This is a genomic window from Pedobacter sp. 22226 (genome assembly GCF_052045455.1).
Lineage (GTDB): Bacteria > Bacteroidota > Bacteroidia > Sphingobacteriales > Sphingobacteriaceae > Pedobacter > Pedobacter jeongneungensis.
In genome coordinates, this window is the sequence record NZ_JBQEPB010000001.1 from 746,025 (window position 1) to 803,695 (window position 57,671).

At 40.4% G+C, this 57,671-nt stretch carries 50 protein-coding genes and 1 riboswitch (2 of these 51 cut by a window edge); of the genes, 32 read left to right on the top strand and 18 right to left on the bottom strand.

Going from position 1 to position 57,671, the window contains the following annotated elements; all coding sequences use genetic code 11:
• The 8 genes from ACTJKC_RS03120 to ACTJKC_RS03155 all read left to right on the top strand — a co-directional run.
• On the top strand, window positions 1–667 hold the final stretch of the coding sequence (locus tag ACTJKC_RS03120; RefSeq protein WP_440790193.1) for a SusC/RagA family TonB-linked outer membrane protein. The gene continues 2,540 nt to the left of window position 1, outside the view; the window shows 667 of its 3,207 coding nt (coding positions 2,541–3,207); its start codon lies beyond the left edge, outside the window; the stop codon is at window positions 665–667.
• A gap of 14 nt (window positions 668–681) precedes the next feature.
• Window positions 682–2,679 (top strand): RagB/SusD family nutrient uptake outer membrane protein, encoded by a 1,998-nt coding sequence (locus ACTJKC_RS03125; RefSeq protein ID WP_440790195.1) that lies wholly within the window; start codon window positions 682–684, stop codon window positions 2,677–2,679.
• A gap of 83 nt (window positions 2,680–2,762) precedes the next feature.
• The gene (locus tag ACTJKC_RS03130) at window positions 2,763–4,127 is read left to right on the top strand and encodes a glycoside hydrolase family 28 protein (protein ID WP_440790197.1); all 1,365 of its coding nucleotides are present in this window, start codon (window positions 2,763–2,765) and stop codon (window positions 4,125–4,127) included.
• Between the two features lie 137 nt (window positions 4,128–4,264).
• Window positions 4,265–4,762 (top strand): hypothetical protein, encoded by a 498-nt coding sequence (locus ACTJKC_RS03135; RefSeq protein WP_440790199.1) that lies wholly within the window; start codon window positions 4,265–4,267, stop codon window positions 4,760–4,762.
• A gap of 54 nt (window positions 4,763–4,816) precedes the next feature.
• Window positions 4,817–5,383 (top strand): hypothetical protein, encoded by a 567-nt coding sequence (locus ACTJKC_RS03140; protein WP_440790201.1) that lies wholly within the window; start codon window positions 4,817–4,819, stop codon window positions 5,381–5,383.
• Window positions 5,376–5,825: a hypothetical protein gene (locus ACTJKC_RS03145; protein WP_440790203.1), complete on the top strand. Its 450-nt coding sequence runs from the start codon at window positions 5,376–5,378 to the stop codon at window positions 5,823–5,825. The genes ACTJKC_RS03140 and ACTJKC_RS03145 overlap by 8 nt, the downstream gene beginning before the upstream one ends.
• A 110-nt stretch (window positions 5,826–5,935) precedes the next feature.
• A complete protein-coding gene (locus tag ACTJKC_RS03150; RefSeq protein WP_440790205.1) occupies window positions 5,936–6,919 on the top strand; it encodes an aldo/keto reductase in 984 nt (327 codons plus the stop codon).
• Window positions 6,920–7,122: 203 nt separating this feature from the next.
• Window positions 7,123–7,350 carry a hypothetical protein gene (locus tag ACTJKC_RS03155; protein ID WP_344851175.1) on the top strand — a complete coding sequence of 76 codons (228 nt, stop codon included), beginning with the start codon at window positions 7,123–7,125 and terminating at the stop codon, window positions 7,348–7,350.
• Window positions 7,351–7,421: 71 nt separating this feature from the next.
• Here the strand turns inward: ACTJKC_RS03155 and ACTJKC_RS03160 are convergent, their stop codons facing one another.
• A complete protein-coding gene (locus ACTJKC_RS03160; protein WP_440790207.1) occupies window positions 7,422–8,627 on the bottom strand; it encodes a hypothetical protein in 1,206 nt (401 codons plus the stop codon).
• Window positions 8,628–8,991: 364 nt separating this feature from the next.
• Here ACTJKC_RS03160 and ACTJKC_RS03165 point away from each other — a divergent pair, with 364 nt between their 5' ends.
• The 3 genes from ACTJKC_RS03165 (at window position 8,992) to ACTJKC_RS03175 (ending at window position 11,473) form a co-directional block, all read left to right on the top strand.
• Window positions 8,992–9,780, top strand: coding sequence for a hypothetical protein (locus ACTJKC_RS03165; protein ID WP_440790208.1), 789 nt, complete (start codon window positions 8,992–8,994; stop codon window positions 9,778–9,780).
• 194 nt (window positions 9,781–9,974) lie between these two features.
• Entirely contained in the window at window positions 9,975–10,958 is a 984-nt protein-coding gene (locus tag ACTJKC_RS03170) for an aldo/keto reductase (protein WP_440790210.1), read from the top strand.
• 125 nt (window positions 10,959–11,083) lie between these two features.
• Window positions 11,084–11,473, top strand: coding sequence for a cupin domain-containing protein (locus tag ACTJKC_RS03175; RefSeq protein WP_440790212.1), 390 nt, complete (start codon window positions 11,084–11,086; stop codon window positions 11,471–11,473).
• Between the two features lie 139 nt (window positions 11,474–11,612).
• On the opposite strand, the gene ACTJKC_RS03180 is transcribed toward ACTJKC_RS03175, so the two are convergent.
• The 3 genes from ACTJKC_RS03180 to ACTJKC_RS03190 all read right to left on the bottom strand — a co-directional run bounded on the left by ACTJKC_RS03180 (window position 11,613) and on the right by ACTJKC_RS03190 (window position 14,641).
• The gene (locus ACTJKC_RS03180; RefSeq protein ID WP_440790214.1) at window positions 11,613–12,248 is read right to left on the bottom strand and encodes a DJ-1/PfpI family protein; all 636 of its coding nucleotides are present in this window, start codon (window positions 12,246–12,248) and stop codon (window positions 11,613–11,615) included.
• A gap of 76 nt (window positions 12,249–12,324) precedes the next feature.
• Window positions 12,325–14,124, bottom strand: coding sequence for a tyrosinase family protein (locus ACTJKC_RS03185; protein ID WP_440790216.1), 1,800 nt, complete (start codon window positions 14,122–14,124; stop codon window positions 12,325–12,327).
• 31 nt (window positions 14,125–14,155) lie between these two features.
• Window positions 14,156–14,641: a hypothetical protein gene (locus ACTJKC_RS03190; protein ID WP_440790218.1), complete on the bottom strand. Its 486-nt coding sequence runs from the start codon at window positions 14,639–14,641 to the stop codon at window positions 14,156–14,158.
• A gap of 537 nt (window positions 14,642–15,178) precedes the next feature.
• On the opposite strand from ACTJKC_RS03190, the gene ACTJKC_RS03195 reads away from it, so the two are divergent.
• Window positions 15,179–16,366: an FAD-dependent oxidoreductase gene (locus ACTJKC_RS03195; protein WP_440790220.1), complete on the top strand. Its 1,188-nt coding sequence runs from the start codon at window positions 15,179–15,181 to the stop codon at window positions 16,364–16,366.
• Between the two features lie 13 nt (window positions 16,367–16,379).
• A complete protein-coding gene (locus ACTJKC_RS03200; protein ID WP_440790221.1) occupies window positions 16,380–18,143 on the top strand; it encodes a flavin monoamine oxidase family protein in 1,764 nt (587 codons plus the stop codon).
• Between the two features lie 464 nt (window positions 18,144–18,607).
• Here ACTJKC_RS03200 and ACTJKC_RS03205 read toward each other — a convergent pair whose 3' ends face one another.
• Together ACTJKC_RS03205 and ACTJKC_RS03210 are read right to left on the bottom strand one after the other, a co-directional pair.
• Window positions 18,608–19,807 (bottom strand): serine hydrolase domain-containing protein, encoded by a 1,200-nt coding sequence (locus ACTJKC_RS03205; RefSeq protein WP_440790222.1) that lies wholly within the window; start codon window positions 19,805–19,807, stop codon window positions 18,608–18,610.
• A 26-nt stretch (window positions 19,808–19,833) separates the two neighbouring features.
• Window positions 19,834–20,682 carry a DUF6597 domain-containing transcriptional factor gene (locus ACTJKC_RS03210; protein WP_440790223.1) on the bottom strand — a complete coding sequence of 283 codons (849 nt, stop codon included), beginning with the start codon at window positions 20,680–20,682 and terminating at the stop codon, window positions 19,834–19,836.
• A gap of 236 nt (window positions 20,683–20,918) precedes the next feature.
• Here ACTJKC_RS03210 and ACTJKC_RS03215 point away from each other — a divergent pair, with 236 nt between their 5' ends.
• Window positions 20,919–21,554, top strand: coding sequence for a DUF5710 domain-containing protein (locus ACTJKC_RS03215; protein ID WP_440790225.1), 636 nt, complete (start codon window positions 20,919–20,921; stop codon window positions 21,552–21,554).
• Between the two features lie 112 nt (window positions 21,555–21,666).
• Here the strand turns inward: ACTJKC_RS03215 and lpdA are convergent, their stop codons facing one another.
• From lpdA to ACTJKC_RS03230, 3 genes are all read right to left on the bottom strand, one after another.
• Complete coding sequence (gene lpdA / locus ACTJKC_RS03220) at window positions 21,667–23,073, bottom strand: dihydrolipoyl dehydrogenase (RefSeq protein ID WP_440790227.1); 1,407 nt, start codon at window positions 23,071–23,073, stop codon at window positions 21,667–21,669.
• Between the two features lie 54 nt (window positions 23,074–23,127).
• A complete protein-coding gene (locus ACTJKC_RS03225; RefSeq protein WP_440790229.1) occupies window positions 23,128–23,712 on the bottom strand; it encodes a TetR/AcrR family transcriptional regulator in 585 nt (194 codons plus the stop codon).
• 184 nt (window positions 23,713–23,896) lie between these two features.
• Entirely contained in the window at window positions 23,897–25,372 is a 1,476-nt protein-coding gene (locus ACTJKC_RS03230) for a PAS domain-containing sensor histidine kinase (RefSeq protein ID WP_440790231.1), read from the bottom strand.
• Between the two features lie 326 nt (window positions 25,373–25,698).
• Here ACTJKC_RS03230 and ACTJKC_RS03235 point away from each other — a divergent pair, with 326 nt between their 5' ends.
• The 4 genes from ACTJKC_RS03235 (at window position 25,699) to ACTJKC_RS03250 (ending at window position 28,752) form a co-directional block, all read left to right on the top strand.
• Window positions 25,699–26,259: an RNA polymerase sigma factor gene (locus ACTJKC_RS03235; protein ID WP_440790233.1), complete on the top strand. Its 561-nt coding sequence runs from the start codon at window positions 25,699–25,701 to the stop codon at window positions 26,257–26,259.
• Entirely contained in the window at window positions 26,252–27,028 is a 777-nt protein-coding gene (locus tag ACTJKC_RS03240; RefSeq protein WP_440790235.1) for a HEAT repeat domain-containing protein, read from the top strand. Before ACTJKC_RS03235 ends, ACTJKC_RS03240 begins: the two co-directional genes overlap by 8 nt.
• A 19-nt stretch (window positions 27,029–27,047) precedes the next feature.
• Window positions 27,048–27,953, top strand: a complete 906-nt coding sequence (locus ACTJKC_RS03245) for a DUF4097 family beta strand repeat-containing protein (RefSeq protein ID WP_344851154.1) — start codon at window positions 27,048–27,050, stop codon at window positions 27,951–27,953.
• A 73-nt stretch (window positions 27,954–28,026) separates the two neighbouring features.
• A complete protein-coding gene (locus ACTJKC_RS03250; protein WP_440790237.1) occupies window positions 28,027–28,752 on the top strand; it encodes a hypothetical protein in 726 nt (241 codons plus the stop codon).
• A 525-nt stretch (window positions 28,753–29,277) separates the two neighbouring features.
• On the opposite strand, the gene ACTJKC_RS03255 is transcribed toward ACTJKC_RS03250, so the two are convergent.
• Window positions 29,278–31,920, bottom strand: coding sequence for an outer membrane beta-barrel protein (locus tag ACTJKC_RS03255; protein WP_440790239.1), 2,643 nt, complete (start codon window positions 31,918–31,920; stop codon window positions 29,278–29,280).
• A gap of 322 nt (window positions 31,921–32,242) precedes the next feature.
• Between ACTJKC_RS03255 and ACTJKC_RS03260 the strand changes: the two genes are divergently transcribed.
• Entirely contained in the window at window positions 32,243–33,241 is a 999-nt protein-coding gene (locus ACTJKC_RS03260) for a 2-hydroxyacid dehydrogenase (RefSeq protein WP_440790241.1), read from the top strand.
• A 126-nt stretch (window positions 33,242–33,367) separates the two neighbouring features.
• Here the strand turns inward: ACTJKC_RS03260 and map are convergent, their stop codons facing one another.
• Window positions 33,368–34,171, bottom strand: coding sequence for a type I methionyl aminopeptidase (gene map, locus ACTJKC_RS03265; RefSeq protein ID WP_440790243.1), 804 nt, complete (start codon window positions 34,169–34,171; stop codon window positions 33,368–33,370).
• Between the two features lie 274 nt (window positions 34,172–34,445).
• Between map and ACTJKC_RS03270 the strand changes: the two genes are divergently transcribed.
• The 4 genes from ACTJKC_RS03270 to ACTJKC_RS03285 all read left to right on the top strand — a co-directional run bounded on the left by ACTJKC_RS03270 (window position 34,446) and on the right by ACTJKC_RS03285 (window position 38,714).
• Window positions 34,446–35,132: a DUF2461 domain-containing protein gene (locus ACTJKC_RS03270; protein ID WP_440790245.1), complete on the top strand. Its 687-nt coding sequence runs from the start codon at window positions 34,446–34,448 to the stop codon at window positions 35,130–35,132.
• 152 nt (window positions 35,133–35,284) lie between these two features.
• Window positions 35,285–35,839, top strand: coding sequence for a YciE/YciF ferroxidase family protein (locus ACTJKC_RS03275; RefSeq protein WP_440790247.1), 555 nt, complete (start codon window positions 35,285–35,287; stop codon window positions 35,837–35,839).
• Between the two features lie 10 nt (window positions 35,840–35,849).
• On the top strand, window positions 35,850–38,042 hold the full coding sequence (locus ACTJKC_RS03280) for a catalase (RefSeq protein ID WP_440790249.1): 2,193 nt from the start codon (window positions 35,850–35,852) through the stop codon (window positions 38,040–38,042).
• A 66-nt stretch (window positions 38,043–38,108) separates the two neighbouring features.
• Complete coding sequence (locus ACTJKC_RS03285; protein WP_440790251.1) at window positions 38,109–38,714, top strand: hypothetical protein; 606 nt, start codon at window positions 38,109–38,111, stop codon at window positions 38,712–38,714.
• On the opposite strand, the gene ACTJKC_RS03290 is transcribed toward ACTJKC_RS03285, so the two are convergent.
• A complete protein-coding gene (locus ACTJKC_RS03290) occupies window positions 38,711–39,199 on the bottom strand; it encodes an ankyrin repeat domain-containing protein (protein WP_440790252.1) in 489 nt (162 codons plus the stop codon). The two genes, ACTJKC_RS03285 and ACTJKC_RS03290, sit on opposite strands and share 4 nt — an antisense overlap.
• A gap of 323 nt (window positions 39,200–39,522) precedes the next feature.
• On the opposite strand from ACTJKC_RS03290, the gene ACTJKC_RS03295 reads away from it, so the two are divergent.
• The 3 genes from ACTJKC_RS03295 to ACTJKC_RS03305 all read left to right on the top strand — a co-directional run bounded on the left by ACTJKC_RS03295 (window position 39,523) and on the right by ACTJKC_RS03305 (window position 41,089).
• Window positions 39,523–39,984, top strand: a complete 462-nt coding sequence (locus ACTJKC_RS03295; RefSeq protein ID WP_344851142.1) for a PA2169 family four-helix-bundle protein — start codon at window positions 39,523–39,525, stop codon at window positions 39,982–39,984.
• Between the two features lie 240 nt (window positions 39,985–40,224).
• Window positions 40,225–40,605: a LytR/AlgR family response regulator transcription factor gene (locus ACTJKC_RS03300; RefSeq protein ID WP_344851141.1), complete on the top strand. Its 381-nt coding sequence runs from the start codon at window positions 40,225–40,227 to the stop codon at window positions 40,603–40,605.
• Window positions 40,606–40,621: 16 nt separating this feature from the next.
• Window positions 40,622–41,089 carry a hypothetical protein gene (locus ACTJKC_RS03305; RefSeq protein WP_440790255.1) on the top strand — a complete coding sequence of 156 codons (468 nt, stop codon included), beginning with the start codon at window positions 40,622–40,624 and terminating at the stop codon, window positions 41,087–41,089.
• A gap of 12 nt (window positions 41,090–41,101) precedes the next feature.
• On the opposite strand, the gene ACTJKC_RS03310 is transcribed toward ACTJKC_RS03305, so the two are convergent.
• Window positions 41,102–42,238 (bottom strand): sensor histidine kinase, encoded by a 1,137-nt coding sequence (locus ACTJKC_RS03310; protein WP_440790257.1) that lies wholly within the window; start codon window positions 42,236–42,238, stop codon window positions 41,102–41,104.
• 237 nt (window positions 42,239–42,475) lie between these two features.
• Window positions 42,476–43,201, bottom strand: coding sequence for a LytR/AlgR family response regulator transcription factor (locus ACTJKC_RS03315; protein WP_344851138.1), 726 nt, complete (start codon window positions 43,199–43,201; stop codon window positions 42,476–42,478).
• Window positions 43,202–43,829: 628 nt separating this feature from the next.
• Between ACTJKC_RS03315 and ACTJKC_RS03320 the strand changes: the two genes are divergently transcribed.
• Complete coding sequence (locus tag ACTJKC_RS03320) at window positions 43,830–44,321, top strand: anthrone oxygenase family protein (protein ID WP_440790259.1); 492 nt, start codon at window positions 43,830–43,832, stop codon at window positions 44,319–44,321.
• A gap of 157 nt (window positions 44,322–44,478) precedes the next feature.
• On the opposite strand, the gene ACTJKC_RS03325 is transcribed toward ACTJKC_RS03320, so the two are convergent.
• On the bottom strand, window positions 44,479–45,750 hold the full coding sequence (locus ACTJKC_RS03325) for a hypothetical protein (protein ID WP_440790261.1): 1,272 nt from the start codon (window positions 45,748–45,750) through the stop codon (window positions 44,479–44,481).
• A gap of 257 nt (window positions 45,751–46,007) precedes the next feature.
• Window positions 46,008–47,282 carry a peroxiredoxin family protein gene (locus ACTJKC_RS03330; RefSeq protein ID WP_440790263.1) on the bottom strand — a complete coding sequence of 425 codons (1,275 nt, stop codon included), beginning with the start codon at window positions 47,280–47,282 and terminating at the stop codon, window positions 46,008–46,010.
• A 137-nt stretch (window positions 47,283–47,419) separates the two neighbouring features.
• Window positions 47,420–47,525: riboswitch (SAM riboswitch) on the top strand.
• 323 nt (window positions 47,526–47,848) lie between these two features.
• Here ACTJKC_RS03330 and ACTJKC_RS03335 point away from each other — a divergent pair.
• Window positions 47,849–51,013 (top strand): SusC/RagA family TonB-linked outer membrane protein, encoded by a 3,165-nt coding sequence (locus ACTJKC_RS03335; protein WP_440790265.1) that lies wholly within the window; start codon window positions 47,849–47,851, stop codon window positions 51,011–51,013.
• An 11-nt stretch (window positions 51,014–51,024) separates the two neighbouring features.
• Window positions 51,025–52,464, top strand: a complete 1,440-nt coding sequence (locus ACTJKC_RS03340) for a SusD/RagB family nutrient-binding outer membrane lipoprotein (protein WP_440790267.1) — start codon at window positions 51,025–51,027, stop codon at window positions 52,462–52,464.
• Window positions 52,465–52,675: 211 nt separating this feature from the next.
• On the opposite strand, the gene ACTJKC_RS03345 is transcribed toward ACTJKC_RS03340, so the two are convergent.
• Window positions 52,676–52,876: a YtxH domain-containing protein gene (locus tag ACTJKC_RS03345; RefSeq protein WP_344851132.1), complete on the bottom strand. Its 201-nt coding sequence runs from the start codon at window positions 52,874–52,876 to the stop codon at window positions 52,676–52,678.
• 673 nt (window positions 52,877–53,549) lie between these two features.
• Between ACTJKC_RS03345 and ACTJKC_RS03350 the strand changes: the two genes are divergently transcribed.
• Both ACTJKC_RS03350 and ACTJKC_RS03355 read left to right on the top strand, forming a co-directional pair.
• On the top strand, window positions 53,550–54,572 hold the full coding sequence (locus ACTJKC_RS03350) for a GntR family transcriptional regulator (protein ID WP_440790270.1): 1,023 nt from the start codon (window positions 53,550–53,552) through the stop codon (window positions 54,570–54,572).
• A 9-nt stretch (window positions 54,573–54,581) separates the two neighbouring features.
• Window positions 54,582–56,174, top strand: coding sequence for a solute:sodium symporter family transporter (locus tag ACTJKC_RS03355; RefSeq protein ID WP_440790272.1), 1,593 nt, complete (start codon window positions 54,582–54,584; stop codon window positions 56,172–56,174).
• Between the two features lie 46 nt (window positions 56,175–56,220).
• Here ACTJKC_RS03355 and ACTJKC_RS03360 read toward each other — a convergent pair whose 3' ends face one another.
• The gene (locus ACTJKC_RS03360; RefSeq protein ID WP_440790274.1) at window positions 56,221–56,379 is read right to left on the bottom strand and encodes a hypothetical protein; all 159 of its coding nucleotides are present in this window, start codon (window positions 56,377–56,379) and stop codon (window positions 56,221–56,223) included.
• Between the two features lie 177 nt (window positions 56,380–56,556).
• Between ACTJKC_RS03360 and ACTJKC_RS03365 the strand changes: the two genes are divergently transcribed.
• On the top strand, window positions 56,557–57,671 hold the beginning of the coding sequence (locus ACTJKC_RS03365; protein ID WP_440790276.1) for a SusC/RagA family TonB-linked outer membrane protein. It continues 2,191 nt past the right edge of the window; 1,115 of the gene's 3,306 nt are visible here — the first part of the coding sequence; it begins with the start codon at window positions 56,557–56,559; its stop codon lies beyond the right edge, outside the window.

A 57,671-nucleotide genomic window follows, 5' to 3' on the forward strand; every position in this document is an offset into this window, starting at 1 on the left:
GGATATGGTTGCTGACCTTTTCTTTATTGGAAACGGAATTAATGTTGCTTACGATTTCGTAAAGGATGGCATCTGGCAGAATACCCCTGAAGACAAAATAGAGCTTGATAAATTTAAAGATAACGGCCAAATATTTTTACCGGGCAGTATTAAAATAAGGGATTTAAACGGAGACCATATAATTGATCCCAATAACGACCGTCAGGTACTGGGCCGTTATACGCCGAGCTGGAGTGGCGGTATCACCAACACCTTCAATTACAAAGGTTTTGATCTTTCAGTGTTCATCATTGCCCGCTATAACTTCCTGATCGCTACAGGTGCAGAATCTTTGCAGGGCCGTTTTGCTCAGCGTGTACTGGATTACTGGACACCAACCAACCCGACTAACGATTATCCGGCCCCTAACTATGGCAGTGCTGCCGGCGATCAGTATAAAAGTGCCATGAACTATCAGGACGGCTCTTTTATAAAAGTCAGAAACATTTCACTGGGCTATAATTTTGCAGAAAATATCACCAAAAAATTAACGCTTTCCAGATTGAGGATTTATGCACAGATGATTAACCCGGGACTGATTTATTCGAAAGTAAAATGGATCGATCCGGATCTGGGTGGTTCTACTTTTAACAGAGGTGTTGTATTTGGGGTTAACGCAAGTTTTTAAAAAAAATATTGATTATGAAAAAGATTATAAATTTAATATCAGGCGTGTTTTTGTTAGGAGGCTTAATGGTGCTTCCCACTTCCTGTAAAAAAAGTTTCCTGGATGAGGAAGTGATCAACTCACGTAATACATCCGATTTTCAGAAAACAGAAGGGCTGGACGGCCTGGTTATCGGAATGTACCAAAGTTTAAAATTCCATTTTAATTATACATGGGCCTATACCAGTACCAATTATGGGGTAGATGAGTTTACGGTTGGCGGAGACAGAACAGAGCAGATGTGGAATTCTTACGACGGAACCTTAAATTCTTTTAACTCGGATGTACAGGCCGTGTTTGATAACATGTACACCAATATTAACACTGCAAATATTGTGATTAAAAATGTACCCATTTACTACACTGGTGCCAACAAAGACATCCGCCTGGGCGAGGGTTACTTTATGCGTGCTTTCGATTATTTTAAACTGGTAAAACAGTATGGAGGGGTGCCTTTACAACTGGAATCATTAGAAACCATTAAGGATGAATTTACACGCAACTCGCCCAAAGAAGTTTACGAGCAGGTGATTCAGGATTTTACACAGGCTTATAACCTGCTTCCTTCTGTTGCTGCAGAAAGAGGGAGAATTACCAAATGGGCTGCCGCGCACTTTCTGGCAAAAGCATACCTCTTCCGTGCAAGCGAAATGAACAACGAATGGAATAGTGATACCAAAACGGCTGACCTGCAGAATGCCATTAAATATGCAGATCTGGTAATTGGCAGTGGCCAGCATAGCCTGGCAACAAATTACAGTGATCTCTGGAACTTCACCACGGTTGATGGTGCAAATGAAACCAATAAAGAAATTATCCTGGCGGCCCAGTTCTCTAATAACACTGCAACACAGGGCAGATATGGCAACCAGATCCACCTGTACTATCCCTCAATTTATCAAACCCTTCCCGGAATGATCCGTGATATTGCTGGCGGCCGGGAATTTCAGCGCATGCGGTCAACCGATTATGCTCTGGATGTTTTTGACCGTGTTAACGATTCGAGGTTCTGGAAGAGTTTCAAAACACGTTATATTGCCAATAATGCGGCCAGCATCCCGAAATGGATTAAAGGCAGTGCACCAACTCCGGCACAGGAAGGACAAGCAAAATTTGCAGTTGGTGAGGAAGCCGTTTTATACATAGTTAACAACGCTGGCGATACCAGATACACCCCAATAGTTCCCGGTGCAGATCCGGCACTGCCAACAGATCTTGCCCGCCGTAAACCTACCATGTTTGTAAGATATTTTGTAGGGCAACCGCAGAGTTATTTAAATGCCCATGGTAATTATACTGTTAACCAATATGTGGCTTTATCTAAATTTATGGATGGCTCCAGAAATCTTGTTGCCTCACAGTTTGGGCAGCGTGACGGAATTCTGGCCAGACTTGCTGAAACTTATCTGATTGCTGCAGAAGCGTACGGACGATTGGGCCAGTATGCACAGGCCATACCTTATCTGAATAGCGTGAGAGACCGTGCAGCCTATAAAGAAGGTGAAGACCGCTCTTCTTATGTTGACGGCGGAATTGCTTATAAAACTAATCCGGCGGTAACCTCAGTAATTGTTTCATATTCAGATAGAAATACCTATTTTGAATCGAACAACATTCCTGTAACCACTGCAAACACATTATCATCAATGCACCTCAACAGCGAAGCTGATATTTTTAATTCCAGCAGGGATTTTTATGATAAAGTTGGAGCAAGTTCCAATGAAGATAAATTCAAGGCTTTTATCCTTGATGAACGTTCAAGAGAACTTATGGGCGAATTAATGAGGTGGGAAGACCTCGCACGTACCAAAACACTGGTGGCGCGTACGGCAGCATTTAACCTGGAGGCCAAACCGGTTGCAACCAAACATTATCTGCGGCCGATACCTCAAAGTTTTCTTGATGTACTTAAAGTTGGGGGAGAACCTCTAACATCTGCCCAAAAGCAGGCTTTGCAAAATCCAGGCTGGTAAACACGTTGTAAATTAATTGTGATATTTTTTAAAGGATTAATCCACTATACAATGCCGATCGATTACACTAATTTAAGAGAAAAGTGAAAAGACAAACAATCTGCCTGATGCTGGTGTCCGTTATCCTGGTATCATTCATTCAAAAAACAACGGTAAAACTCCGTACAATAGAGTTAAAAGTACCTTTTAAGATGCCGCCAATTACGGTTCCGGACTTTAGCAGTTGCGAAAAGTTTAACATTGTAACATTCGGGGCCGTTAAAGGAGATATGGCGCGGACCACCCAGGCGATTGCTGATGCAATAAATAAAGCAAACAGTGTTAACGGGGGAACTGTTGTGATCCCACAGGGCGAATGGCTTACCGGGAAAATCTATCTCAAAAGCAACGTAAATCTCCATTTAGATAAGGGGGCAACATTACTTTTTTCTGCTAACCCAAAAGATTATCTTCCCGCAGTAAATAGCTCGTGGGAAGGTATGGAATGTCTTAATTACTCACCGCTGATTTATGCTTATGAATGTAAAAATGTAGGGATCAGTGGTGAGGGCGAAATTAAAGCGCAGATGGAAACATGGTCAAAGTGGTTTGCCAGGCCAAAGGCTCATATGGAAAGTATCAGGCGCCTTTATAATCTCGCCTCGGCATATGAACCCATTTCTGCAAGGCAGATGGTTAACGATACTGCAAATCTCCGGCCCCAGTTTGTTCAGTTTAATCGTTGCGAAAATGTACTGTTAGAAGGAATAAAGATCACCAATAGTCCGTTTTGGACCATCCATCCTTATTTATGCAGGAACGTTGTAATCAGAAAGATTAATGTTTATGCCCACGGCCACAATAATGACGGGGTGGATCCGGAAATGAGCCAGAATGTACTGATAGAAGATTGTTTCTTTGATCAGGGCGATGATGCGATTGCAATAAAGTCTGGCCGGAATCCGGAGGGCTGGCGGCTGAAAACACCATCAAAAAACATCATCATCAGAAACTGCACAGTGAAGAATGGCCACCAGCTGGTGGCCATAGGAAGTGAGCTTTCGGGTGGGATAGAAAACGTGCTGGTAGAGAACTGTAAGGTGCTGGACGGGGCTAAACTTAACCATCTGGTTTTCATAAAAACCAATGAACGCATGGGAGGATATGTGAAAAATATCTATGCAAAAAACATTACGGCTGGAAACATTGACCAGGGCATCCTGGGGATCGAGACAGACGTGTTATATCAATGGAAAAACCTTGTGCCAACTGTGCAGGTAAAACTCACACCAATCAAAAATATTTTTCTCGAAAATGTTAAAGCAGGGCACGTGAAATTTATATCACATGTTAAAGGAGAAAAAACATTGCCCGTTGAGAATGTTGTGCTTAAGAATGTATCTGCCGGTACAATAGAAGGTGAAAAACACCTTCATGAAAACCTGGTTAAATTTAAAGAATCAGACTAGCCAATCATGATTGGCTGGAGAAATATCTTCATGAATTTAAAAAAACTGCAATTATTTTAGTTAGAAAAAGAACCGGAGGATGTTAAATTTGCAACGATAACAATTTCAGAAATTAAACATCAGCTCATTTCAACCCTATGAAATTTTACAAAAACTTATTGTTCATTTTTTCTTTTTTGCTTTGCGGACAGGCCTTTGCGCAAAATGATCCGACAATTGCAGCCATACGTAAAGAGTATAACCGGATAAACGCGCTTAAACTGAGCCAGCAGCATTATAAATATGAAAAGGCCGGTTGTGTAGAAGAGGGAAGGGTAGATTATTTTTTTGAGGGTAAAACCATTGTTAAAATAACTGAATCGGGCTTTATTGGTGACGGATCGTGGACAACCAGTTATTTCTACCGTGCAGGAAAACCTGTATTCTGTTTTGAAATGATTGAAGGCGGGCCGGCTGCGGGCGAAACAATTAAAACAGAATACCGCATTTATATCGAAGATGGCCGGGCATACCGCGTAATGGAAGGAAGCAAAGTGATGAAGGATGAAAATATATCTCAGGAACAGATCCAGCGGGCTAATAACATTTATAAAGCATATGCTACCAAAAAATTTGGAGAGGCGCTTTGCTTTTAACTGCATCATCCTTTTTTAGTAAATTTGCAAAAAAAAGTTACCCCGTTTTGCTACATGAGCACCAGAAAGTTGAGCAGGAAAATTTCGATTATATTCCTTTTAGCCATCCAGGTTATTTTTTTGTTTGCCATTTTTCGTGAACATCTGCAGTCATGGTGGTCTGTTATTTCAATACTGGTCATCTGCCCGTTGATCCTGGTGGCTTATTTACGGGGGCAGCTGCACCACCACGAACACCAGTACGAACACGTTTTAGTGGTATGCTGGATCCCCATCGGTGCAGTTTCCTCTTTTTACCTCAACCATTACCTGTCTCTCGGGCCGGTTATCTCTGCTTCGGCCGTTGGTTTTACAGCTTCTTTCCTTCCGGTATTCAAAAAAAGTTCTGAGTATCTCCGGCAGCTCCCGGCAGCAGTTTACTGCGGTGCATTTATCGGGATGTCGAGCACAGCAGTTGCGCCAAATATCGTATTTGTGCTCACTGCCAGTTTCTTTACGGCAATACTCATTATTGTTTCCAAAAGCCTTTTTTCGGGGGTTGGGGGCAAGCTTGGAACACTGGCTTTTGCAGGTGTGGTAATTACTTCCTTTATTTATTATCTGATTTCTGCCTATGCTTAATGGCGCAATATTGTTACTGGTAGGCTTTTTTGGCGCCATACTTACCTTTTACCTCAATGAGGGGTTAGGGCAGGGGCCGGTCCGTTCATCGGCCATGTTATCCCTTGGCGTAGCACTTTTCTTTCACTTCTTCCCACACATCACTGATCCTTATCTCGTAAAAAACATACCGCTGGTTTTTATCGGTTCATCCTTTATCGGCATGGTTTCCAGTCGTCTGGTATCCAGTTACTGGCTTATTGGCCTGGCAGGCACTGTATTTTGTATTATATTTCGCAATACAAGCCGTTTTTTTACTGGCTACGGGGGCGCCCTGGGTATTTCTGCCTGTATCTCACTGCTGGCCATTCTAAGTATTCCTATCGTAACCAAAAAACACAGGCTCACCAATGGTTTCGCGATACTTAGAAAAATGCTTTTCAAAATCCGGAGAAAGCAGTAAAACAGGCTCATACTGAATTTCTTCAGATCCATGTAAAATAGAATCAGAATGAAACATTGTGATCTCTTTTCTGGTTTATGGTAAAATAAATTTGAATTAAAAACATTCATATGGAATATAGAAGATTAGGTAAATCGGGCTTACAGGTGAGTGCCCTGGGGCTGGGCAGTTGGCTAACTTTTGGTGCCCAGATCAGCGATAAGGTTGCAGATGAGTTAATGGGGATTGCTTACGATGCAGGCGTCAACTTTTTCGATAATGCTGAAGGTTATGCCGAAGGGAAATCGGAACTCGTAATGGGGAAAATCCTTAAATCTCAGGGTTGGGAGCGCGAATCGTTCGTCGTATCGAGTAAGGTATTCTTTGGTACCGAGAACAAAGGCCCAAATCAGACCGGGCTTTCGCGTAAACATGTAACGGAAGCCTGCCATGGCGCATTGAAAAGGCTTCAGGTTGATTACCTGGATTTATATTTTTGCCACCGGCCGGATAAAAATACCCCCATCGAGGAAACCGTACTGGCAATGAATACCTTAATTCAACAGGGTAAAATTCTGTATTGGGGAACCTCAGAATGGAGTGCGGCTGAAATTACGGAGGCCATTGGCATTGCGAAAGATTATCGTTTAGTTGGTCCGACAACGGAACAGCCTCAATATAATCTGTTCGAAAGAAAAAAACTTGAAGATGACTTTCTGCTGCTTTTCAGGGATCATGGCATGGGTACAACCATATGGTCGCCTTTAGCATCAGGTTTACTATCAGGCAAGTACACAAAAAGAGATGTGAAGGATACCCGTTTGGCAGATGCAAAACTGGGTTGGCTGAAAGATAATGTGCTGCAGGCAGACAGACTTAAAAAAGTGGAGAAACTGCAGGAAGTTGCTGATCAGCTTAATGTTTCGCTGGCCAAATTTTCGCTTGCCTGGTGCCTGAAAAATCCAAATGTAAGTTCTGTTATCCTTGGTGCTTCAAAAGGAACACAGCTGAAAGAAAATTTAACTGCCCTCGAGGTGGTTCCGCTGCTTACCGGTAAGGTTTTAGAGCAGGTCGAAGAAATTATGGGCACAAAACCTAAACTGCCGCAGTTTTAATCATTTATTCGATATCGTATTTATCCAGGCACGGTAGCGGTAACGCTGTCGTGCTTTTTCATTTCTGCCGTATATGCTTTACCAGATCAGAAAGAGTGGCAGGGCTGCATAAAATGGCAGAACAGTTTTTTTTAGGAGTGAGAATTTTAAAAAAAGGTAAAACAAATGATGGATAAAAGGCATTGTTATGGAAAATATAAATAATGAGCACGATTAATACATTGTCAAAAGACCTTCAGAAATTCATTGATAAGTTTGAACCGAACAAGTTCAAAGTAATGGGCAGGGGTATAGAAGTAAGGGGAGTAAGCAATATCCACGATGCGATTGAAACCGCAAAGGGTATTATTGAAAAACTGAAACTGAATCTACGCGTTTCACACAATGCAGAAATGGTGAGCTATGGCGCATTTGAAGTATGTGTGCTGTAAGTACACCACTTGCGCCACCAAATGAAAAGGTTGTCCCGTTTTTTCTACCAGTTTAACCGCTGAAATTTCTATTAAATTATCGGCTCTGGCATTGATTGTTTCGGTTTACGTATATATGTTGAAATCACAAAAATTACGAACCCGAAAAGCCAGGTCGAGAAAAGTACGATAAAGAAAATCTCCCTGATGGAGGAATGAAAGTATCCGGGCTGGTAGAATAAACGGTTCAGGGTGTTGATTTTTTCGGTTAATGCATTCCGGTCGAAGTTATTCCTCATCTGGTCGAGCTGGTCCTGATCTTTATCCCGAAAACGAAAAACATCCTGGTTAAGGGCTACCGGATTAACAGACGATTCTATGTTGTATTTTTTCAACAGCGTATCCAGCTTTTTAAACGATTGAAGTAAAGAATCTTTATTTAATTTATAAAGCAGCTTATATCGTTCTATCGCATTTTGACGCTGTTGTTTTGCTACACTTTCGTCGTTAACCGGACTGATCAGCGTCTTGTTTTCGAGAAAAACGCAAATGCTATCGTCGTATTGCGGGTTAACTTCAGCTCCTTTAAATATTATTTCGGTGCTGTCTTTTCTTACCGTTTTTGTTATGATTCTTTTCTGTAATTCTTTCTCGTCAAAGCCGAACAATTCATCGGCAGCGTTGGTTGCGCTTTTTAACTTTTCGTAACCTGAAGTAAGCATTTTTAAGGTATCAATACTGTAATATGCAGATTGCAGGCTAAAAGATTCCTTATCTGCCAGGTCGTAAAAAACAGTATCCATTACCTCAATTACCGGATAGGGCTTCGGATACAGGATGTTGGTTACATTAAATAATGTTTCCGAATTGTAGGCAGAGCCTGGGTATAAAAAAGGATTTAAAACATTTAACAACCTTTTATCAGCATTGAAGTTTTTTTCTGGTAATTCCTGTCTGAGTTTAGCATTCAGCCCGAAACTGTAACTTATAAAGAAGGTTAACGATAAAAAGACTACCGGAAGCAGCACAGCCCCGATTTTAATCAGATTCAGGATGCTGTACTGTTGCCTGGAATAATTACGGATCAGTAAAATAAGAAGGGTCAGTAGAAAAATACCGGTTACGAAGAAATGGGAAATAGACACATCGTCGTAAAACTTGAAACGGTAAAATTCTGTGTAAATATTAATCTTCCCTATACCCGCAAACTTAAAATAACCATATATAAAGTAAGCCAGGTGTATTAGCGCAAGTACAATAACAGATTTTAAGAGAAACTTTTTTAGATTGTGGCTCATAAGGTTTAATGCTGATTATAGTGAATTCTAACGCTCACCAGAAAAAATCGTATTCGTCCACAGATATCATTGTTTCGGAATTTTAGCTGTATCCTGAAAAATTATACCTCTTTCCTGGATATGGATACAGTCGTTTTTAAATGAGTTGCGTTTTATGATTTCCAAATATAATAAACGCGATTGACATAAAATGGCCTCATCAGGCACAGGCTGAAAAAAGAATCTGCCAATTATATCAATCAGGTATTTGTGATATTTTCCTTTAATCCGTTTTAAATAAAAAGTCTTGGTACCAAACCAAACAATTTCCATTTTTAAGACTTATCATTTAACTATGATATTTCAGCCACCGATTTGACCCCTGATGAAACAGCTTAATAAATATTTGCCAATAGCAAATGCAACCGCACTTATCCTTACCATAGTGATAAATTATTTGTCTAATGCAGGAGAACTGAACGGAAATACAATGAAGGTAATCTCTGACCGGTATGCCAGTTATTTTACACCAGCCGGTTTTGCCTTTTCGATATGGGGGCTGATTTACTTGGGCTTACTTGGCTTTGTATGTTACTCGATAATCAACAGAAAAGAAGCTAAAATCACAACAATTGTAAGTAAAATCAGCTGGTGGTTTGTGCTCTCCTGTCTGGCAAATTCATTTTGGGTTATAGCCTGGCTAAACGATTATTTAGGCCTGTCTGTTGTTATTATGGTCATTCTGCTCATCAGCCTGCTTGCAATTATTACCCGTACAAGAATGGAACTTGATGCGCATCCGCTAAAAGAATATCTTTTAATATACTGGCCTTTTGCCATTTATGCAGGCTGGGTAACAGTTGCGCTGATTGCAAATGTTTCTGCATACCTTACCAAAATCGGTTGGGATGGCTGGGGGATCAGGGAGGCTTACTGGGCAGTTGCAATGATCGGGGTGGCAGGCCTGGTTAATGTAGTTATGGTGCTGACCAGAAATCTCCGCGAGTTTGCCTCAGTAGGAATCTGGGCATTGTTTGCCATTTCTGTAGCCAACCAACACCAGCCAGATCAGAAACTGATAGTTTATACCTGCTACATCGTTATGCTGATTTTGCTGGTCTTCATTATTAGAAACGGGCTGAAAAACCGTGACCGTTCTGTGCATAATATGTGAGGTACCGGCTTTTTGCAGGGCTATGGTGAAATTGATATTTACCGGATAGTGGTTACATGTTTTAATTCGGGAACGTATTCAGTAATAATGGTATCTCTTTCAGTAATCTGTGTAAGTGTTTTAATAGCTGCGATGCCGAACTTTGTTATCGCCGGCAGGAAATAATTTATATTAGGAAATTAATCAGAATCGACATGGAAAAGAGAATATTAGGAAATAGCGGCTTAGAAGTTTCCGCATTAGGTTTAGGTTGCATGGGTTTAACTTTTGGTTATGGCCCTGCAACGGATGAAAAAGAAGCGATTGAATTGATCAGAAATGCCTACGATTTGGGTATTACATTTTTTGATACTGCCGAAGCCTACAGCCAGGGTGGAAATGAAACCTTAGTGGGAAAAGCTGTAAAATCTTTCAGGGATAAAGTTGTGATTGCTACCAAATTTGGCTTTCTGGATGGCGATTCTACTAAAGGTTTAGACAGTAGTCCGGCAAGAATCCGGAAAGTGATAGAAAATTCGCTAAAATTTTTGCAAACCGATTATATCGATCTGTTTTACCAGCACAGGGTTGATCCAAATGTACCGATTGAAGAGGTTGCCGGAACAGTAAAAGATTTAATTGCTGAAGGTAAGGTGAAACATTTCGGCCTTTCTGAAGCCGGTGTAGAAAGTATCCGTAAGGCACACGCTGTACAACCTGTAACGGCTTTGCAAAGTGAATATTCTTTGTTCTTCCGCGAACCTGAACAGGTAATTCTTCCGGCTTTGGAAGAACTGGGCATCGGTTTTGTGCCTTTTAGTCCGTTGGGAAAAGGATTTCTAACCGGAGCCATTAACGAAAGTACAACTTTTGATAAAAACGATTTCAGGAATATTGTTCCGCGTTTTTCAGAAGAAAACAGGAAAGCCAATCAAACTTTGGTTGATTTGTTAAAGGCTATTGCTGCTGAGAAGGAAGCCACCCCGGCACAAATTGCGCTGGCCTGGTTGCTTGCCCAAAAAACTTTTATTGCGCCTATTCCGGGTACCACCAAATTACATCGTTTACAGGAAAATGTAGGTGGTGCGGCTGTGGTATTAACAAAAGCAGACCTGGAAAAAATTGAGCTTGCGGCATCAAAAATCATGATTCAGGGTGAAAGGTATCCTCAGCATCTTCAAAATAGGGTAGGCAAATAATCAGCCCGAAAATATTCTGGACGAGAATGAATCACAGAAAGTTAAAATGACGGTAAATAAAATCCCGGTGCCTACATTAGTGAAAACTTGGAATAAGGAAAATTTAATATAATGAACATTAAAAAATGGAAGATTTAGAACATAAAGGTTTTAAAGCAGTACCTGCTGAATATTTTTCGGGAAAAGCTTTTTTAAAAACTTTAGTCGCAGCAGACGAGATAACCAATTGTAACATCAGCGATGTCGCTTTTGAAAAAGGTTGCCGCAATAACTGGCATACCCATCCCTCCAATCAGATCCTTATTGTTAAAGAAGGAGTGTGTTATTATCAGGAGGAAGGGAAACCCGTTCAAAAGTTTGCAGCAGGAGAGGTAATTAACATCCTGCCCGGTATAAAGCATTGGCATGGTGCTTCTCCTGACGAATCGATGGTTCATATCGCCATCAATATCAATACAGACAAGGGCATGGTAAACTGGATGGAACCGGTAAGTGATGAACAATACAACAGCTAAGCAATGATGGTCAGTGTTGCCAGGTAAAACGTTTCTTTAACCGATACCTGATCATAAAATAGCAAAGCCTATCCGATTTTAGGTATAGGCTTTGTTTGCTATATTTATTGTTGATTTTCAATTGGTTATAGTTAATATTTCAAGGTAAAATAGTGTCGGGTGGTAATGGTGCATCTTGGTTGTAAACCATAATATCGGCTACTTCCTGTGCAATTTTGAGGCCATCCAGTTTGCCGACAAGGTAGAGTGCGCCATCAATACCCGAAGTAACGCCTCCTGTTGTTACAAAATTGCCATCTGCTACATACCGTTCGTTTTTAATGAAACTGATATCAGGATATTCCTTTTGGATATCTTCAATTGCAGCCCAGTGTGTAGTTGCATTCTTTTTGCTGAGTAATCCCGTTTTTGCAAGAATGTAAACACCAACACAAACCGACATGATTACAACCTCCGGATGTTTGGCTTGTCCGATAATCCAGTTAATCAGTTTAGGCGAGCCACTGCCAAAAGATAAGGCACTACCTTCGGGCATGATCTGTCCGGGAATAACAATGATATCGGGTTGCGGACAATTTTTTAGTGTAAAGTCAGGTGTAATATTTACAACCAAACGCTCACTTTTGATTTTTCGGGCAGATTCTGCAACGGTAAATACATGGTACTTATCCTGGTTATAGCGGTTCGCTTTTACAAATACATCCAGCGGACCATTCATATCAATCAGTTCAACCCCCGGGTAAATCAACACAGCCACATTTATTTTTTTATCCATTGTGGTGATATTTATGATGTTAAATCTATAATAAAAAAGCTGCCCCAATGGAGGCAGCCCGTTCTATTTATCTGCTTTATGATACCTGCATGTTAAAGGCAGAGCTGTTCATTAACATTGGTGCCTCTGCTGCCAGTCCCTTTCCAAGGCTATCTGCCATCAGCATCATATTACCCGGTGCACGGGCGGTGAGCAATTTGTTGGCGTTTGCCTGGTTGGCAACGGTGAACTTGGCAAATTCTGCTTCATTACCAGATCTGCCGTTAATCTGAACATCAAAAATAGCCCTGGCAATTTCATCCTCCGTAAACTGGTAGAGCGTGAAAGATGCAGAGACTTCGAGGTGTGTTAAACAGTTTTTACAGGCTACAACGCGCCACCTGCTCAGCACCGGTTCAGCGCCAAGGAAATGCCTGACGCCATCTATGGTAGCATAAGCAGAAAGCACAAATGAACCATTAATTTTAGCCCTGTTGATGCCATTTATGGTGAGCACTTTATCGCTTTTGTGTTCTTCCTGAGGTGCAGATGCCTGCAGTTTCAGTTCACTTGCCTGATCAGTATCATCAAGCGACAAACTTTCATAAGTAAAACCCAGCTGGTTCTCTATGTCGAAAACATCGCTTGAGCGGTAATAACGTTCTTGTCCGTTCTCCACGAGTTTGAAAGGGAAAAGTGGCGAATCCATGGTTAGCTGCTCACCTGGTTCGTAGCCCACAGGAGGTTGCTGGCCTTCGTTATTGGTTCCCGGATATTGCTGATCGGCAGGGAAGCCCGGTACCGATAGGTCTAGATTAGTGGTTGAATTGTGTTTTTTCTGCCACATCCAGAAAATCCGGTCTACATTGCAATGGTGGAAGAAGAAAATCGGGTCGAGGCCTGCAGTTTCATTCTCACCCATATCGCCGTTCGCATTTGAAGGCACATTGGGATTTGGAGAATTAGGGTTGGCATCCTGTCCGGGCATATTAACACCGCCTACCGAAAGGTGGATACTGCCGTGAGGCGATTCGAGCGATTGCGCATTAACATTATTGTATTTAGGATCGTTCCACTCGCTGCGGGAAGTATTGTTAGAGAATACTGTATAGCAAGGTGCATCGAGGCTTTTTTTATAACTGTCGTACACACCACCCCTGAATTTGCCGACAGGCGTAAACGGATTGTCGGGATTAAATTGATCTGGTATTTCTACCGTACCGCCCAGCCAGCCTATCACATTATCATTCAGTAATTGAGTAGTCAGCTTTACATTGATGGTATTAGTGCCCGGAATATAGTAAGCACTATTGTTGAGTTCTGCTGCTGCACGGTCGGTAGGCCGGCCCACCAGACCCGATAAAGGGTAACGCACCGTTTCGTAACCCTGTGGCTTGGAATAAGAACTTACCTCTACATAATCGTGCAATGCCACCGGCAATACAAAAGATTTTAATGGATTAGGGATGGTTACATTATTCGAAAAAGTAAAATACTCATCGGTAAGGATGGGCGGCACACCTAAAAACACCTTGCTGCCATCAGGTTTGGTTATTTTGTAGGTTTGGTCCCAGTAAGGCAGCATTACACTTTCGCAGCCGGGAACACTTTGCAGTGCTTTTTCGAGTTTATGCAGGTACGCACGGTGCCAGGTAGGAAAAAGGATATTGCCATGGTTGCAATAACCTCCCCAATAGCTGCCATCGTAAGCACCGCGACCTACAAAAGGCTCACCGTGGAAACCGCCGAGAGTCATAAATGAATTGGGATTATCGGCTGGCAAGGCCTTGATAAACTGCCAGGCCACCATGAGTTTTTCAAGTTCTTCGGGTTTGCCATTATTAAAATCGTTGTAAATGTTTTGAATCGACCTACGTACTTTTAGTGTTGGTTTCATTGGTTAGGTTTTTTTATTTGAATGGATATGTTTATGATTGGGTAATTTGTTGTTTGCCAAATGCAAAGCGTAACCGGCCTGCTGCAAGGCTGTTAAGCAATGAGCCACCGATAATAAAGGCCATGCCTACCATTAGCAGGCTTTGCTCTGAAGGAAAAAGCACCCGGGCAGCAATGAGCGAAAGCGCGCCCAAAAGACTGATGAAAAACGGAAGATAGCCTACCCGCTGAGCCCTGCGCAACAACAGGAACATATGTACGCCCAGCATCATAAATAATACCGGAAGCAGCCAGCCCATATACGGTAGTCTGGCAATACTGAGGGAGCCGAACATACTCATGTATGCTGCCCAGCACATGGGGCATTTTGGAAAAAAAGCAATAAGTATGCTCAGCAAGGTAGAAAAGAACGATTGCAGCATGGTTTTGGTTTTAGCAGGTACCGGAGGCGGTACAACTGCCTGTTGCACTGCAGGAGCATTGCAGCAGCATTTGGGAGTGGGATTTAGATGGTTCATATGGGATGTTTTTTCTTGTTTAGTTAACCATTTTCTGATATTGAGCAAAACAGGATGCCGCCATACCAACCAGGCTTGTGCCGGTAGTAAACAGGGGTATAGCTGGTACAAATAGTATGGTTCACGATGGAGCGGTAATTTTCTATTGCGTTGATTTGTAATGCGTAACCTAAAGATAGCGCCTTGAAGAGGTAGAAAAAACCGTTTTAATACTGTTTTTTATCTGGATTATTTTTTTATATTATCATTTTAATCCGGAAGAGGTTGATACCGGTATAATCTGATCCTTAAAATACTTAAATCTGAGTATAAAAAATGGGGGCTTAATTGTTTAGTTTTGGTGTAATCCAAACCAATCAGGAATATTTTTCAGCTCTCTATACGTTAAATTAATCTCCCATGTACACGCTCATCCCACCAACATTCCTGCTGCTTTAATGATATACCTCACAGGAGGAAAAACAGATATCCGGCTGGCCCGGGTAATTATATCCTTTCTTACCTGTTCCAAACAACCATACCAAACAAACAGAATTTATGAAAACAGAAAACTACGATGTAATCGTTATTGGCGGAGGCGCCATAGGCTTAGCTACGGCCTTTCAGCTCGGCAAACGAAAGGCCAGCACGCTGGTACTCGAACAATTTACTTTTGTAAACCAGTTGGGCAGTTCTGCCGGCGTATCGCGCCAGTTCCGCATCCCGTACCCGGATGAATATATGGTGCAGATGGCTTTGGATGCGCAACCTTATTGGGACGAGCTGGAAAAAGAAACCGGTACTTCGTTGCTCGATAAAGTAGGAACGCTATGGTTCGGAGATCCGGCAGTACACTCAACGGAAGGGAATATTGCCGAAGCGGAGGCTGCACTAAAAGCACTAAATGTTCCCTATACTACGCTAACAGCAAAAGAAATCGAAGAAAAATACCATTTTAAAAACTTACCCGAAACCTATACCGGATTGTTTCAACCGGATGGTGCGAGCATTAATTTTAAAGCCACCATCGAAACGCTTTTAAACCTTTGTAAGAAAGAAGAAACCGTGCAGCTGGAAGAAAATTCGCCAGTGCTTAAGATTAACCAGATCGGCGAACTTTTTGAAATTGAAACGCCAAACGGCATTTACATCACCAAAAAACTGTCCATTATTCCCGGTCCCTACATTAACAGTGTCATTAATCTGCTCGATTTTAAAATAGAGGCAACTTATTGGAACATGTCGTCGGCTTATTTTAAAAAAACCGATCCCAATATCCAGTATCCAACCTGGTTTGTATTCCAGAATGCCATTGGCGAAAACGGCAATCAGTTTTATGGCTTTCCTTCGGTAGACTGGGACCATCCTGAATACATCCGTGTGGCGCCAGACTTTGTAATTGAACCCATTGAAGAGCCAGCTGACCGGACATTAATTCCTAATCCGCAGGAATTGGGTTATACGGCTGATTGGGTAAAAGAACACATGACAGGGCTGGCAGCTGAACCTGAATACACTTCGACCTGTTTAATTGCCCTGAGCAAAATCCCGAATAAAGAACTACTGATCGATTTTGCGCCAAACTATGTGCCCAACCATAAAAATATTGTGTTATACGCCACAGGCTGGGCGGCAAAATTTACACCTTTCTTAGGTAAAATTATGGCCGATCTGGTATTAGACGGGCACACCGATTTCGACATTAAACCATTCCAGTTAGGGTACAAATACTTTAAAGCATTTTAAAAAACCATCTCAAATGAATAAAAACACGCCTTTAAATACAGGAAAGCAGCCTGATTTAAAATTAGAAGTAGCCATTATCGGCGCCGGAACATCCGGTTTATATACCGCTTACCGTTTGGTAACGGATGAAAAATATACCGCCAGCGAAGTACAAATCTTCGATATGAACGATAAGCTGGGCGGAAGGTTAGAATCAGTAATTATGCCGGGGATGAATTTCTGGGGCGAACTGGGAGGAATGCGTTACCTTACCTCGCAGGAAATTGTAACTACCCTGATTGAAGGTTACCCGCTTTCGGAGCCCGATCTGAATAAACGCATCCCGGTTTTGAAAGATAAAATGACACCTGTTCCATTCCCGATGGGCAGTCCGGCAGAACTGATCATGTACCTTCGGAAAGAGCATTTTAAACAAGATGCCTGGACGGTTGCACAGGCAGCAGGTGAAAAACTCAGCACCCGCTATTACCTGAATGATGATGATTTCGGATTCAGCTCTGATCAGTTGTTCAACAAAATTATTTACGAAGTTTTAATGGCCGATCCTTACGTGGCCGAAACTTATGGGAAAAAAATCATCAAGGGAGCCTCGGTGTACGATTACTCTTTTGAATTAACAAGTGTAGACTGGGATGATATTAAACCTAAACTGGTATATAATTTTCCTAACTCGCCGTACGATAAGCGTAAGGTAAACGACCTGGGTTTCTGGAATTTAATTAAAGACCAGGTTTCGCAGGAAGGTTATGAATTTTTAGCCAATGCAGGCGGTTATTATTCGAATACCATTAACTGGAACTCAGCCGAAGCTTTTCCTTACATGGTGGGCGATTTTACTGCCGGAACAATTTACAAAACCATCGAAGAAGGTTACGACAGCATTGCTTATGCAGTGGCAAATGCCTATACCGATCATGAAGGTGCCTGCATCTGGTCGAAAAATAAGCTGCTTACTTTCACCAAAACACATCCTTTGGTAAGCACCCATAAATACCAGCTTACTTTTTTAAATCTCGAAACCAATACCACCTGGAATGTATATGCGAATACGCTCATACTGGCCATGCCGAGAAAATCGCTTGAGCTGCTGGATCAGGAGAATTTCTTTTTCAATGTAAACGAAAATTCATACCTCAATTACAATATCCGTTCGGTAATTATGGAGCCTGCTTTTAAAATATTAATGGGTTTCCAATACCCATGGTGGAAAGATTTAGGCATCGATTCAGGTCACTCGATTACCGATTTACCGATGAGGCAATGTTATTATTTCGGTACCGATCCTGAAACCAATAACTCCATGTTACTGGGCAGTTATGGTGATATGGAAACAGAAACCTTCTGGAAAGCGCTCACGGATGATAAATTGCTTTTCGAAGTGAAACCTGCTAAATCGGCCTCTTTAAAAGAACTGCATCAACTGGATAGCGTGCAGGCCACTAAATTAATGGTAGATGAATTAATGACCCAGCTGCGCGAACTGCACGGGCCGGAGGTAACCATCCCCGAACCTTATGTAACCTATTTCAGAGATTGGACGGACGAACCTTTTGGTGCCGGGTACCATGCCTGGAAAGCAGGTTATTCGGTAGAAAGCGTGATGCCATATATGCGTAAGCCGGTGGAAGATGAGCAGATCCATATTATAGGCGAGGCATATTCTGATCAGCAGGGATGGGTAGAAGGTGCTTTCTGTGTGGCAGAAAAAATGCTGCAGGATTATTTTGGGCTCGACAGGCCGGTGTGGTTAGATCCTAAGTATTATTTAGGGTGGTAGGGAAGGAAACGATAAAAATTAGTGTAAAAAGTAAAAGGGTATTCAATTTTTTGGATACCCTTTTTTGTGAAGTTGTTTAATACCTGTTTACGAAATCTGCCATGCCGAAACAGTATTTATGTTAATGAAGCAAAGATAAATCGTCATTTCAACTATAGTGAAGAAGATTTTTATACTTTCCCTATGAAGAAGTAATTTATACTTATCTTTCTTAAGCACTATGGCTTATATTTTCTCATATGTCTTACATGGTGAAAATATGTTGTAAACCATAATATAACTAATAACCAATACTTTACCTTATAAAGGATAAAGATTTATATAATTTATAACAAGGTCATCATTCCTGCGCAGGCGGGAATCTTAATGGTTTCCTATAAAGGTATAAACTCATCTTTTTTAAAGCGCTATGGCTTATATTTTCTCATATGTCTTACATGGTGAAAAATATGTTGTAAACCACATTATTTAAGTGTCTTATTGGTATATTCAACCAGTAAATTAATAATAGCTGTTTTATCTTCCAGGTATTTATTGCATAAGAAAATCCCGCCAAGACCAGTTTTCGGGTTAAAAAACAAGAAAGAACTCACCCCGGGATCGTCGCCGTCATGCCCAATAGTGCCATTGGTGTACAGGTTCCAGAAAATACCTTTGTTGCGTTTCACTAAACTGATTCCTTTTGGAGGTGCCTGTGCAGAAAACTGTGGCATAAACATGGCCGCATAAGAGGCACGTTTCAAAAGAGATTCATCTCCGTTATAACCCCTAATTATGGCCATCACATATTTACCAAGTTCGAAAGTATTTGTCCGTAAGCCACCTTCAGGATAAGTGATGAAATGGTAATAGGGAAATGGCGCATTGCGCTTATAATACGGCCTTGCGTAATTTTTTAAATCTGCTTTATTCAGCTTCCAGGCAGAACGGTTCATGCCAATAGGCTTTAAAATGTATTTGGTAACAAAATCTGAATAAGGCATGCCTGATTTGATTTCGATTAAATAAGCCGCCAATGCCGAAGCAATATTGCTGTAACTGGATGAAAGGCCTGGGGCATCCTTTCCATAATTTTCCGGATGATAATATTTTCCATTAGGGGATAAATAGTTATACATAAATGAACCTAGCGCACTATCCTTAATTTGTTGTTTGTAACCCAGATTTTGTAATACATGATAAGCAGCAGTATCATAAGGCGCTAAAACGGTATCAAAATGATATACATTCGGAAAAATTTCAGGATTATCAATAATGCCGGAAGAGTGGTTACTAAGATGACGGATGGTGATTATGCCATTCGGTGCATTCGGATTGCTGAGTTTAAATGGAAGTATGGTATTGATATCGGTGTCAAGATTAAAGTAACCCAGTTCTATCGCTTTCATCAGGGCCACTGCAATAAAAGTTTTGCTTACCGAGCCAATATTCTGAATGCTATGGGCACTGTATTTTGTATTGTTCTCCATATTAGCATAACCAAAATGCTGCTGATAGATGATTTTATGGGCATCAACCAATACCACCGACATGCCGGGTAAGCTGTCTTTCTCATAAAAATTCTGCAGGGAGGTAGTTAGTAATTGTACCTTGCTTTGGCTCCAGGCAGTATTATTACAGGCTAATACAAGTAAAACCACCCATATAAACTTCCATTCTTTCATGTGATCATATTTTAACTGCTGCAAATTTACAGATCGGCCAGCTGAGAAGATTGTATAAAACCGAAATGCCCGGATATAGGTAAAATATAACCGCTATGGTCGAAAAGAGATGGCACTTCGTTCATAATACGCTGGTAAGACCTGATGAAGTGAGATTGGTCGTAATAACCATGGCGATGGGCCAGTGCACTTAAGTAACCGCGTGATTGAGATGGATCTAGTTCACCAATAAGTTTCCTGAACTGCAAAATCTGCTGAATCTCTTTTGCGGTAGGGCCAACAAGTTCTTTAAATTTCTGTTCGATGCGTCGTTGCGTGTATCCTGATGGCAATGCCAGGTTGGCAACGCGGTGCTTTTGAGCAGGTGAGTTTTCGAGCCGGTTAAAAGCCCATTGAATAAGCGAAGTGTTTGCGTTTTCTTGTAAATAAATTTCCAGGTTTTTACAGAGCTCTGCAGCCACAACTTCCTGCGTGCACTCATTTACATTTAGCAACCTGCTATAGAGTTTTTTATTGAGGTGTTCCAGACTGAGTACATTATTAACGAGCTCGTTCATCGGAAAATTGGTAATGAGTGCAGGTAGCCATGGTTTTACCTGCGCCATAACAGCCCTGGTATATGGTGATAGCGTAATGCCGATGCGCCTGGTCATCTGCCCTGCAAGATAAATACCCGCTGGAAGTTCAGTCAATTGATCTCCGATGTTTAAAGAAATTCCCTTTCCGTCAATAAAAACAATTGTGCAGTAACCATTCGGAAGGGCATATTTAACCGATGTGTAAAACGGATGCTGCATATTGTTGAGTGTCCAGAATTTTTGGATATACCCATAATAACGTTTCGGAACGGAAAGCTCACTGTAATAGGTGCTCATTGTTTATTGCTGATCGGTAAGCTTGCAGTTATGTGCACTAATATCTTAATTAAATAAATGATATCAAATCTGATCAGCTATAAATAGCAGATGGAAGATGGCAAAATGTAAGATGGATGATGTAAGATGGAAACGTTAAGCACCTAACACAATATGCTCTGCGTATTCATCTTTGCGGTTAAAATTCTGCTTTTAACAGATTTTAATTATTTTCGTCCTGCAAGCTTAATCTAACAATGCCTTATATCTTAAACGTTCCTTTTGCCGATAAAGACGAGGCCAAAGCACTCGGGGCTTATTGGCTCATTGATATCAAGAAGTGGGTTATTCCTGATCACATTGAAGATATTAACCGTTTTGCAAAGTGGATTCCGGCAAGCCGTTTAGATTGCATAGTAAGGAAACCTTATTTATTGGCTAAAGCCAAGAGAATCTGCTGGAAATGCGGACAAAAAACACCTGTAATGGCTCCGGCTGCCGTAAATTATTATCATTTAGAACAGGTTGATGAGGATGATCCCGATGGTGGTGAAGTTACCTGGGTTAAAGGCGAAAACCCAACATTGTTCAGTTATCTCCAGAGTGCAGATCTTCCTGCCATGGAATATTTAAAAAAAGTCCATCCCCAGTTTAAATATAGTTTTTCAAAAGCCATTCAGTTTTCCTACTGGGCAAATACCTGTAAACATTGCGGGATATTACAGGGCGATTTTGAATTGCACGATGAACCTGGCGGACCGTTTTTCCCAATCATTTACGATCCTGACGACATCCAGATTGTTTCGTTTGAACTCGAATATGATTACGCCATCGAAGGTGAATATGGCGGCCAGCAGTTTGAAGAAATGAATTTCCCGGAGTTTTATAAATAAAAGCTGTCTCAAAATATTGTGTTGTACATAAAATTTAATTCGTTTATTTATCCTCAATTAGTTGAAGAGGATAACACTATTAACCAATAAAATTTGAGACAGCTTTTTATTCCTAATAATTAATAGATGGCTGTCCGGTAGCTAAAAGATAAGCCTCTTTCAATACTTCCGAAAATGTTGGGTGAGGATACACCATTTCATTCATGGCTGCGGCGGTAATTTCATGTCTTATACCGAGTGTGGCATGGGCAATCAGGTCGGCAGCACGCGCACCAATTATATGTACACCCAATATTTCGCCGTAAGTAGGATCAACCAGAACTTTTGCAAAACCATCCAGATCTCTTGAAGCCCTCGCCCTTCCGCTGGCAAGAAAAGGAAACTTTCCAACATTGTATTGCTTTCCTTCGCTTTTAAGCTGTTCTTCCGTTTTACCTACCGAAGCTACTTCAGGCCAGGTATATACCACGCCGGGAATCAAACTATAATCCAGGTGGCCGGCTTCACCGCAAATGCGTTCGGCAACATATTTTCCATCTTCTTCTGCTTTATGTGCTAACATTGGGCCTGCAATCACATCACCAACCGCATAAATGTTTGGCTGGTTAGTTTGAAGTTGATCATTTACAATAATCCTTCCGGCCTGATCAGTATTAATGCCAGCCTTTTCGAGGTTTAATCCTGCAGTATAGGGCTTGCGACCAACAGCCATCAGGCAATAAGCTGCTGTTTCAGTTTGAAGCTGCTGCTTTTCATCAAGGAAAGAAACAGAAACCGAATCGCCTTGATTTACAACCTGTTGCACCCGGTGGTTAAGTTTGAAAACAATGTTCAGCTTGCTTAAACTCTTTTGAAGCGTTTTTCCCAGTTCTCTGTCCATGGTTGGCAGGATGGAATCGGCATATTCAATGATGGTAATCTGTGTGCCAAGCCTCGCAAACATCGATGCGAGTTCGATCCCGATAACTCCACCACCGATAATAATCATTGATTTTGGTAGCGCAGGTAAATCCATGGCTTCGGTAGAGGTAATGATGCGCTTTTTATCAATAGCTATCCCGGCTAAGCTTGCAGGTTTAGAACCGGTAGCAATAATAAAATCGGTGGCTTTAAGTGTCAGTTGATCGCCTTTTTCTGTGCCAACATTTAATGTATTTGAATCTTCAAAACTTCCATGGCCCTGATACAAAGTAATTTTGTTTTTTCGCATCAGGAAGTTTAATCCCGCATTATTTTGTGCAATTACTTCTTTTTTGCGTGCAATAAACTGGTTAAAATTAAGTTTCAGATCGCCGGTTTCTATCCCATGGACTGTAAACTCTGTTTTTGCCTGGTGAAAATGTTCAGAGCTATCCAGTAGTGCTTTCGCCGGGATACAGCCAACGTTGGTGCAGGTACCGCCAAGTCCGGCATATTTTTCTACAAGCGCAACTTTTTTACCCAATTGAGCGGCACGGATAGCAGATACATAGCCCCCTGGTCCGGAGCCGATTACGATAATATCATATTGATGATCCATATTTTTAATGTTAAAATTTTATTTGGACGACTGTCTATATCAGGTGAAATTTTTTTAAAGTAAATTTTCAATAAAATTTAAAAATTGCCGGAGCGGTTGATCGTTGCGTTCTATTTTACGCTGGATCATACTGCCTTCGTATGTGTTGAAAATCATTGAAGCAAGCACTTTTGCATCAATAGTACATTTTATGCTGGCTTCTTTCTGACCTTGTTCAATTAATTTTTGTAAACCCGGTACAAGGTGATCGGAGGTGAGTTTTTGCAGTTGTGCAGCAATGATTTCGCTTTGGGCAGCAACATCCTGACCTAAATTGCCCATTATACAGCTCCACATGGTGTCACTATCGGTACTGGATTTCGTGTACCTGTTAATCCGTGAAGAAAAGTAAGCCATAATCTTTTGCTTCGGATTGAGCACCGGATTGCGGGTGATCTCGGAAAAGGAGGGGAGGATTTCTGTTTTAAAAAAATGATTTAATACTTCTGCAGAAAAATCTTCTTTATTCTTAAAATAGTAATGAAAGGATCCTGTGGGCATTTCTACCTGTTTTGTAATCTCCCTGATTCCGGTTTGATGATACGAGCGGGTAGAAAACAGGTCGATGCCGGCTGCCAGAATTCTTTCTTTTTGATCCATGCTACAAAGTTATAGACGACTGTCCAAATATGCAAATCAAGTTGATTATTTTAGTTCATTCGTAGGCTTAAGCCAGCAACAGGATCAGGTTTAATTTATTTTATTCCTGCAGTTAAATTAATAATTTACTTAAGACTAGGGACTTAAGACTAAGGACTCTGGACTCTGGACTCAAAACTCCAGACTAAACCGGCAGTGTAAAACAAAACGTACTTCCCTGGTCTGTGCTCTGCTCCACCCAGATTTTTCCACCGTGCCCCTCAATAATTTCACGGCATACATAAAGTCCTATACCAAAGCCTGCTATGAGGTTATTGTTTTGCCCGCGGTAAAAACGGTCGAAAAGTTTTGAAATTTCTTCCTGTGGAATGCCCGTTCCCTCATCGCTGACACTTATTTTTAGCTGGTCGCCTTCAATTGTTGCTGAAGTGGTAATCTGGCTGCCAATGTTCGAATACTTTACGGCATTACCAAGCAGGTTATTAATTACCTGTGTCAGTTTGCCCATATCGCCATTAATAATTACAGGTGCTATATCGGAAAATATAAAGCGGTGCTGCGTGTATAGCATCCGGGTTTCTTCTGCAATTTCCTGTAAAAATGTGGCAAAATCAAAAGGTCCTTTTTCGATAAACATTTTTCCTGATTCCAAACGGGCAAGGTTTAAAAAACCATTAATCATGTTCGTCATCCGTCGGCTCTGTTTAATCGATTGCTCCAATATCCTTTTAGTCATTGGATCGTGCTTTGCCGGTTCACTCTTTTCCATCAACTGGAGATAGGCGGTTAATGAGGTAAGCGGTGTTTTAAGTTCATGACTTACCATGCCGATAAAATCATTTTTACGCTGCTCGTTTTGTTTAATATCGGTAATATCGCGGGTGGTACCGGCTACCGCTTCAACTTCGCCTGCATCGTTAAGCACAGGTGTAAAAATATAATCGTAAACACGTTTTCCAAGTAGGGCATGCGGGAAAGAAACTTCGCCACGGATAGCGGTTTTAGTGGTACGCACATGGTCTATTTCCCGTTGGTGCATTTCAGCATGCCAGGGTTCGTATCCGTTTTCGAGCAGGCCTTTCCCAATGGCATTATCCCAGCTTTTACCCCACATCGTAAGGAGGGCTTCGTTGGCATAAATAAAATTGTACTGAAGATCAAAAACGTACATCAGGTCGGGCGTACTGTTAGCAATGGTTTCATACACCCGTTTTTGCTGCTCTGTAATTTCTTTCGCCAGTTTAAGTGCTTCTTCAGCACGTTTGGTTTCAGTAATGTCGCTCGCTGCACCAAACCATTCACGTACATTTCCATTATCATCAAAAATGGGCACAGCGCGCGATAAGATCCATCCAATGCTTCCATCCGCCCTGAGTACACGGTGCTCCAGCTGAAAAATCTTATTTTCTCTTTTCGCATCATCAATGGCCGTTCTCACCTGATCCTGATCAAGCGGATGGATGTATTTAGATATCCAGTCTGTAAGGGGTTCGTTTGTGTCAGCTAAAAAGTTCCTTCCCTCCAGTTGTTTCATTTCCCGCCAATCGGCACTCATAATATACACAATATCAGAAGTAGCATTTACGAGGGCTCTAAAACGCTCTTCGTTTGCGGCAATGGCTTTTTTATTGGGATGTTTATCGTCATTTACACTGTTCATATTATCAGCAGGAAATTTAATCGTAACACTAAATTAGTTTTAAAAGCTGGTTTTCAAAAAAACTCAATCGCGAATAACAGAAATTTTCAGTTGATAAAGAGGAGTACTCCTGAAACGAATGTTTACCTAAATTCTATTAGAAATAAAATAATTTCATAATGTGCTGTTTAACAGGTTTAAACAGGCTTATTTTGCCCGATTGTTTGATTAGATTTACCTTAATTTATATTTTTTTGGTTTTTTTTGAAAAAAAGATGCAACACTATTGTACATGCTGCGACTAGAGAATAGAAACGTATTATAACAGATAAATTAAAAGCTCAACATTGCGCACTGCTGAACAGATAACCGATCAGGAATTAATTGTACTCTGCCTTGAGGGCAGGGAAGCGGGCTACACGGGACTTTACAACCGTTATGCCAGAAAGATCTATAATTCGATCAGCCGGATTGTGAGCCATACAGGTGAGGCAGAAGATATTCTGCAGGATATTTTTTGTACAGTGTTTAGTGATGTGAGCAAGTTAAAAGGGGTACTCAGTTTCGAAGCATGGGTACGGCGGATGGCCATCAACCGTTCCATTTCTCACTTAAGAAAAAGAAAAATAGCTTTCTCTGACCTGGGCGATATGGATGTTGAAGACGAAGGAGGAAATGACAATGATGATGTGGAGATTTTCGACTGCAGGGTAGAAGACGTGAAAAAAAGTATCGAAGACCTGTCAGCAGGTTACAAGACAATTTTAAACCTGTATGTATTTGAAAAGATGACGCATGAAGAAATTGCAGTAGTGCTCGGACTTTCGGCCAGTACCGTGAGGACGCAGTACCACAGGGCAAAAAAACGTGTTTTATTATCACTAAAAGACAAATGTTATTATGAATGATCAGATAAAGGATTTTGTGGAACAGCACCGGGAGGAATTCGATCATCTCGAAGCACCGGCCTTTGATATGGACCGCTTTAAGCGGATGCAGGTTCAGCCAGAGCAAACAAGGGTTAAAAAGCTGAAGTTTTTTAACAACAGCAAATGGCTGGTTGCAGCATCATTAGTGCTGGTAGCAGCAACTGCATGGCTTTTTTTTTACCCGTGGACACAAAAAGAAGCATTTTTAGTTCCGAAAGATGCTACGGCTACTTTGCTGCGCAGGCCGGTTGGAAAAGCAAATCAGGTTTTGGCTAAAAAAAACACACCTGTTCAAACCGCGAAGGTTAAGGTAAATGAGCCGGAAACGGTTAAGAAAAAACCACAATATATGGGCAGCAATGAAGAATATGCAGCTTTAAAAGATAGCAGTTCGGCAAGTGTAAGGTTGCTTGCGATATTAAAAATTGAAAAAAACAAGAAAATCAATAACAAAACACTGGATATGTTATCGAAAACGCTCAACCATGATGGAAATACCAACGTGCGCCTGGCTGCCCTCAATGTATTGCAAAAATACAGTGCCGATAAATATGCGTCTAAATTGCTGGTAAGCTCGTTAAGCAAGCAGGACGACCCGATGGTACAGCTTGGACTGGTAAGCTTTTTAGGAAAAATGAAGAATGCAGAAATAGGCGACAAACTTTATGCGCTGGCCAATAACCCCGAAACATTTGCTGCAGTGCGTGATGAAGCTTATAGTATATTATTAAATCAGGATAAATTATAAAACAAACAACAATAAAATTATGAAAAAGCGATTCATCGTTCTTTTTTCTCTGCTGGCCATCGCAGTATCGGCATCAGCACAGAAAGAATACAAATTAAACAAAAACTCAGGGCAGCTCAACCTCAATATATCGGGCGCAATAGTAGAAGGTTACAGTGGAAACGAAATTGTTTTTTCTATACCCAAAGGAGAAACCGAAGAGGTAGATGAACGTGCAAAGGGATTGCGTGCCATCAGTGGGTCGGGTTTTACTGATAATACCGGCTTAGGTTTAGATGTTACTGAAAAAGGGGGAGAAATTAATGTTAATGCAGTAAACAGGGATATTAAAGGTATATTAACGATTAAGGTGCCTCAAAACATTAAAATAGTTTTTACCAACAAAAGCAATGTGTACCAGAATGAGATTATTCTGAAAAACCTTAAAAGTGAAATAGAGGTTTCTACCAGCTACAACAAAATCAAGCTCGAAAACAACAGTGGCCCTATGAATATTAAAACACTGTATGGTTCTGTAGATGCCATTTTTACTGAAGCCATTAAAGGTCCTGTATCTATTGTTTCGGTATATGGTTATGTAGATGTATCGCTTCCTGCCAATACAAAAGCGAACGTAGAATTAAGTACCGGTTATGGTAAACTTTACGCTGCAGAGGGCTTAAAAATAGCAATTGATAAAACCGAGAGAGCAGAGCGCAATGGCTTTACTTCTATAAGTGGAAGCGAAAATGTTGGCGGACAGGTAACGTCGGTACGTACAGGTCAGTCGATAAGTGGTTTAACTACTGTAAATGGAGATGGATCTGTTTTTGGATACAGTAGCAGTGGCCGGAGTTCTGAAAACATCAGAGGCAAGATTAATGGCGGCGGTGCTGATCTGATCTTAAATTCACGTTACAAAAATGTATATCTGAGAGAGAAATAACGGTCTCTCAGGTTTCCCCTTTCATCTGTCTGAAAGCCTGTTCTTGGCAATAAAGGCAACAAAGCATTCTTTTATGAAAACAATATTATTTTGGCTTTTAATGGCCATGGTGCCGGGTATTGCCCTTTCGCAAACCAAAATTAATAAATCTTATCCGGTTAAAAAGGGTGATGCGGTAGTACTTCGCTTCGATTATCCAAAGGTTGTACATGTTTCCAGCTGGGATAAAAATGAAATTGCGATAGAAGCTACGGTAAAGATCAATAACGGTGAAAGCGACTCGGCATTTACCCTCCAGGAAAGCAGTGCTGACGGAACCATTACCATTCAAAATAAACTCGATATGGATAAAATTCCGGAAGCTTATTATGTAAAGGAAAATGGCATTAAAACACGCTTAAATTCAAAAGCCGATCTTGATGCCTACATCAAGGAGAAAGGTGGCGCAAAAATATCGACCTATCAAACCAAGGATATTGAAATCACCATTAACATCAAACTTCCGGCAGATATAAACACTGAAATAAGTTCTGTTTATGGTATTGTAGAGATTAAAGATTTTAAGGGCCCTGTAAAGGTTGATGCAAGGTATGGCGGCATTGATGCCAGTATCAACCAGAGTGCAATTGGCAAAATAAAACTCACTAACCGTTATGGGAAAATATATACCGATATGGCGCTTAAACCGACAGAAATGAAAGAAGAAAATTTCTTTACTTCTTTAACGGCAGCACCAGGTGTTGGCCCGAGTTATGATTTGAGCTCATCGTACGGGAATATTTACCTGAGAAACCAGTAGGGAGGGGAAGCGGTTAGCGTTTGGTGATAAGCGGTGAGTTGGCTACAACCCCTCGTTGCGTCATCTCGACCGCAGTGGAGAGATCTGCAAGTTAAATAAGCTTAAAGATTTCTCCGTTATTTTTTTAGCCACGGATTCACAGAAAACACGGAGAATATTGTTTTCGAATATTCAGCTAATATTTTTTAGTCAAATTATTAAGAAGTTAAGGCCATTAAGTGGTTCGTCATTGCGAGATGGCTTTTTCAGCCGACGAAGCAATCTATCCGGCAAGAATCGTTAGCCGGAAAGATTGCTTTGTCGTTCCTGCTTGCAATCACGACCACACTAAGTCAAGTATAAGGATATTTATAGTTAATATATTGTTAGTTAGGTTATTAAGAGCTTTAGGTCATTAAGTGGAAATGGTAAGTAAAAACCCCTCGTTGCATCATCTCGACCGCAGTGGAGAGATCTGTGAGCTAAATAGCTTAAAGATTTCTCCATTATTTTTATCCATGTGCTCTGTGGTAAAAAACAGCTAGCTTATCCGCCAAACTTGCGTACCCGATAAATCAGCGATAACATAAAATAGCGGCCTAAACGGTTTACCTGCCTGTCCACAATTACGTTGTCGAACACATCCCTCGAGATACCCGAATTCTGATCAAAAAGATCAAATCCTTCTACACGGATGGCGGCCATATCGTTTTTCATAAACTTATATTCCATTGAAAGGCGAAGCAATGTTGGATTACGTACCGCTCCGTTATCGAAACCGGAGTTAATCTGTTTAGTAAAATCGTAACCTACAGTAAGGTCTTTAAAAAAGTAGTTGCGTCCCTCTATACCGCATTCAAAACGGTTAGATTGACGATCGGCAAAACTATCGCTCGAGTAATTGGTAAGGTTTTGTGAATAAGAAGTTTCTAACTGGAAATTAACAATATCCTTTAAATCTACCCGAAACTCGAGTTCCTGGCGCCAGGATAAATTCTGCGCTTCAATCCGGCTATCATCTGTAAAAGTGATGTTGTTGTTCAATTGTCCGGAACCCGAGTAGCCAATGGTAAATTTCCGCTCTGCAGAAAGTGGTTTACTGATGTTATAATCGCCCTGAAGGGTATAATAACCATCAGCATTGATGTAGCTCGTTAGCTGGTTAACCGTTCCTGGTACACGTTGCTTGGTGGTTACAATCCTGTCGTTTGTGCGTTCGTATTTAAAGTTTGCCTGTATTATTTTCCCTGCATTCCAATCGGCCTGCTTATAATGTGCATTAACACTTTGGATAAATTCGGGTTTCAGGTTTGGATTTCCGGTAACCACATTCTGGAGGTTCGAATTATCAGAAATAGGCTGTAACTGTAAAAAGCCCGGTTGATTATTCCGGCCCCAGTAGTTGATGTCGAAAGATTCCTGGTTCGAAAATTTATAAGAAAAACGGCCTGAAGGGATGAAGTTAAACGAACGGTTAACCGTTTGAATGTTGTTGCTCAGGTTCTCTCCGCGCAATATTGCCGGCTGTGCATTTACACCAATTGTATAGTTTAACTTCTCGCCTATATATCGGTAGTTTAGTCCAACTTTATTGGTAATAAACTGATAATCATAAATGTTGCTGAGGTTTGGATTAAATACTTCATTACCATCAACCACATCATAAGCATCACGAGAATTATTTGTAGACGAACGGTTCCAGTTATAATTTACCTCCAGAAAGGTCTTTTTCCAGATTGGTTCCATGTACGAAACACCTGCATTTAATCCTAAATTACGGCTATTCTGGTTGTTCAGCTGGTTTTGTAAAACAGTATCTGCCGCTTTGTTGTGCGTATTGATGTAATTGTTATACATATCTTTATAATTTTCTCCATCTGAATAATTAATGTTTCCCCATGAAGTAATATTACGGCCCTTTTTCTCAAATTTATGGTTAAAAAAGAAATTGGTGCGTGCATTGAGGTTTTTAGAGGTATTAAAGTTTGTACTTTGCCTGTTTGTAGAGAGGGTATCCTGAGTGATATCGGAACCTCCGGTACTGTTGCCGTTACTGTTGCTATAAGAGAAATTTGGCGAAATCTTAAGGTAGTTCATCGTATCAATTTTATACTCTAAGTTGCCGCCAAACGAATGGTTGTTATTGTTGCTATGACTATTATTACCCGCATTTTCAAGCCTGTTAATTGGATTCTGACCGGCATCCTGTAAAACGCTTTGAGTATAGGTTGAGCTAATGGTGTTATTCTTGTTGTTGTTAAAATTATATGATGCATCGGCAGAAAGCCTGGTGCTGAACTCATTTCTGTAATTTAAACCCAAGGCATTTCTGGTATTGATTCCATCACCTCCGCCGCCACGCATATTGGCATTGGCCGATGTTCCATCGAAAGAAATCTGCCGTTCGCCTTTCATGCTGTTTCCCCTGATGCTGGTATTGTAGCGGTCAGAATTGCCAACCCCGGCCGATGCACGGGCAAAATATCCCTTCTTTTTATCTTCTTCGATGGTTAAGTTCAATATCTTTTCTGGCTCGCCCGTTTTAATTCCGGTCAGTTTTGCCTGATCGCCATAATCGTCGATAAATTGCAGGTTCTTGATGATATCTGCAGGTAAGTTTTTGATAGCGGTGGCTACATCAGTTCCAAAAAAATCCTTTCCGTTAACCCGAATTTTGGTAACAGGCGCGCCCTGACTGGTTACATTGCCATCTTTATCTACCTTTATTCCCGGCAGTTTTTTCAGCACTTCGTCTACTGCATCACCATCCCTTACCGGAAAAGCCCTGGCGCTAAAACTCACTGTATCTTCGGTTACTTTTACGGGCGGCACGCCGGAGATCACCACACCTTCAAGGGTATTTGAAGAGGGCCTGAGTTTAATATCGGTAATGTTCAGCAGTGCACCTTTATCGATCAGATATTGTTTACTAAAAGTATCATAGCCGATAAAGGCTGCGGAAAGGGTAAATTGTTTAGATTTGATTTTGCTCAAAATGAAGGTTCCATCGGGATTAGCTGAAGTGCCTGCGCTATCGTTTCCAGATTTAATCCGTACTACGGCACCAGGTAGCGGCAAGCCTGCAGTATCCAAAACAATACCTTTTACGGTATAATTCTGTGCGTAACTGTTTGTAAAAATACCCGCAAAGAGCAGGAGTAACCAAATCGTTTTAGTAAATACCCTCATCAATTATTTGTGTGTGCCATAAAAATACGGCGCAGCAGGCTAAACGCATGGAGCGTAATCAACATGTTACCAATGAGGTGATTGGGGAGTAACGGAGGGATAATGGAAGAGGGATATCTGAGAGATAATGGAAGATGGATAATGGACGATGGACAATAACCGGTTTTGAGTTTGGCGTTTTGAGTTTGGTGTCAGTTAACCGATTTAAACAATTAACAAGTTCTGCATTTTGCATCAGTTAACCAATTTATACAATTAACCGATTAACCAATTTCAACAATTAACCTCACTACCCACCAAACTATTCCGTATTTTTACCATAATGAAGATTGTATTTTTTTCTGCCAAGCCTTACGACCGTGATTTTTTTGAAAGTTGTAACGAACATTATGATTTCGAACTCGAATTTTGGGAAACCCATTTGGGGCCTCATATCGCCGATGCAATAAAACCGGGGACAGATGCCGTTTGTGTATTTGTAAACGATAAATTAACTGTTGAGGTGATTGCTGTACTGGCAGAAAAAGGTGTAAAAATTATTGCGTTGCGTTGTGCAGGTTTCAATAATGTAGATCTGGAGGCCGCAAAGCAATATGGAATCCGCGTTTGCAGGGTGCCGGCTTATTCGCCTCAGGCCGTTGCCGAACATGCAGTGGCAATGTTACTTACGTTAAACCGTAAAACACATAAGGCCTATAACCGGGTACGCGAGCAGAATTTTTCACTTTCAGGTTTAATGGGTTTCAATCTTTTTGGCAAAACAGTAGGCGTAATCGGAACCGGAAAAATAGGCGCTGCCTTTTGTAAAATTATGCTGGGCTTTGGTTGCAAGGTGCTGGCCTACGATCCTTTTGAGAATGAACAGCTCCGAAATACCGGTATTAAATACCTTCCTTTTCATGAAGTAATTAAAGATGCGGATATCGTTTCGCTGCACTGTCCGCTTACGCCCGAAAATCACTATCTGATTGGTTCTGCCAGTTTATCATCAATGAAAAAGGGTGTTACACTGATTAATACGAGCAGAGGAGGATTGATTCATACACGCGAAGTAATTGATGCATTAAAAACCGGGCAGGTTGCCGCATTGGGCATTGATGTGTATGAACAGGAAGAAAAATTGTTTTTTAAGGATCTTTCTGCCAGTATAATCGGCGATGATGATATTCAGCGACTGATCAGCTTCCCGAATGTATTGGTTACCGGGCATCAGGCTTTTTTTACACAGGAAGCATTAACTGAAATTGCAGAATCGACTCTGGCTACGGTTAAGGCGTTATTAACCGGTGATGGGGCAGATGAGGCTGCGGTATTGGCGTAAGCGATTGACGTTAAGCGTATAGCGGACTGATTAATGATATTTGGTTGAAGGTTCATAATCAATTATGAACCTTCAGATATTGTAATTGTATTTGGCCCTATGCCATCAACACTTTCCTCTTTGCTATTAAGCGTAATATGAAGTATTCAGGTTGATATTTTTCTTTTCTGCATCCTCTATAGGCGCGTAATTAGAAAGGATTAATGCTTCGCCTTTTTTAACACATACGTCATGCTCAAAATGCACTGAAGGACTACCGTCTGCCGTTCTGATCGTCCAGCCATCATGATCTAAAAAGACATCCTTTTTGCCCATATTAATCATCGGTTCAATCGCCATTACCAGGTTTTCTCTTAACAGCATGCCCGTGCCCTTACGGCCATAGTTTGGCACCTGCGGATCTTCGTGCATATCTTTACCCAAACCATGACCAACCAGATCCCTCACTACTCCGTAACCATGCTTCTCGTTGTAGTTTTGGATGGCATAGCCGATATCGCCGAGGCGTTTGCCCACAACAGCTTCCTTAATCCCTACAAAAAGCGATTCTTTGGTGGTTTTAACAAGATTTAATATTTCAGGTGATACTTCACCGATGATAAAAGTATAAGCGTGGTCGCCGTGAAAGCCGTTTTTGATGGTACCCACGTCTACCGAAATGATATCACCGTCTACCAGTTCATACTCGCTTGGGAAACCGTGTACCACCACATCATTTACCGAAGTAATGATATGGAAAGGAAAGCCGTTGTAATTATAAAAAGATGGAACAGCACCATTATCGAGTATAAACTCATTGGCCAGTTTATCAATTTGTAGTGTAGTAATTCCGGGTTTGATTATTTTGGCAACTTCTGCCAGTGTATCGCTTACCAGTAGTGCGCTGATCTGCATCAACTCTACCTCTTCATTAGTTTTGTATAAAATCATTGCTGCAAATTTACAAAAAGATGCGGGTAAGCAGAAATGAGGAGATTTAATTGTTGGATTGTTGCAGGGTTACAAAGTTGGAGAGGTTATAAGGTTTAGCGTTTATATAAGGATGATTTATGAGGTAAAAGGGATGATTGTAGCGAAATGGTTATGGCCTTATATGTTCTTATATTTCTCAAACGGTAACAGAAATACTTTAATTTATTACGCTGCCATGTAAAATATATTTTATCCTGCCATTATATTTGAAAAAGAAACACCCCATAATTACATGTCTGCAAAACCTATAAAAATACAGCGTTCCAACATCGATTTTCTGGTACAGTTAAAAAAAAACAACAACCGCGATTGGTTTAATGAGCGTAAAAACGAATTTCTTACTGAGCAGGCCAATATTGAAAATTTTGCTTCTGCATTGTTGACCGGATTAAATCTCCACGATGTAATCGAAACCCCCTCTGGTAAAAAAAGCCTTTATCGCATTTATCGCGATACACGTTTTTCCGCAGATAAAACACCCTATAAAACGCATTGGAGCGGGAGTTTCAAACGGGCAGGCAAAAACAGACGCGGTGGTTATTATTTCCATATTGAAAAAGGAAACACTTTTGTAGGTGGTGGATTCTGGGGACCTTCGCCAGCCGACCTGAAACTGATCAGAGATGATATTGCCTTTGATGCAAAACCGTTGCGTGATATTATGAACGATAAAAATTTTATATCATCTTTTGGTAGCTTAACAGGAGAGCAACTTAAAACCACACCAAAAGGATTCGACGCAGGGCATCCCGATATCGATCTTTTACGTTTTAAACAGTTTTTACTGATTAAAAGATTTGATGACGAAACCCTGCTGGGTGAAAATCTTCTTCAACACATGGGACAGGCTTTTAAAGATATGCGACCATTTTTCGATTACATGAGTAGTGTGCTCAGCAGCGATGCAAATGGAGAGTAGATTGTTAAATACCGGTTAACTATTCTCCTGGTTTAATCTTAAACCAAACCAGTTTTTTCCTGATATAAATACGTTTATTCCAACTTAGCATAGAAACATAAAACTTAAGCTGAAATAAAAGGTTGTAGATATATACCTTAACAGCTTATAACATGAAAAAAAATGAAACTGGTGGCGATCCAAAATTCGCAACTAAAACAACGGCTCAGGATGCACCTGCATTAAACGGATTATTTAAAGATGCTATCGCCGATCTTTATTGGGCAGAAAATCACCTGGTTAAAGCATTACCCAAAATGATTTCGGCCGCTACTGCCCCCGAACTTAAAAACGCAATAGAATCCCATCTCGAAGAAACTAAAGTCCACGTTACCCGGCTGGAGCAGGTATTCGAACTTTTAGGGGAGAAAGTTATTGCTAAAAAATGCGATGCCATGGAAGGTTTAACCAAAGAAGCCGAAGGCATTGTAGAAGAAACCGAACCTGGTACCGCCACCCGCGATGTAGGTATTATCCTTGCTTCGCAAAAAGTAGAGCATTACGAAATAGCCAGTTATGGCGGCCTTTATCAATTGGCAACCACACTTGGTTTAACCGATATCGCCGATATTTTAGAGCAAACGCTTTCCGAAGAAAAACTGGCCGACAGTAAACTAACCGATATAGCAGAAAACGAAATTAATTACAAAGCAGCTGACGAAGCATAAAAGAATAAAAATGGCTAAGAAAACATCAGATCAAAAAAATGCACTGCCACAGCAGGAAAACGATAAGACCAGAAAACTCGAATCGTTTGTAGCCGATGCCAGCGGTGAGTCGATGACTACCAACCATGGGCTAAAAATTAACGACGATCAAAACTCATTAAAAGCAGGCGAAAGAGGAGCATCTTTACTGGAAGATTTTATTCTCCGCGAAAAAATTACCCATTTCGATCACGAACGCATACCCGAAAGGGTTGTGCATGCCAGGGGCTCTGCCGCACATGGCGTTTTTAAAGTGTACGAAGACATGTCTGAACTAACGCGTGCTGCGTTTCTTTGCGATCCCGGTGCAGAAACCCCTGTTTTTGTGCGTTTCTCTACCGTTGCCGGTTCACGAGGATCAACCGATTTGGCCCGTGATGTACGTGGTTTCGCTGTAAAATTTTACACGCAGGAAGGCAATTTCGATCTGGTGGGCAACAATATGCCTGTATTCTTTATTCAGGATGCACTTAAATTTCCAGACCTGATCCATGCCGTAAAACCCGAACCAGATAACGAAATGCCACAGGCAGCATCTGCGCACGATACCTTTTGGGATTTTATTTCTCAGTTGCCGGAATCATCTCACATGATTATGTGGGCCATGAGCGATAGGGCCTTACCCCGAAGTTACCGCATGATGGAAGGTTTTGGTGTACATACCTTTAGGCTTGTAAATGCTAAAGGCGAATCAAACTTTGTTAAATTCCATTGGAAACCCCTTCTAGGTGTGCATGCCGTAGCCTGGGATGAAGCTCAGAATATTTCAGGTAAAGATCCTGATTTTCACCGTCGCGATTTATGGGATGCCATTGAGGCCGGCGCTTTCCCTGAATGGGAACTTGGCGTGCAGATTGTTCCCGAAGCAGATGAGTTTAAATTCGAATTCGATCTTTTGGATCCGACTAAACTGATTCCTGAAGAACTGGTTCCGGTGCAGCGCATTGGTAAAATGACCTTAAACCGAAACACTGATAACTTTTTTGCCGAAACGGAGCAGGTGGCATTCCATGTGGGGCATGTAGTTCCGGGTATCGATTTTACCAACGATCCTTTATTGCAGGGCAGGTTGTTTTCTTATACCGATACCCAGCTAATCCGTTTAGGCGGACCTAATTTTCACGAAATTCCAATTAACCGTCCGGTAGTTCCTGTACACAATAACCAGCGCGATGGTTACATGCGCCAAACCATAAACAGGGGCAAAACCAGTTATGGTCCAAATGGCATTGCCAATAACGATCCGCAACAGGTTAAAGCTGCCGATGGTGGTTTTACCAGCTACAACGAACGTATCGATGCAAAGAAAATAAGGGCAAGGAGCAGAAGCTTTTTCGACCATTTTTCGCAAGCCAGGTTGTTTTTTAACAGCCAGAGCGAAGCTGAAAAAAACCACATTGTTGATGCTTTAAGTTTTGAGCTTGGCAAAGTTAAAACAGTAGCCATCAGAGAGCGTATGCTTGCTGTTTTGGTGCAGATAGATAATAAACTTGCTGCCGAAGTGGCTTTTGCACTTGGCCTGCACATTCCAAAAATTGCGTTGGAAGATTTGAATAACAGTATTCCGGCAGATGCTGACCGTGCTGATTATGCTTCTTTAAATCCTGAAGGTAGTTTGGCAAAATCTGATGCCCTGAGTATGGCCGGAACCATAAAAAACACCATTAAAACCAGAAAAGTAGCCATACTGGCTGCCGATGGGGTAGATGGAGCTTCGCTAAGCAAAGTTAAAGATGCTTTGGTTGCCGAAGGAGCAGTGGTGCACATTATAGCGCCTAAATTGGGACAGATCATTTCGAAAGAAGATCAGCAGATTGTACCCGACGAAAGCTTTTTAACAGCAGCATCGGTACTTTACGATGCCGTATATGTACCAGGTGGCGGCAATTCGGTAGCTACATTAGAGGCCGAAGCCAACGCAGTTCATTTTTTAAATGAAGCTTTTAAACACTGTAAAGCCATTGCCGCAGATGAAGAAGCATTGCAAGTATTAGAATCGACATATTTTTTCAAAAAATTACCTGCAGAATACTCAGAAGAAACCGTATTGCGTGAAGGTGTATTGGTAGGCAAAGATTTAAAAAAGCTTACAGCAACGTTTATTAAAATGATTGCACAACATCGTTTTTGGGATCGGGAAAATCCAAGGAAAATCCCTGCTTAATTGTAGTTCAACTTATAAAATAATCAGCGGAGACCAAACCTCCGCTGATTTAACCTCAAATGTATTATGGAAAATCAACCTGACCAAAATATCATCCCCAAACAATACACAGGTACCAGTATGGATGCCCTGGAAGAGCGGATTAGTTCTTCAACAGAAGAGGCCATAGCACTTTTTAAACAGACATCTGCAAAACTTCTATCGGTTAACGACTGGGGCAAATATGCAGGAATGTCTAACTTTCAGCTCATGGACCCACACGGCATTAAGGCCGAAAGAAATGCTGAAGAAGGCGATTATATCCGGATTGATATCCCGGGCCCCGGTACCAGCGTAGGCAAGGGTTACGACTGGGTGCGAATCCAGGAAATAAAAAATATTGAGGAAAGCGAATTACAGATTTTGGCAATCACTGTCAGGCCCTGTGCTCACCCGCTTGAAATTGAAGGTAAAACGGCACATTTTCTTAAAGATACCGCAACATCGACCTTTGTTGTTAAAAGATACGGCTTACGCATTACCGCTGAGGAACACGGACGGAACGAGTTACCCAATACCGAAACAGGAAGTTTGTACGATAAAGGAAGAAATTTTGTTGTGGGTATGGCAGCAAAACTTGGTCTGTCATACCCTCAATGGAAAAGCCTCGTTAAAGGCTTGTTAGAAGATTAAGTATCTTCTATATGTGCTTGCAGCATTTCAATACCAACTTCATTTCCCTGCAGCGCAGCTAATTCAACGGCACGCTTTCCTGTTTTGTCTGCAATTGTTGGGTCAGCACCATGTTCGAGCAATAACCTTAACACATCGTTCCTGCCAAACATCGCTGCAAACATCAAAGCCGTTCCGCCATTTCCATGCTGAAGATCTAAACTGGCCCCGTTTTCGATCAGTAATTTCGCAATAGAGGTGTAACCTTTAAAACTCGCACCCATTAAAGCGGTGTTTCCGCCAAAATCTGCAGCATCAATAGCTGCACCGGCATCAATTAATATTTTGGCAGCTTCAGGCTGGTTATTATAACAGGCTATAATTAAAGGCGTATAACCTTTATCATCGCGGTGGTTTAAATCCACACCTCGGCTAATCAGTTCTTTTATAACTTCCACTTCGCCAAGTCGGGCAGCAGGTATAATCAGTTCATTTATATTCTCCATGTTGCTATAACCAAAAGTTGTGGTTTAAAGTTTTAAGAACAGGATTTAATCTGTTTTAAAATTTTATTATTTTTTTAAAACAAATTTAATTGCTCCGCGTTTAGTCTATAGTTTGTTTGGTTAGTTTTATCGGTGGATGCCCATAAAACATCATTATATAGCCTCATAGTAATATGGGGCTTTCTCTTTTTCATCTTTTTTTAGTTTCAAGCTTTACGTAACCAAAATATCAGTCTCTTTTACTTTTTAACAAATGTTGTAAGATAATCTAAACTATTCTGTCCCAAATATTGTTGTTAGTTAAAATATCTACAATATATATTATGGAAAATCAAGAAAAAACAGTGGAAGTATTAAACGACCTGATTCAGATCAACAACGATAGAGCAGATGGCTTTGATAAAGCAAGTGCAGATTTAAAAGATGAAAACATCGACTTGAAAGCAACTTTTGATAAATTTTCATCAGATAGCAGGGCTAACGTAACCGAACTTGCAGGGTTAGTAGGCAGAAATGGTGAAAATCCGGATACGGGAAATACCATTTTAGGCAGTTTACACCGTGCCTGGATCGATATTAAAGCCAGCTTTGGTGGTGATGACCGTCACAGTATTTTAGCAGAATGCGAACGTGGAGAAGATGCCATTAAAAAAGCTTACCGTGATGCCCTTCAGGAAAATGAATTAGGAGAAAACATCAGAGAGGTATTATTGAAACAACAGGCAGGTATTAACACCAGTCACGATGCCATTAAGGCATTAAGAGATGCGCACGCATCATTGTAAGAATTAATAAATAAAATAATAATTAAGCCGTCCGGATTGTAAAGTCCGGACGGCTTTTTTTTGCAGTTTTCTTGGTAATATGTCTTGGATAATGCAGTGTATTCATTTACAAAGCAATTAAGAATTGCCTATTCGTATTACAAATACATCTGCTACCGTACTTTTACCTTTTTTATCTTCAGCTATTGGAAATCATATAGATTTTACCAACATTTGTATAGTCTACTTTAACCTACAAATATGTATTACAACTGTTCGATAGTTGATGATGAACAGCATGCCATCGATGCGCTGAATGATTACATCAATGAAATTGATTTTCTGAAAGTGTCCAGTACCTTTAATAATCCCCTCGATGCCTTAAACATTATCGGAAATGGGGATAAAATAGATTTTCTGTTTTTAGATATCGATATGGATGGAATGGCTGGAACCGAGCTTTCTAAACATTTAAGAGAAAAGGCAAGATTTGTAATTTATGCTTCTTCCAATCTGGAGCATGAAGTTAGAACGATAGACCCCAGCTTTGAATGTTACCTTGGAAAACCAATATCGATGAAGCGTTTTACCAATACCATCGAAACATTGGTTAGGCTAAATAACCTTCCTATAAAAAACTGATATATCTTAACGCCTCATGATAGAACTCACTTACCTTTTTAGACAGGAATATACTAAAGATCAATCTTATCAGCTTATGCAGGCCAGCATGGAAGATCCCTGGCTGGTATTATCAGGCAGTGATGTGATGGGCATTATAGATGAAGTTGAAGGAGAATGGCTTCAGATTGTAGGCGAGGGTATACCCCATGCCGCAGTGGAGGAAATGGGCGAGTTAATTAAGAAACAGCAATTTAGCTGGTTGCCCCGCCTGATCAGTAAACAATGGCCGGATTATGTCATGGAAGTAATTGTAAAAAGTAAAAACCGCTATGAGGTCATCTGCCATGCTGAAGCTTGCATTAAATTGTTCAGGCAGCGGTTTACACCAGGTATCCATGCCCTTGCCAAAAGGGAAGAAGAAATCGTTTTTAAAGTATCTTCTTTTAATACCTCTAATTCTTACGAAGTAACCAAGCAGCCAGCTATCGACCGGTATGTTTAATAAAAAGTACTATTAATGAATTATTTCCTGTAACTGATCCGGAAAGGCTGCTTCTAAAGCCTTTTCATTTATTGCTATGCTTAAAGTATAAAAACCTTCTTCATCAATAAAAGCATTCATTTCTGCGGCTCTGCCGTAAGTATAATCCAGTCTGGTTCTGATATTGTCAAGTCCGGAGCCAAAGCCAACTTCATTTTTTACCAAACCGGGTAAATTCCGGCTTTCTATTTTTAATGCTTCACCATCCATATAAATATCGATAGTGGCTTTGTTATCCCTGTCGAAAAGATTACCATGTTTAAACATATTCTCCAGAATAGTTAATAATACCAACGGAATGAGCCTGATACCAAGCACATCCGGCGAAAATGCCAGCTCGATAAAAACCTGTCCCTGCGTAAGCTGATGGAGTTTGATGAGGTTTTGGCACTGGGTAATTTCTTCATTTACCTTTATATAACCTTCCTGATGTTCGGTAGTTGCTGCAAAACGCATCATATCGGATAAGTACACCATTACCTGCGCATCTTCGGGCGAATGCTGCCTGATTTTTTGGTGGATAAACTCAAATGTATTAAAAAGTAAATGCGGATTGATCTGTGCCTTTAAAAAAGCATTTTTCGACATTAAAAGTTCTTTATCGGTTCTTTCTTTATCCAATAGCATTTGGAACCGCTGTTTTTCGATACGCTCTTTTTCAGTCTTTTCACTTAAATATCTTCTTAAGAAAAAATATCCGGTAGAAAAAAGCATGAAAAAAGATGCACGCCATGCAAGATTAATAATCCGCTTTAAAAATGGCAGTTGTACTCCTGATAGTAAGTTTGTGTAATGTGCAAGAAAATTGTCAAACATATACACAAAAGACATATAAACAGCAATCTCCGAAATAATGAATAAGGGCACTTTCCAGTATGCATTACGGTAAGGTTGTGTACCTATTTTTAAAAGGTTTGCATGTATATAGAAGAAGGCAATGTTGATCACGTAGTGAACAGCATAGTTTCCAAATTTCCCGAAAACACCAAAAAACAGACCAACGAGTACAGTTTCCCAAAAAATAAAGCATGTCCACGAAATAATATGGATTTTATATTCTGATACCCAATTTTTGATCGGGTTACTTTTCCAATTTAAACGATCTATCATGATAATCTTACCATCTATATAATACATAAAGTTACAGAGCCACTTCACAGGTAGTTTTCAGAAAAACAAAAAGTATGAAAACTATCAAATTAAACAAAAGAACCTTGTTTGTATTTAAAAAAAATAACTTTAAAAATACAAAATTACACTTTTCTACTACTTCTGATCCTACGACAACTACACTGACCCTGGGAACTTCAGGATTTGCACCTCATTAAATATTTTGATCAGCAGCCGCTATTTCTTGCGGCTGCTGATTATCAGTTTATCCGTAATAAACTCACGGAAATCGTTATTATAAATATCACCTACCGTAAAACTCGTCTGGTTCGAAAGTGTAATCCTCGTTCCGTCGATATGCAGTATATGTTCAATTGCGATAATGTAGGCCCTGTGCAGCTGTATAAACCCCTTTTTAATGCTCAACTGTTCTTTTACATCTTTTAAACTCAGGTAGGCAATAATTACCTTGTCTTTGGTATGTATTTTAATGTAATTATGAAAACTTTCGAAAGCAATAATGTCAGCATAGCGTACCAAAACAGCTTTATGTTCCTCCGATTTATTTTTTACCAAAAAAAAGGTTTCATCATCTCCGCTTTCCAGTTCTTCTCCAAAAAGCCGGTTCAGGGTAAGTGCAAATTTTGCGTAACCATAAGGCTTTAATAAATAGGCATCAGCATCTGCTTCAAATGCCTCAAATGCATATTCCTGGTGTGATGTTGTAAATATCAGCTTCCTGGTTTTCGAACGTACAGCTTTCGCAAGCTCTAAACCAGAAATCTGTGGCATTTGCACATCCATAAAAATTACATCAACTGTATCTATCTTTTTAAGTTCCATCAATGCCGTTAACGGATCTGTATAGCTCGCCACCAACCGCATATTCGGCGTATCTTCAATATATTTTTCCAGTCCAGTTATCGAACTCTGCTGGTCATCTATGGCTATACACTTAATCATCTCCTAATCTTTTGCATACATAACGAAATTACGCCTTTTCGTAACGAAAATAGAACGGTTTATACGTCGTTGTATATGGGTTTCATTTTCTTGGCTAAATTAATGTAAAAATGTGTATTATGAAACATACAGGAATGATTAAATAATTTAAAGTTAAAATTGTTTATGCTAATAATCAATAACTAAGTGATGGCTTTAAAAAGCTACTATTCCTCCTGAAAACCGCTTTTACGCATTAAATTAATGGATTTAAATTCTTTTATAACAACATTGGGATTAGCCTGAGGAGTAATTAACCTGTAATTTTAGCTATATATAACGAAAACACGCCGATCTGTGTAACCTGGTTCCAAAGTAGATATTTAAGAGCGATATTCGTTTGAATTTATATAAATGGCTAATAAGATTTTTAATGGCTGTTGTTAAAAATATTAATATAAATACGCTCATATCTACATCTACCTGTCAAATTCATATTTAAATTAAATCTCTTTCCTATCTAAAATGACGCTCTCATTTTAGATAGGATATTATCCGGATTTTTTGCGATTTAACTGCTTTATTAAACTTGGTAGTTCCTGCCGATTTGATTAAATTCGTTCTTCCGGCATCCTCTAAATTGCAATTTATGACTTTTAAAAACCTGATTCTTTTGCTCAGTACAGTGTCTACAGCACTTATTAGCGGACTGTTTTATGCTTATTCCTGTTCAGTTTTACCCGGGCTAACACGCCTCTCTGATCTTTCATTTCTTCAGGCCATGCAATCTATTAACAGGGCTATTTTAAATCCTCTGTTTTTTACTTCTTTTATGGGTACACTGATACTGTTGCCCATCAGCGTTTGGTTTTTTAAGGAACAGGGGACTGTGTTTTATTTACTTCTTGCAGCTGCCTTGCTTTATTTTAGTGGTGTTTTCTTAGTAACCGTAATCGGAAACGTACCGCTTAATGATTTGCTGGATGGCAAAGACTTAGCCAAATTAAATGCTGAAGAATTAACGGCTTTGCGTAATAAATTTGAACCAGGCTGGAACCTGTTCCATAGAATCAGGACGATTGTTTCATTTATTTGTATCGTACTAACAGCTTATGCGGCAATATTGAGCAGAAATGCGTAGCGACAATTTATTTATACTAAAAACGAACCTATGGAAACGGAGCTGAACAACTGTTCAGACTCCGGATCTATTAACGCTCTCGATGACTAATGTAGAAAGTTTTCTTTTTTGGGCGGCGTTCTTTCCTGTTCATTTTTTTGCTAAACCATTGTTCATCTTATAAAATAGCCAGCATTTTTTTTGAACGGTTAAAAGATATCGGCCAGGTATCGGCGCTATTGCCAGCGGCTATATGGTAATATTCTTTTGCTTTATTGCGGTCGCCCTGAACTAAATTAGTGTAAGCGCTTAATTCGAAAATAAAATTTTTCAGTTTGGCATCTGTCCCTTTTTCTGTTTTTAAATAATCGAAAATTTCTCCGGCTGCGTGTACACGTTTATCGTTGATGCTTTCTATTTTAAAACCACCCGGCATTTCGAACCAATATTCCCAAAGTGCGCCGCGGGCATATTGATTGTAGCTTTCTTTAATCAGTTGGATGCCTACTTCCAAAAGTATGCTGTTAATGGTGCTGTCTTTTTTAGCATTGTTTTTACCCAAATCAAAATAATGGTTTAGCGTGGGTTGTAATCCTTTGGTATTAATCTCGTCCAGAATCATTTCTTTACGGTACATGGCTTTATCGCTCATCGAAAATTGTTCGTATGCAAAACTTGCAGGAAACCGGTTACTTAACTTCTCCAGTTTGTAGCCTTTGTTCAGCTCTTTCTTTAAATCGATTACCCATGGATGTTCGAAATCGTGGAAATTGTACACGGTAATTATTTTACGTTTAAGATCGTAGATATTGGAATAGATGGTCGATAATTTTCCTTCCTGGCGGGTTTGGCTTAAAATATCCCTGAAAAAAGGAACGTTTAAGGCGTGGGCTTTTTTCAATGCTTCGTCCGAAATATCGTATCTTCTGCACACGTAGTTTTTGGTTTTAAGTTTGCTGATGTCAAAATTAGTATTGATCTGGTAAGCGCCTGATTTGGTTAATTTTGTACCGGCATTGATGATGACCGAATTTCCGAGGGCATCCGCAATTAATACCTGGGCACTTATTGCATAATCATACTTCTCCAGAAAAATCATTGCTTCCGGCACCGTTTTACATTTTCCCAATATCTCGAAGAAAAGATCTCCCTTATAAACATTTTTTGGACGGAATTGCGCAGGATCGATGTTTTGTGCGGTAAAATCGTAGAACAATCCATGCTCATTCATTGCTGCCTGTGCCTGCAGGTCGGGGAGGCCAAAACATACCGATCCATATCGGCCGGTTGTTTTTGGATTAAACCATACCCGTGCAAAGCCCATGTAATCATCCTCATTTGCTGCTGCATAAACCTCACCTTTTAGCGCATAGGAGATCACGGTGCAGGCATCAATATTTTGAGATAGTATACAGCTCAGTATAAGTGCAAATAAAAGTATCTTCTTCATTATTTTTAATTTACCATCGCTAAAGGCCAAGACTGTGCCAAGGTAATTATATAGCCCTCCAGGCGTGCTATAATGGGTTCTGTTAAAAATAATCTGAAAAGCTGTTCGTAAATGAACGGTTTTAGTCCGGAAACGGACATATTTGTTTCAAGGTTTAAGGGCCTTAATCTGCGTCATATCCGGGGTAAAAAGGAATTGGAGCAAAGATTTTTATCTATCGGTCGGCATTTCACCGACCGAAATTCTACGAAAATTCACTACTTCTTCAACAGTGAATCAATCTCTCCATTAAATTCCTTTACAAATTCATCATAAAACTTTCCGGTTGCAGGGCCATTAAAACCGGTGTGGATCTGTGCCACATTACCTTGTTTATCAATGATGATGGTGGTTGGGAAAGATAAAAACGAATCAAGCGCCGGTAATGATTGAGATACCACTTGTTTATCGGCAGTGCCTGCAAGTACCTGATCGTATTCGATACCAAAACGCTCACGGAAACGAGTCATTACTTTTTTTGCATATTCAGGTTCGGTTGAACGTTCGTAATGTAAAGCAATAATTTCTACACCGCGTTTTTTGTTTGCCTTGTACCATGGTGCTATGAAAGTGGCTTCGTCAACACAGTTGGGGCACCAGCTTCCGGTAATGGTTAAAATCACGACCTTATTTTTATATTTTTCGTCTTTCAACGAAATCTTTTTACCGTTTACATCAGGGAAACTGAAATCAAGCGTTTTATATCCCGATTTGAGGTAGGTAAGTTTGTAGGGATCAGGAAGGGCTGCATCTTTATTTTTGGTTCCGGTAAAAGCCTGACTTCCCCTGGCACCTAAAATTTCGCCTGTTAAAGTACCATCCGACTGAAAAGTACCTTTGTAATAAGCAGGAGAGGAGCCGATGAAACTCGAAAGCTGGAACTCATTGCCTTCTACTACACCTTCAAGATAGCGCGAATCGCCGGTTACGCGTAAAAAAGTTCCGGTAAGTTTGTTACCAGTTTGCTTAAATAAACCAACTGTTTTTTCGTCTTTACCATTGGGCGATTTAAAAACAACATCGTAACTTCCCGAGTAATCAGCGGTGGCTGGCTTATTAAGCGTTTCAAAACGGTAATTTTTACGTTCTGCAACAATGGTTAAAGGTTTGCCTGCTTTATCCTGCTTTCTTAACGTACCAGATAAATGATCACCATCTACAAGTGCAAAAGCCAGTTCGTTATCAAACTGATCGAGTTTTACAAAAAGCGAATCCGCGGTCTGTTTTACCAAACCACCTTCAAATCTTTCTTCCGCATTGCGAAAATATAATTTCTGTTGACCGCTTTTTTCGTTGATTTCGAAATTGAAAGGAATATCCAAACCTTCCTTTACTTTGGCAATTCCACGCCAGGTACCCAGCGCAACAAATGCTTTTGATTTTTTTTCTTTGGCCTTTGCCTGTTGATTATTGGCTAAAACAGCCTGATTCTGAGCAAAGGTTATGGAAGTTGATATGGCCAGTACGGCAGTTAATAAGGATTTTATGTTCATTGGGATGTGTGTTAATCGACTAAATCAGTCGACAAATATACGGACGATATAGCCAAAGAAAAAATATTTCAAAAAAAATCTATAAAAACTATAGGATAAATCGAATAAGTTATACCTTTGCCCCAGTTATTTTAAAATACTTATCAAGAAAGGCGGAGGGAATGGCCCTGTGAAGCCTTAGCAACCATCTTTAAGTAGAAATGGTGCTAATTCCATCCCGGATGAATCTGGGGTAGTTAAGTCAGTTGTTTGCGTTATCCTTATAAAAATATATGGAGCACTTCTGATTTAAGGGGTGCTTTTTTTTTGCCCGGATGCTGCTTTTGATAAGTAAAATATGTTTTATAGAAAATCATTCAAATGAAAAAAACAGACGAGCTAAAATCCCTTAATGCAAACCTTTGTACGTATTCCCGAATGCGTATGTCCTGTTAGGGTAACCTTATTTTAACAGGCTTTCTGATCTGACCATTCCTTCTTATTCTTTAATAAAAACACGGTTTTAACTGTGCAGGAATTGTTTTTGCCAAATTTTTATCCTTAATCTAATCATTAATTACACACACATGTTCACAAATTTTAAATCAATAGCGTTTGTTTTGCTGCTTTTTATTACGCAGCAATTATTCGCTCAAAATGCCACCATAACCGGAACGGTGAAGTCGGCAGATGGTGAAACACTCCCAGGGGTATCCATCCTTATAAAAGAAACCAAACAAACTACCATTACGGATGGCAAAGGTGCTTTTTCAATCAATGCACCGGAAAAAGGTACCCTGGTATTTTCGTATATCGGTTTTAAAACCCAGGAGATTCAAATTAGCAAAAACGGACCGATTTCGGTCATCCTTCAATCGAGCGATAATGCCTTAGATGAGGTGGTTGTTACGGCTTTAGGCATATCGAGAGAGAAAAAATCACTGGGTTATGCCGTTCAGGAATTAAAAGGCGACCGTGTAGCCGAGGCAAAAGAATCGAACCTGGTAAATGCGCTGGCCGGAAAAATTGCCGGTGTAAGGGTAACCAACAGCCAGGGAAGCATGGGTTCATCTCGGGTGGTGATCAGGGGAGAAACTTCGATAGCCGGTAATAACCAGCCCTTGTTTGTGGTAGATGGGATCCCGGTGGATAACTCACAATTGAATTCAGCGGGTGCCAGAGATTATGCAAATACAATTTCAGATATCAATCCGGAAGACATCGAATCGATGAGTGTGCTAAAAGGACCAAATGCTGCGGCATTATATGGCTCCAGGGCTGCAGCAGGGGTGATCCTGATCAAAACCAAAACCGGTAAATCGAAAAAAGGACTTGGCATTGCCATCAATTCAAACGCGGTTTTAGAAACTTTACTTACGCTACCAGTATATCAAAATGCATTCGGACAAGGCTCAGAAGGGCAGTTTAGTTATGTAGATGGTGCCGGTAAAGGTTTAAATGATGGTGTAGATGAAAGCTGGGGACCAAAACTGGATGGAAGATTAATCCCTCAATTTTATTCGAAAGGCGTTGCTGTTCCGTTTATTGCGCATCCGGATAATGTACGCGATTTCTTCCAAACCGGTTATTCATTAAACAATGGGGTATCGGTTGCAGATGCAGGCGAAAAATACGATTACCGGATTTCTTACAACAATTTGAAACAGGTTGGCATTGTGCCGAACTCTGGTCAGGGGAAAAATTCATTTGTGTTAAATACCTCATTAAAGATAACACCGAAATTAACTTTAACCGCCAATGCGAATTACAGTAAACTGAATTCGGATAATTTACCCGGTACAGGCGGCTCGCGCTCAACCAGTACCATGTTGCAGTTTACCTGGTTTGGCCGTCAGGTTGATATTAACCAGTTAAAAAATTATTTAGATGAAAATGGAAAAACGTTTAACTGGAACAACAGCTATTATAGCAATCCGTATTGGGTAGCTTACGAAAACACCGTTTCGCAAAACCGTAGCCGGATTATCGGTAGTTTAGCCCTTAATTATAAGATTATTGACGGACTTAATTTTAATTTCAGATCGGGAACAGATTATTATAACGACAGGCGTAAAGTGAGGATTGCTTATGGAACCAACGGAACGCCTTTTGGTTCTTATACTGAAAGTGCCTTTACTGTAAGCGAAAATAATACCGATGCAACACTGAATTTTAACAAACAGTTAAACGATGATTTTAGCTTAGAATTATTGGGTGGTGGTAATATCCGCAGGCAATACATCGAACAGAACGATCAGAGTGCACCAAAACTGGCCATCGCCGGACTTTATACGCTTAAAAACTCCCGCGATCCGCTTATCTCTTCAAACAATTTATCTAGGTTGAAGTCGTATAGTGTTTATGCTTCGGGGCAAATCGGTTTCAGAAATTATCTTTTTGCCAATATCACAGCGCGTAACGATTGGTCATCAACCTTGCCGGCGCAAAACAGGTCTTATTTTTATCCGTCGTTTAACGGAAGTTTTGTTGCTACCGAAGCTTTCGACATTAAAAGTGAGGTACTTGATTACTTAAAAATCCGCGGCGGCTGGTCTAAAGTAGGTAAAGATGCCGATCCTTACCGTTTGATCAACACTTACGCATTTGGTGCGCCATTTGCGGGCAATCCACAACTCACCACAGGGTCAATTGATTTAAAACCTGATCTTAAGCCTGAAACCACCACTTCTACGGAACTTGGGGCTGAGGCTGTATTTTTTAATAAAAGATTACGTTTAGATTTAAGTGCTTATAATACTAACAGTTACAACCAGATTTTAGCCGCCGATGTAAGTCAGAGTACAGGTTTTAGCTCTAAACTGCTTAATGCAGGCAAAATTAACAACAAAGGGATAGAAGCACAATTAGGCATCACGCCAATTAAAAAAGCTTTTACCTGGGATGTTGATTTCAATTTTGCAGCAAACAGGAGCAGGGTAATTGAGTTGGATGCCGAGAAATTCTTAACCAATTATGTTGTGGCTTCAAACTCTGCACAGGTAATTGCAACGGTTGGCCAGCCTTATGGTTCATTGTTCGGAACTGCTTTTTTAAGAGATGCCAGTGGAAATATTATTGTTAATTCCACCGGAGCACCGGCTACAAATCCTACCAAACAGGTATTGGGAAAATATACGCCTGACTGGATTGGTGGGGTGTACAATACTTTTAGCTACAAAGGCATTAGTTTAGGTGTATTGGTTGATGCCAGCATTGGTGGCTCTATTTACAACGGAACTTATGCTACAGGAACCTATACAGGGGTTTTAGCTTCTACACTTCCGGGAAGGGCGGCTGAATATGGGGGTATTTCTTATTACTATCCCGGCAATGATAAGGCAAACGGAACCGTGAGGGTAAACGGAACTGCTCCTGCAGGTGTAACGGTTTATGATGACGGGATTATTTTTGATGGCGTAACCGCCGATGGCAAACGCAATGAGAAAATATTACCGGCTCAACAGTATTATAAAACCTTCAGAAATATAGACGAAGCCAATATTTTTGATGCTTCTTATGTTAAGCTTCGCGAAGTGAAATTAAGCTATAACTTACCTGCAAAATGGCTTCGTCCGTTAAGTTTACAGGGTGTTTCTGTATCGCTTGTTGGCCGTAACCTTTGGATTATCCACCGCAACACTGTTGATATTGATCCTGAAGTGGCTTTTAATACGGGTAACGGACAAGGTTTAGAAAGTCTTTCCAATCCAAGTACACGCAGTTATGGCATCAACCTGAATGTTAAATTTTAATTATCATCATCATGAAAAATAAGAAACTATATATACTGGCCATTTTGGCAATTGCCTTCTCATCATGTAACAAAGAACTGGATGAGGTGAATATCAACCCGAATGCGCCCGAAATTCCCGTACCCGATTATTTACTTACAGGCACCACTAAAGCTACTGTAGATGCCTATTGGGGCGTAACCAATAATATGAACTCGAGTCTGCTTTTTGCACAGCACTGGGCTAAAGTACAATACACAGAAGAAGATCGCTTTATTTATTCGAACAGTAGTTTTACTTCGTTATGGTCTACCGGTTACGCACAAAGTATTCCAGGTTATAATAAAATTATCGAACTGGGCGATGCACAAGGTAATTCTGTTTACAGAGGAGTTGCACTCGTATTAAGATCGTGGACATTTTTGCTGCTTACCGATGCTTATGGCGACATCCCTTATACGCAGGCAGGAAAAATTAAACAATTTATTACGCCAGTTTACGATAAGCAAAAGGATGTGTACTATGGTGTTTTGGAAGATTTGAAATCAGCGCTGACGGCGTTAAATTTAAAATCGGGCAATGGCATTGCCGGCGATATTATTTACAAGGGAAATACCGAAAACTGGAAAAAATTCGCCAATTCTTTACGCCTTCGCATCGCCCTGCGTATCGCTGATAAAGATCCTGCCAAAGCTAAACAGGTGATAGACGAAATAAAGGCAGAAGGTGGCCTGTACATTTCTGCTAATTCTGAAAATGCCAAACTCGATTATGATGTTTCACCTCAGCAAAATCCGGTGGCGGCTTCATTTGAAACAAGAAATGATTACCGGATCAGTAAGACGATTGTAGACAGGCTTACGGCGTTAGGTGACGCAAGATTACCTGTTTATGCCAGTAAAACCGAAAAGGAACCACAAGGTTATGTGGGGATCCCGAATGGTTCTACCAACTCTGAAGCAAGTGCTATTGGTTTGGCAAACTCTTCAAAACCAGGCGCTTATTTCCTTGATCCTAAAGCACCCGCAGTGATTTTAAGTTACGCCGAAGTACTTTTCGATAGGGCAGAAGCAGCGGCCCGCGGTTTTACTACAGAAAATGCGCAGGATTTATACAAACAGGCCATTACAGCGTCATATGCACAATATGGTTTGACTAATCTTAATAGTAATATTGAGGCTTACCTGAATAGCACCGCAGTGCAGTATGATGCCAGCAACTATAAAAAATCAATTGGTGAGCAAAAATGGATTGCTTTATTCGGTCAGGGTTTAGAAGCCTGGGCAGAGCAACGCAGGCTGGATTATCCACAGCTAAAGGCTTCGGTAAATACAGTGCTCAATGGTAAAATTCCGGTACGTTTTATATATCCTGGTACCGAGCAATCGTTAAACGGACAAAATTATAAAAATGCGGTAAGCAGCCAGGGAGCGGATTTACTCACCACCAAACTTTGGTTTGATGTTTTTTAGTTTAATCTGTAAATGAAGAAAATTGTTCTTAAAAGCAACAGGCTTTAAGATTCCCGCCTGCGCGGGAAAGACGATGATTCTCAAGGTGACGTCGGGTGTTACCACCTGACATTTAACAAAAAAACGTCCCGATTTTCCATCGGGACGTTTTTTTGTTTGATCAGAGAAATAAATATTTCGCCTCTTCGGGCTCCTTATTTCTACAAGCTATTCATCTGGCTAAATCCTCAGCGGCGTTGCTTGCCCTTGAGGTAAGGTCCTCTGCATAACCTTTTGCTTTATCGGCCCATTGCGGTGCACGGTCCAATAATTCGTCAACGATTGATTGTCCGGTAACCGGATCTTTCTTAGTGATATATTTCACGCCTGCATATACTGCAGCGCCAATAATTGCTGTTTTTAAAATTCCCATGTTCTTTTCTTTTTTTAATTAAACATTATGAGACCGTTAAAAGTTTTAGACATTTTGCGATAGCTGTTGTTACATTTTGTCTCCAAAGAACAGGATGAATTAAATATTTCTGTTTAAATATTTCTGTGATAACAGATCCTTCGGCTACGCTACCATTGACAGATTTAGAAAGGTCGTCATTGCTGTAAAGGTTTAGTAATTCGGTAACAGAATTACTAAACCTTTACAATTGCGAGGAGGAACGACGAAGCAATCTTTCCTGCTAGCGATCATGGTTAGAAAGATTGCTTCGTCGGCTGAAAAAGCCTTCTCGCAATGACGAACTTAGCGACTTATCATTGCGCGAAGATTCTTCTGTCATTCATATTGATTTTTATAAAATTAATTATTCCTCAGGATGACGCAACGAGTAAAAAGAATTGTTCTAAGAGTTCGTGATTATCTGCGTCTCCGTGGGAATAATATCGAACTGTGTAATAGGATTCTTCGGCTACGCTCAGGATGACACAACGAGTAAAAGAATTGTTCTAAGGGTATTTCGTGATCATCTGCGTCTCCGTGGCGACTAATACTAGCAGGCACAACGATAAAATTTTTACCGATAATCTCTATTAAATTTATATATTTCGGGCAAATTAACCTCTAGTAAATCGATTAAACCAAATATTGCTGCATGAATAAGGAAAAGCTGTTCAATGAAATCAAAAATTTGAGCATCATCAATTCTTTCTCGAAACACGAACAGCTTGTACAGGGAATCATCAATGGCCTGAATCATAAATTAATTGCCAAAGGCGATATGTTGCCTTCCGTTAACGAAATGATGCGGGAAACCGGTTTTGCCAAAGAAACCATTGGTAAGGCCTATAAAGAACTCATCAGCAGGGGTATTTTGGAATCGAAAAACAGGATGGGTTATTTTGTAGCCACTGATGATACCGAACAGCACCTGAAAGTTTGTTTACTGATTTATGCTTTTGATACCTTCCAGGAAACATTTTACCAGAATTTCCGCGATCATTTGGGTGAGAATATCCAGGTTGATGTATATTTCCACCACAACAATTTTAGTGTTTTCGAATCCATCATCAACAGCAATAAAGGCCAGTATGGTTTGTATGTAATTGCACCCATAGAAAGTAAAGAAGCCAAAGAAGTATTAGAGCAGTTGCCCAAAGAAAAACTCTTAATCGTAGACCGGTATGTAAAACTGAAAGGCGATTATTCCTACATCGTTCAGGAGTTTGAAAAAGCTTCGTATAATGCCTTTTTACAACTGGCGCCGAGGATCAAAGAATTTTCTGAATTCGTTTTCTTTTTTAAACCTTCTTCTGCCGAACCAAATGAGGTATTAATCTCCTTTAAACGGTTTATTAAAGAATTTAACATTAACGGGGTAATCAAAAATAATTACGAGGCGGGGAGTATTGCACCAGATAAAGTTTATTTTACCATACATAACCTCGAACTTTGGGAAATGCTGAAAGATACCAAGGTTAAAGGCTTAAAAGTGGGCAAAGATCTCGGTATCCTTTCGCATAACGATGACAATGTTAAAGAAATCATATTTGACGGGATTACCACCTTCTCAATCGATTTTGCGCACATGGGCCGCTTAGCTGCCGAGTTTGTGCTCAGCCTGAAGCCCATTAAACAGGTAATGGAAAATAAACTGATCAGAAGAAATTCACTTTAGCACCATCTTGTGGGAACAACGGCCATCATCAGTTTTATCCTGTTCACGGTTTTGGCCGCGGTGATTTCTTATTTCAAAACGAGGAAAACACAGCGCTCCACAATCACCGGGTTTTTCTTTGCCAACCGCACCAACGGTTTTATCATTATTGGTGCTTCATTGTTTTTCAGCAACATCAGCGCCAACCAGTTTATCGGCGAAAACGAATCAGTTTACATCAATAACATGTCGGTAATTGGCTGGGGGATTTCATCTATCCTTGCCATGATTATTGTTTCGGAGTTTTTTATCCCCATTTATTTTAAAACCGGCATCCGCACCATTCCCGATTTTTTGGAGAAAAGGTATGATAAACAGACCAAAACACTCGTTTCGGTGGTTTTTCTGTTTAGTTATATCATTAACCTGCTTCCATCCGTACTTTATGGTGGCGCAGTGGCTTTCAGTAACCTGATCGATCTTTCAGGGTTTCACCTTTCTTATTGGGAAAGTATATGGGTTTTTGTGTGGATTATGGGGCTGATTGGTTCTGTTTATACCATTTTAGGCGGCTTTAAAGCCATCACCATTTCCGATACTGTATTAAGCGCGGGTATGTTGATTTTAATTATCGCGCTACCATATTACGGATTACGCTATTTAGGGCAGGGTGATTTTTTCAGCGGACTTTCTACTGTACTTTCCACTAAAAAAGAACACCTCAATTCGATAGGAAGCAGCAAAGATGCCGTTCCTTTTTCTACCTTATTTACAGGTATGCTCATTGTTAACCTTTATTACTGGGGCATGGAGCAATATATTATCCAGCAGGTACTGGCGGCCAAAAGTTTAGAAGAAGGTCAGAAAGGTATTGCATTAACCTGCTTCGCAAAATTGCTTTGTCCATTATTAATTAATATTCCTGGCCTAATCGCGGTGCACCTTTATCCGGTTTTAACCAATACCAACCAGGTATTTCCCTTGCTGATTAAAGATGTATTGCCACCGCTTTTAATGGGGTTATCGGCCTGTGTGCTTTTTGGGGCAGCAATTACTACCTTTAATGCCGGCTTAAACAGCTCGAGCACGTTATTTCTCCTCAATTTATACAAACCATTTATGGAGAAAAAAGGCAAAGAACTATCTGACAGGAGTTTGCTCAGGACAGGGCGGCTTTTCCAGATTTCGGTTTCGCTTTTTGCCATGGCTTTTGCACCATTTATTATTTTTTCGAAACATGGTTTTTACGAGTATTTGCAGAAAATCAGTGCAATTTTCAGTCTGCCCATTTTTACCATTATCTTTTTAGGATTTATCACCAAAAAAATGCCACCTATTGCTGCCAAAATCGGGATGCTATTCTTTATTTCCTGCTATGTGTTAAGCGAGTGGGTATTTTCCATCCATTTACATTACCTCCACACGCTGGCTATTATTTTTATCATCACCGTTTTATTGATGCTGTCCATTTCTAAGCTGTATCCCAAACAAACTCCATATACTTTGGTACTTGATAATAAAATTGCAATTATTCCCTGGCGGAATAGACATTATTATCACCTTGTATTGATTTCACTAATGGCACTTGTCTTTTTTATTTTCTCTTCCTATATACTTGCTTAGTCCTGTAATTCAGTTGTTTATATATTTTATTTAAGCGCTTGGAATATTAAATATTTTGTTTATCATTGTAATTGAAAATAGTAGGATAGGATAGGATAGGATAAATTTCAATTTGCTTACGTTCCGGCGTTTTATTTCCTTTTAAAAAAGGCATAACAAGCAATAAAATGATTGCAATACTTATTCTGCCTGATGGTGTTTTCATTAACCAAATAATCCCAAAATATGAGAAATTTTACAACTTATTGTGCAGCAATGCAAATCTTACCTTCAATTGCTACAGGATGGCCGGCAAATCTTCAAAATCTTCAACGACATTAATTTCTGTCGGGTAACATCTATCTACAATTTTTTAATTCATCATTTAAAAGCTTATTAGCAAATGAAGCAATTATTTTTGTTTTGTAGGCACCAACCGGTGTCTGGCAGGCTAAAAAATGCACTGGTATTGACAGGTTCGATGCTTGTATTTTTCCTGATTTTTATGCCTGTAAAAGGTTATTCCCAGGCGGGGAAGAAAACCATTACGGGTAAGGTTACAGATACATTAGGGGTAGGGCTGCCCGGCGTAACTGTAGCGGTTGTAAACAAGGTTAATGTGGGTACGCAGACCGATAACAACGGAAAGTTTGTACTTGATGTTGCGCCTGGCGAAATCCTCCGCTTTTCTTATGTAGGTTACCGCGAACAAAGGGCAACAGTTGGTGCAGGTAATGTAATCAACATAAAACTTACCGAAGAAAATATGCTTTCGGAAGAGGTGGTGATTACCGCTTTGGGGCAAAAGCAACGAAAAGAGGCTTTAGTAGGTTCGGTTACCACGGTAAAGGTAGGTAACCTCAAAATTCCTTCGAGTAATTTAACCAATGCACTTTCTGGGCAGATTGCCGGAGTAATTGGTTATCAGCGCAGCGGACAACCCGGGCAGGATAATTCACAGTTTTTTATCCGCGGGGTAACTACTTTCGGTTACAAACAGGATCCATTGATTTTGATCGATAACGTAGAGTTAACCAGTTCAGATCTGGCACGTTTACAGGTTGATGATATCGAAAGTTTCTCGATCCTGAAAGATGCAAGTGCAACCGCATTATATGGTGCCAGGGGAGCAAACGGCGTAATTTTAGTGGCCACTAAATCGGGTAAAGAAGGTAAGGCGAAAATTAGTTTCCGCCTGGAAAATTCTTCCTCTCAATCTACCCAAAACCTAGAACTTGCCGATCCGATTACCTATATGAGGCTTTTTAATGAGGCAACTATAGGCAGGGGAATGGATCCGATGTTTACGCCAAACCAGATCATCAATACACAGGCAACGGTAAATAAAAGCCCGGGTTATAACGAATATGTTTACCCGGCAGTTGATTGGCTGGGCTTATTATTTAAAAAAAGAACCAGTACGCAACGTGCCAATATGAGTGTAAGTGGCGGCGGCGGCGTGGCCAGGTATTACATTGCAGGTTCTTATAATCTTGATAATGGCGTACTTAATCAGGA

What these genes read in the sequence shown, in the direction of transcription:
- ACTJKC_RS03165 (WP_440790208.1), top strand. Translation starts at nt 8,992, where the DNA reads ATGAAACAGCTTAATAAATATTTGCCAATAGCAAATGCAACCGCACTT.
- ACTJKC_RS03270 (WP_440790245.1), top strand. Translation starts at nt 34,446, where the DNA reads ATGTCTGCAAAACCTATAAAAATACAGCGTTCCAACATCGATTTTCTG.
- ACTJKC_RS03310 (WP_440790257.1), bottom strand. Translation starts at nt 42,238, where the DNA reads ATGATAGATCGTTTAAATTGGAAAAGTAACCCGATCAAAAATTGGGTA.
- ACTJKC_RS03160 (WP_440790207.1), bottom strand. Translation starts at nt 8,627, where the DNA reads ATGAGCCACAATCTAAAAAAGTTTCTCTTAAAATCTGTTATTGTACTT.
- ACTJKC_RS03230 (WP_440790231.1), bottom strand. Translation starts at nt 25,372, where the DNA reads ATGAACAGTGTAAATGACGATAAACATCCCAATAAAAAAGCCATTGCC.
- ACTJKC_RS03140 (WP_440790201.1), top strand. Translation starts at nt 4,817, where the DNA reads ATGAGCACCAGAAAGTTGAGCAGGAAAATTTCGATTATATTCCTTTTA.
- ACTJKC_RS03295 (WP_344851142.1), top strand. Translation starts at nt 39,523, where the DNA reads ATGGAAAATCAAGAAAAAACAGTGGAAGTATTAAACGACCTGATTCAG.
- ACTJKC_RS03225 (WP_440790229.1), bottom strand. Translation starts at nt 23,712, where the DNA reads ATGGATCAAAAAGAAAGAATTCTGGCAGCCGGCATCGACCTGTTTTCT.
- ACTJKC_RS03345 (WP_344851132.1), bottom strand. Translation starts at nt 52,876, where the DNA reads ATGGGAATTTTAAAAACAGCAATTATTGGCGCTGCAGTATATGCAGGC.
- ACTJKC_RS03155 (WP_344851175.1), top strand. Translation starts at nt 7,123, where the DNA reads ATGAGCACGATTAATACATTGTCAAAAGACCTTCAGAAATTCATTGAT.
- ACTJKC_RS03135 (WP_440790199.1), top strand. Translation starts at nt 4,265, where the DNA reads ATGAAATTTTACAAAAACTTATTGTTCATTTTTTCTTTTTTGCTTTGC.
- ACTJKC_RS03260 (WP_440790241.1), top strand. Translation starts at nt 32,243, where the DNA reads ATGAAGATTGTATTTTTTTCTGCCAAGCCTTACGACCGTGATTTTTTT.
- ACTJKC_RS03285 (WP_440790251.1), top strand. Translation starts at nt 38,109, where the DNA reads ATGGAAAATCAACCTGACCAAAATATCATCCCCAAACAATACACAGGT.
- ACTJKC_RS03240 (WP_440790235.1), top strand. Translation starts at nt 26,252, where the DNA reads ATGAATGATCAGATAAAGGATTTTGTGGAACAGCACCGGGAGGAATTC.
- ACTJKC_RS03315 (WP_344851138.1), bottom strand. Translation starts at nt 43,201, where the DNA reads ATGATTAAGTGTATAGCCATAGATGACCAGCAGAGTTCGATAACTGGA.
- ACTJKC_RS03350 (WP_440790270.1), top strand. Translation starts at nt 53,550, where the DNA reads ATGAATAAGGAAAAGCTGTTCAATGAAATCAAAAATTTGAGCATCATC.
- ACTJKC_RS03200 (WP_440790221.1), top strand. Translation starts at nt 16,380, where the DNA reads ATGAATAAAAACACGCCTTTAAATACAGGAAAGCAGCCTGATTTAAAA.
- ACTJKC_RS03145 (WP_440790203.1), top strand. Translation starts at nt 5,376, where the DNA reads ATGCTTAATGGCGCAATATTGTTACTGGTAGGCTTTTTTGGCGCCATA.
- ACTJKC_RS03245 (WP_344851154.1), top strand. Translation starts at nt 27,048, where the DNA reads ATGAAAAAGCGATTCATCGTTCTTTTTTCTCTGCTGGCCATCGCAGTA.
- ACTJKC_RS03250 (WP_440790237.1), top strand. Translation starts at nt 28,027, where the DNA reads ATGAAAACAATATTATTTTGGCTTTTAATGGCCATGGTGCCGGGTATT.
- ACTJKC_RS03300 (WP_344851141.1), top strand. Translation starts at nt 40,225, where the DNA reads ATGTATTACAACTGTTCGATAGTTGATGATGAACAGCATGCCATCGAT.
- ACTJKC_RS03275 (WP_440790247.1), top strand. Translation starts at nt 35,285, where the DNA reads ATGAAAAAAAATGAAACTGGTGGCGATCCAAAATTCGCAACTAAAACA.
- ACTJKC_RS03195 (WP_440790220.1), top strand. Translation starts at nt 15,179, where the DNA reads ATGAAAACAGAAAACTACGATGTAATCGTTATTGGCGGAGGCGCCATA.
- ACTJKC_RS03290 (WP_440790252.1), bottom strand. Translation starts at nt 39,199, where the DNA reads ATGGAGAATATAAATGAACTGATTATACCTGCTGCCCGACTTGGCGAA.
- ACTJKC_RS03305 (WP_440790255.1), top strand. Translation starts at nt 40,622, where the DNA reads ATGATAGAACTCACTTACCTTTTTAGACAGGAATATACTAAAGATCAA.
- ACTJKC_RS03180 (WP_440790214.1), bottom strand. Translation starts at nt 12,248, where the DNA reads ATGGATAAAAAAATAAATGTGGCTGTGTTGATTTACCCGGGGGTTGAA.
- ACTJKC_RS03335 (WP_440790265.1), top strand. Translation starts at nt 47,849, where the DNA reads ATGTTCACAAATTTTAAATCAATAGCGTTTGTTTTGCTGCTTTTTATT.
- ACTJKC_RS03320 (WP_440790259.1), top strand. Translation starts at nt 43,830, where the DNA reads ATGACTTTTAAAAACCTGATTCTTTTGCTCAGTACAGTGTCTACAGCA.
- ACTJKC_RS03190 (WP_440790218.1), bottom strand. Translation starts at nt 14,641, where the DNA reads ATGAACCATCTAAATCCCACTCCCAAATGCTGCTGCAATGCTCCTGCA.
- ACTJKC_RS03255 (WP_440790239.1), bottom strand. Translation starts at nt 31,920, where the DNA reads ATGAGGGTATTTACTAAAACGATTTGGTTACTCCTGCTCTTTGCGGGT.
- map (WP_440790243.1), bottom strand. Translation starts at nt 34,171, where the DNA reads ATGATTTTATACAAAACTAATGAAGAGGTAGAGTTGATGCAGATCAGC.
- ACTJKC_RS03150 (WP_440790205.1), top strand. Translation starts at nt 5,936, where the DNA reads ATGGAATATAGAAGATTAGGTAAATCGGGCTTACAGGTGAGTGCCCTG.
- lpdA (WP_440790227.1), bottom strand. Translation starts at nt 23,073, where the DNA reads ATGGATCATCAATATGATATTATCGTAATCGGCTCCGGACCAGGGGGC.
- ACTJKC_RS03280 (WP_440790249.1), top strand. Translation starts at nt 35,850, where the DNA reads ATGGCTAAGAAAACATCAGATCAAAAAAATGCACTGCCACAGCAGGAA.
- ACTJKC_RS03175 (WP_440790212.1), top strand. Translation starts at nt 11,084, where the DNA reads ATGGAAGATTTAGAACATAAAGGTTTTAAAGCAGTACCTGCTGAATAT.
- ACTJKC_RS03340 (WP_440790267.1), top strand. Translation starts at nt 51,025, where the DNA reads ATGAAAAATAAGAAACTATATATACTGGCCATTTTGGCAATTGCCTTC.
- ACTJKC_RS03360 (WP_440790274.1), bottom strand. Translation starts at nt 56,379, where the DNA reads ATGAAAACACCATCAGGCAGAATAAGTATTGCAATCATTTTATTGCTT.
- ACTJKC_RS03125 (WP_440790195.1), top strand. Translation starts at nt 682, where the DNA reads ATGAAAAAGATTATAAATTTAATATCAGGCGTGTTTTTGTTAGGAGGC.
- ACTJKC_RS03205 (WP_440790222.1), bottom strand. Translation starts at nt 19,807, where the DNA reads ATGAAAGAATGGAAGTTTATATGGGTGGTTTTACTTGTATTAGCCTGT.
- ACTJKC_RS03330 (WP_440790263.1), bottom strand. Translation starts at nt 47,282, where the DNA reads ATGAACATAAAATCCTTATTAACTGCCGTACTGGCCATATCAACTTCC.
- ACTJKC_RS03325 (WP_440790261.1), bottom strand. Translation starts at nt 45,750, where the DNA reads ATGAAGAAGATACTTTTATTTGCACTTATACTGAGCTGTATACTATCT.
- ACTJKC_RS03215 (WP_440790225.1), top strand. Translation starts at nt 20,919, where the DNA reads ATGCCTTATATCTTAAACGTTCCTTTTGCCGATAAAGACGAGGCCAAA.
- ACTJKC_RS03185 (WP_440790216.1), bottom strand. Translation starts at nt 14,124, where the DNA reads ATGAAACCAACACTAAAAGTACGTAGGTCGATTCAAAACATTTACAAC.
- ACTJKC_RS03210 (WP_440790223.1), bottom strand. Translation starts at nt 20,682, where the DNA reads ATGAGCACCTATTACAGTGAGCTTTCCGTTCCGAAACGTTATTATGGG.
- ACTJKC_RS03170 (WP_440790210.1), top strand. Translation starts at nt 9,975, where the DNA reads ATGGAAAAGAGAATATTAGGAAATAGCGGCTTAGAAGTTTCCGCATTA.